The sequence below is a fragment of the Azospirillum sp. TSH58 genome (genome assembly GCF_003119115.1).
GTDB lineage: Bacteria > Pseudomonadota > Alphaproteobacteria > Azospirillales > Azospirillaceae > Azospirillum.
Map to the genome: position 1 here is coordinate 1,167,761 of NZ_CP022364.1, position 54,657 is coordinate 1,222,417.

Genomic DNA, 54,657 nt, shown 5'->3' on the forward strand with positions numbered 1-54,657 from the left:
CCGCGTCCACGGCCCCTTCGTCTCCGATTCGGAGGTCGAGGAGATCGTGCAGTTCATCAAGTCGCAGGGCGCCCCGAACTACGTCACCGCCATCACCGAGGAAGAGGATGAGGCGGTCGCCGACGAGGACGACGAGAGCGGCGGCGGCAATTCCGGCGACGATCTCTACATGCAGGCCGTCAACCTCGTGGTGCGCGAGGGCAAGGTGTCGGTCAGCTTCATCCAGCGCCAGCTCCAGATCGGCTACAACCGCGCCGCCCGCTTGGTCGAGCGGATGGAGACGGAGCGGGTGGTCGGCCAAGCCAACCACCAGGGCAAGCGCGAGGTGCTGCTGTCCCCCGCCGGCCTGTCGGCCAAGCGTGCCGGGGTCTGAAAACAGGAGAAGGGGTGATGAAGGCGCATTTCGACCGGTTCGCGCGCTACAACCGCTGGGCCAACCGCCGCCTCTATGCGGTGGCGGCCGGGCTGTCGGATGCCCAGTACCGCGAGGACCGGGGCGCCTTCTTCCGCTCGGTGCAGGGCACGCTGAACCACATCCTGGTGGCCGACCGGGTGTGGCTGAGCCGCATCGAGGGGGAGGGGCCGACGCCCTTCGCCCTGGACGAGATCCTGTATGACGGGTTCGACGCGCTGCGCGCCGCCCGCGAGGCGGAGGACGAGCGCATCATCCGCGTCGTGGCGGAGCAGGAGGAGGCGCGCTTCGCCGCGGACCTCCACTACCACTCGCTGGCCGGGCAGGCCTTCTCCCTGCCCTTCTCCGCGGTGCTGGCCCATGTCTTCAACCACCAGACCCACCACCGCGGGCAGGCGCACACCCTGCTGACGCAGTTCGGGCTGGCCGCGCCCAGCATCGACTTCGCCTATTTCCTGTTAAACAAGTAGGCGCTCCGGCCTTACCCCGGCCCGTCACATGCGCGACGGCGACAGGCGGAACTCCACCACGCGACTGGTGCGGGCGAGCTTGTCGATCAGCTCCATCGGGTCCGGCCTGCCGTTGGCCTGGAGCGTGAGCTGATATTCCAGGTGGCCGCTGCCGTTGCGCAGGTGGAAGGCCCAGGACACGATCTCGTAGCCGTGCTCCAGCGCCTTGACGCGGAGCATCTCCGCCGGGGGCGCGTGATCGCGCTCGAAGACCAGCATCACCTGGACCACCGTGTGGTGGGGCAGCACCGCCTCCAGCCGGCGGAAGGCGCTCATCACCAGGATGACCAGGAAGGTCGCGCCGATGGCGGCGGCGTAGAAGCCCAGCCCGATGGTCACCCCGATCGCCGCCGCCGTCCAGATCGACGCCGCGGTGGACAGGCCGCGGATGGAGAAGCCATCCCGCATGATGACCCCGGCGCCGAGGAAGCCGATGCCGGTCACGATGCCCTGGACGACCCGCGTCGGGTCGCCGCCCCCGCCGCTGCCGCTCCCGATACCGCCGTACCACAGGCCGGGATAGGCGTTGACCACGGTCAGCGCCGTCGAGGCGAGGCAGACCAGCGCGTAGGTGCGCATCCCCGCCGCCCGCCCATGGAAGGAGCGCTCGTACCCCATCAGGATGCCGAGCCCCAGCGCCCCGACCAGATGCAGCAGGATGGCGCCGTTGACGATCAGTTCGGCGTGCGACCAATAGGCGGACAGGTTCTGCATGACGCCCCTCCCCCCGGGACGACCGGTCCCGGAACGCACAGTGTAGCGCCAATTGGTTGGCGAAGGGTCACCCTACCCCCCACAAACCCTACCCAAGCGCGCCCAGCGTCCAGCGGGCGAGCAGCGCCACCAGCATGCCCTCGGCGGTGGCCAGCATCAGCCGCAGCATCAGGCTCACGAGGTCGGTGAAGCGGTCGCGGCGGGGAAACACCTCGGCCAGCATGCCGGCGACGGCGCGGCGCAGGTTGAGGCTGACCAGCCCGATCACCAGCGCCACGGCGGCGGTGCCCACCACATAATAGAGCGCGCCCTTCCAGCCGGCGAAGCTCTGCGGGTTCTCCAGATAGAAGAGCGTGCCGACGACGATCCAGACGGCGGACGGCCAGACCCCCACCATGTCGGCGCCACCCGCCGGCTTGGCGCCGCCGGGCGCCGGGTCCGGCGGTCCGGACGGCGGTTCCCCCGGCGGGGGCTGCTGCGCGCTCCAGGGCACCGCCGCCTCCCGTCAGCCCCCCGGCACGTGCCGGAAGGCCAGCACGCGGGCCGGGCGGCCGTCCTCGTCGGACAGCGGCAGCAGCAGTTCGACGAAGCGCGCCCCCGGCAGCATCGGGTCGTCGCGCACCAGAAGGCCGCGCGGCTCCCCCGTTTCCAGACAGGCGCGCAGGTCGGCGTTGAAGCGCTCCGCCGCTTCGGCGGGGTGGCAGTCGCTGACCGCGCGCGGCACCGCGCGCTGCCCGATCCGCCGCTGCACCGCCCGCCCGCAGGCGCGGTAGAGGAAGTCCTCGCCGCCGCGCAGCGGCTCCATCAGGCACAGGCGCGGCACGCATTCGCGGATCTGCGCGGTGTCGATGTCACGCGCCTCCGGCATCGGGCGCCCGCGGCGGACGCGGCGCCAATGGACGTAGAGCAGGCTGGCGATCTGCGGGATCTGGTCGAGGTCCAGCGGCTCCGACCGGCAGACCGGCGGCGCGGGCGGCGGCGGCGGAACGGCGGGGGCCGCGGCCGGAACCGCGCGCACCGGCGCCGCGGCCACGGCCTCCGGAACCGGCTTCGGGGCCGGGGCCGGACGGCCGGCGAAGACCGGCTGCCGTTCCGGCCGCCCGCCATGCTTCTTCAGCATCGGCAGCGGCGCCCAGGTCGGGCAGGTGTGGTAGGAGCGCGTGACCTTCCGGTAATCCTGGCTGGTCGCGGTCCGGCACTCCCCCTCCGCGCTGTAGCGGTCGACATGGACGAGCGTGTTGTCGTCCGACAGGGCGCGGTCGCCCCCCCACGAAACGCAGGCGGCGCAGGCGCGGCTGTCCTTGGCGAAAGCGTGGGTCATCGTGAGGCGCGAACTCCGGAGGCAATCAGGTCAGGTGTGCGGGCTTCTCCCGCTGGTCGATGTCGGAAAGCGCCGGGCTCCGGCGCACCCCGATTGATGACGCCCTTTCGGCGCGGGTTCAAGCCTTGCCTCGCCGCCCGCTGGCGATGTTTCAGACATGTGGCCCGTGCATCATCCCACCCCTTCCCCCGCGCCGCCTTGTTCCCTATAAAGGGGCCTCGCAACGACATATTGATCCGTGCCCCCTCACACCCGCGCCCCTGCCAAGGGGCCAATGGCGCGAGGGGGCTTTTGCTGCACGAACGTCGAGAAGCGGACCCATGCCCAAGCGCACTGATATCAAATCCATCTGCATCATCGGCGCGGGGCCGATCGTCATCGGCCAGGCTTGCGAGTTCGATTACTCCGGCGTCCAGGCGTGCAAGGCGCTGCGCGAGGAAGGCTTCCGCGTCATCCTGGTGAACTCCAACCCGGCCACCATCATGACCGATCCGGGTCTGGCCGACGCCACCTACATCGAGCCGATCACCCCGGCCGTGGTGGCGAAGATCCTGGAGAAGGAACGCCCCGACGCCCTGCTGCCGACCATGGGCGGCCAGACCGCGCTGAACACCGCCATGGCCCTGTCCGACGACGGCACGCTGGAGCGGCTGGGCGTGGAGATGATCGGCGCCAAGCGCGACGTCATCGCCAAGGCCGAGGACCGCATCCTGTTCCGCGACGCCATGGACAAGCTGGGCCTGGAATCGCCGCGCTCGCGCCTCGTGCGCAACATGCAGGAGGCGACCGAGGCGCTGGAGTTCGTCGGGCTGCCCGCGATCATCCGCCCCAGCTTCACGCTGGCCGGCACCGGCGGCGGCATCGCCTACAACCGCGCGGAGTTCGAGGACATCGTGCGCGGCGGCCTGCGCGCCAGCCCGGTCGGCGAGGTGCTGATCGAGGAATCGGTGCTGGGCTGGAAGGAGTATGAGATGGAGGTCGTCCGCGACAAGGCGGACAACTGCATCATCGTCTGCGCCATCGAGAACATCGACCCGATGGGCGTCCACACCGGCGATTCGATCACCGTCGCCCCGTCGCTGACGCTGACGGACAAGGAATACCAGATCATGCGCAACGCCTCGATCGCGGTGCTGCGCGAGATCGGGGTGGAGACCGGCGGCTCCAACGTCCAGTTCGCGGTGAACCCGGCGAACGGCCGCCTGATCGTCATCGAGATGAACCCGCGCGTGTCGCGCTCCTCCGCTCTGGCCTCCAAGGCCACCGGCTTCCCGATCGCCAAGATCGCCGCGAAGCTGGCCATCGGCTACACGCTGGACGAGCTGACCAACGACATCACCGGCACCACCCCGGCCAGCTTCGAGCCGACGATCGACTACGTCGTCACGAAGATGCCGCGCTTCACCTTCGAGAAGTTCGCCGGCACCGAGCCGCTGCTGACCACCTCGATGAAGTCGGTGGGCGAGGCCATGTCGATCGGCCGCACCTTCCAGGAGTCGGTGCAGAAGGCGCTGCGCTCCATGGAGACCGGCCTGACCGGCTTCAACGAGGTGCGCATCGGCGACAGCGACACGCCGGACGCCTCGGCCATCCGCGGCGCGCTGGCCCGCCCGACGCCGGACCGGCTGCTGGTCATCGCCCAGGCCTTCCGCCACGGCTTCACGGTCGCCGAGGTGCAGCAGGTCTCCAAGTACGACCCGTGGTTCCTGGAGCAGATCAAGGCCATCGTGGACCGCGAGCAGGCGATCCGCAGCGGCGGCCTGCCCACCGACAAGGCCGGCTGGCAGTCGCTGAAGCAGATGGGCTTCTCCGACGCCCGTCTGGCCGAGCTGGCCGGCACGGGCGAGGCCGAGGTCGCCGAGGCCCGCCGCGCCGCCGGGGTCACGCCGGTCTTCAAGCGCATTGACACCTGCGCGGCCGAGTTCGCGTCGCGCACGCCCTACATGTACTCGACCTACGAGACCGACGGCACGGGCGCTGCCGAGTGCGAATCGGACCCGACCGAAAAGAAGAAGGTCGTCATCCTGGGCGGCGGGCCGAACCGCATCGGCCAGGGCATCGAGTTCGACTATTGCTGCGTCCACGCCGTCTACGCCCTGCGCGAGGCCGGCATCGAGACCATCATGGTCAACTGCAACCCGGAGACGGTCTCCACCGACTACGACACCGCCGACCGCCTGTATTTCGAGCCGCTGACCGCCGAGGACGTGATCGAGCTGGTCCGCGTCGAGCAGCGCAACGGCACGGTGCTGGGCTGCATCGTGCAGTTCGGCGGCCAGACTCCGCTGAAGCTGGCCGACGCGCTGGAGAAGGCCGGCATCCCGATCCTCGGCACCTCGCCGGACGCCATCGACCTCGCCGAGGACCGTGAGCGCTTCCAGAAGCTGCTGCACCAGCTCAACCTGCTCCAGCCGGCCAACGGCCTCGCCCGGTCGCTGGAGGAGGCGGAGACGGTGGCCGCGCGGATCGGCTTCCCGGTGGTCATCCGCCCGTCCTACGTGCTGGGCGGCCGCGCCATGGAGATCGTCCACGACATGGCCGGCCTCAAGCGCTACATGGGCACCGCCGTGAAGGTGTCGGGCAAGAACCCGGTGCTGATCGACAGCTACCTGCAGGACGCCATCGAGGTGGACGTGGACGTGGTGGCCGACGCCACCGGCCAGGTCTACATCGCCGGCATCATGGAGCACATCGAGGAGGCCGGCATCCATTCCGGCGACTCGGCCTGCGCCCTGCCGCCCTACTCGCTGCCCGCCGAGACCATCGCCGAGATCGGCCGCCAGGGCGAGGCGCTGGCCCGCGCCCTGCACGTCGTCGGCCTGATGAACGTCCAGTTCGCGGTCAAGGACGGCACGGTCTACATCCTGGAGGTCAACCCGCGCGCCAGCCGCACGGTGCCCTTCGTCGCCAAGGCCACCGGCACGGCCATCGCCAAGATCGCCGCCCGCGTCATGGCCGGCGAGAAGCTGGCCGACTTCACGCTGAACGGGCCGACCCCGCCGCACACCGCCGTGAAGGAGGCCGTGTTCCCCTTCGCCCGCTTCCCCGGCGTCGACATCGTGCTCGGTCCGGAGATGAAGTCCACGGGCGAGGTGATGGGCCTCGACCACAACTTCGCGCTGGCCTTCGCCAAGTCGCAGCTCGGCGCCGGCGTCACCCTGCCGGTCCAGGGCACCGTCTTCATCTCGGTGAAGGAGCGCGACAAGGCGTCGGCCGTGCAGATCGGGCAGAAGCTGCACGCCATGGGCTTCCGCGTCCTGGCCACCACCGGCACCGCGGCGGCGCTGCGCCAGGCCGGCGTTCCGGCGGAGTCGATCAACAAGGTGGTGGAAGGCCAGCCGCACATCGTCGACGCGATGATCAACGGCGAGGTGCATCTGGTCATCAACACCACGGAAGGCGCGCAGGCCCTGTCCGACAGCTTCAGCCTGCGGCGCACCGCGCTGACCTACAACCTGCCTTACTACACCACCATGGCCGGTGCACGCGCGGCGGTGGAAGCGATTGCCGCACTCCGGAACGGCAGCCTTGAAGTCGCGCCGTTGCAGTCGTACCTTAGCGGTTCCTATTAGGGCGGTTTACGGCGCGGCGGACCTCCTCCGCCGCGCCGTAGCTTTCCCAGGGCGCTGCGTCGGCATGGTGATGGATTGAACGATGGAAAAAGTTCCAATGACTGCGGCGGGATACAACCGCCTGCAAGAGGAGTTGAAGCACCTCAAGACTGTCGAACGGCCCAACGTCATCAAGGCGATCGCCGAGGCGCGTGAGCATGGGGACCTGTCGGAAAACGCCGAATACACCGCCGCGCGTGAACGCCAGAGCTTCATCGAGGGCCGGGTCGCGGAGCTGGAGGACAAGATCAGCCGCGCCGAGGTCATCGACCCGACGAAGCTGTCCGGCAATTCGGTGAAGTTCGGCGCCACCGTCACGCTCGCGGACGAGGACACCGACGAGGAGATCACCTATCAGATCGTCGGCCAGGACGAGAGCGACATCAAGAACGGCATGCTGTCCATCCAGGCGCCGCTGGCCCGCGCGCTGATCAACAAGTCGGTCGGCGACAGCGTGGAGGTCTCCACCCCCGGCGGCTCCAAGGTCTACGAGATCGTCAACGTCGCCTTCAAGTAAGCGCGGGTTCAAGCTTGAGGGGCCTTTTCGGAAGAAACGGCCCCGCCACCGACCGCGAGCCGAAACCAAACGCCCCGCACCGACATCCGGTGCGGGGCGTTTCGTTTTTCACCCGTGGCCTTGCGCGCTCACCCGCGCAGCCGCTCCGCCAGGAAGACGCTGACCCGCTCGATGGCGTCCTTGCGGGCGGACTCGTCGGTGCCGACCGTCGCCTCGCCCGCCGGGGCGGTCGCCAGATTGCGGCGCTTGCGCAGCGGCGAATGGGGGGAGTCGAAGCCGTGATGGGCGTCGGGGTAGACCACCACCTCGGTGCGTTCCTTGACCGGCTCGCGGTTCGCCAGTTCCAGGCAGCGCTCCGCCGGGGTCCATTCGTCCTTGCCGCCCAGCAGCATCAGCAGCGGGCCTTCCGGCTGCCAGTCGGCGTCGTTCAGCGGGGTCCGGCAGCCGGGATAGAAGGCGATGGCGGCGCGGAAGCCGCTCCCCTGCCCGCCCGGCCCATAGGCGGCCAGCACCGTGCCCGCCCCCTGCGACCAGCCCATCAGGGCGATCCGGTCGCTGTCCACGTCGCTGCGCGCGCGCAGATAGGCCAGCGCCGCCCAGGCGTCGCGCTTGCGCTCCTCCGTCGCCCGGACGGGGCGGTCCTTGACGGTGCAGACCTCCGCCACGCCGCGCGGGCCAAAGCTGTCCACCATCAGCACCGCGTAGCCCTGCTCGCGCAGCGTCAGCGCCCAGTCGATGTGCCGGGCCGCCACCCGCCCGCTCTTGGCGTAAAGGCCGCTGCAGCCGTGCAGCAGGACGACCGTGGGATAGGGGCCGTCGGCCTTGGGGCGCAGGAAGCGACCGGTCAGGGGCGTGGGGGCGCCGCTGGTCAGGTCGGCGTCGAGCGAGGGGAAGCGGACGATCTCCTCCGCATGGACGCCCGGCGTGGCCGCCACGGCCGGCGGAGAGCCGAGCAGAGGCGGCAGGGCCAAGGCGGCGGCGAGCGCCAGCGTCGGCAGGAGGAGGCGCGGCGGAAGGGCACGGCGGCGGGGTGAGGCCATCATCGTCTCCCGGTCACGGACAGGATCGGCGGATTCGGTGTCCCACGAGTTTAGCACCTTCGCCGTGGAAAACATCGCACGTGCGAAGACGGGCAGGAATCCATTTTTGGAAACGCTCGGCGACACAAAATTGCGCAAGGGCCGCGTTCCCGAAATACGAACAGCCGGCACCGCATCCCATGCGCTGGGTGCGGTGCCGGCTGTCCGGAAAGGCTTTTCCGTCGTTGCGAAGCCGCGTCAGCGGCGCGCCACGCGGGTCGAGGACTCGTCCTCGTCCTCCTCGTCGTCATCCTCCAGCGAGTCGGGGATGTCCGGCGAATCGACGTCGATCGGCACACCGGGGGTGTGCTTCGACGTGCGGATCGACAGGGCCGACTTGACGTGCGCCACGTTGGGCGCCGCCGTCAGCTTCGTCGTCAGGAAGCGCTGGTAGTCATCCCAATCCTCCGCCACGATCTTCAGCAGGAAATCGTACTCGCCGGCCAGCATGTTGCACTCGCGCACCATGGGCCAGGAGTTGACGAGTTCCTCGAATTTCTTTAGGTCCACTTCAGCTTGGCTCGACAGGCCGACCTGGGCGAACACGGTGACACCGAACCCGAGCGCGTCGGGATTGATGTCGGCGTGATAGCCGCGGATGAAGCCCGCCTCTTCCAAGGCGCGGACACGCCGCAAACACGGAGGGGCAGAGATGCCGGCGCGCCTCGCGAGTTCTACGTTGGTCATCCGGCCGTCATTTTGCAGGTCGCGCAAAATCCGCCGGTCAATTCGGTCGAGTTTGACCCGCCGCATGGTTTACTCGGTAGCTCCGGGGGTGATCTGAAGAAAGGATATTACACGGCGAAGCCTTCCACGCCAAGCAAGAAACCCATACCGGCGCCGGTGGAAAAACTTTCTATCGATGTATCCGGTCCGGACGCGACAACCAGCCGCACCCCCAAACCATTCGTGTGACGATGCAGTCCTCCCTTTCCGGTTCCCTTACCTGCTGGGTCGTGTCGGACGGCAAGCCCGGCATGGAAAACCAGTGCATCGGCCTTGCCGAGGCGCTGGGCCTCACCCCCGTCGTGAAGCGCGTGCGGCTGCGCAGCCCGTGGCGCCAGCTCAGCCCGTTCCTGCGGCTGGGCAACCGCTTCGCCGCCGGGCCGGAGGGCGACCCCATCCGCGCGCCCTGGCCCGACCTGATGATCGGCTCCGGACGGCAGGCCATCGCGCCGCTGCTGGCCGCCAGCAGACAGTCGCGCGGGCGGACCTTCACCGTCTACATCCAGGACCCGCAGATCAACCCGCGCCATTTCGGCCTCGTCGTGGTGCCCCGCCACGACCGGCTGCGCGGCCCCAACGTCATGGCCACGCGCGGCGCCCTGCACCGCGTGACGCCCAAGCTGCTGGCCGAGGCCGCGCAGCGCCACGCCCCCCGGCTCGCCGACCTGCCGCACCCGCGCGTCGCCGTGCTGATCGGCGGCACCAACGGCGTCTACGCCCTGACCCCGACCATCATGGGCGACGTCGCGGAGAAGCTGTCGGAGCTGGCCCGCAGCAACGGCGCCGGGCTGATGGTCACCCCGTCGCGCCGCACCGGCGCCGACAACGAGGCGATCCTGCGCGCCCGCCTGAACGGCCTGCCGGCGGAGGTGTGGGACGGCACCGGGGAGAATCCCTATTTCGCCTATCTCGGGCTGGCCGACGCCGTGGTGGTGACCTGCGACAGCGTGTCCATGACCTCGGAAGCCTGCTCCACCGGAAAGCCGGTCTATGTGATCGAGCTGGAGGGCGGTTCGCCGAAGTTCCGCAGCTTCCATGAAGGACTCTACAAGGAAGGCATCACCCGGCCCTTCACCGGGGCCTTGGAGCACTGGACTTATCCAACGTTGGACGACACTCGGGAAGTCGCCGATGAGTTGCGCCACCGCCTTCTGGCCCACCGCTCCAAGCACGGCTCCTGAAATCCGGAGTGCACCGCGCTCCGCGATGCCACGACGTATCGTTTTTTGCTTGCGCTGTTCAGGGGCGAATCCTGTCAAACGGTTCATGAAAGCTAATTCATTTAGCGCGTGTCCCGGCGCGTGGTAATTCGCTTTTACCGCTGGGACGCATTGGATTTTTTCGCATGGTTTCGCCCGCCGCGGTCCAGGACGCCTTCATCCGCTGCCTGGACGACGCCCCGACCAAGGATGACCCCTATCGCCACTGGCTGTTGTCGCGCGCGCTTCCCGACGAGGCCGCGGACGGCATCGCCGCCCTGCCCTGGGCACCGCCGCCGGTCGGCGACACCATGGGCAAGCGGGACACCAACAACGCCACCCGCAGCTATTTCTGCGCCCGCAGCCGCGCCGAGCACGCGGTCTGCGACGCGGTCGCCACGGCCTTCCAGGGACGGGCGGTGACGGCGGCGATCCGGCGCACCTGCGGCGTCGATCTGGCCGGCACCTCGCTGCGCATCGAATATTGCCAGGACACCGACGGCTTCTGGCTGGAGCCGCACACCGACATCGGCGTCAAGAAATTCACGATGCTGATCTATCTCTCCAAGGGGCCGGACTGCGCCGACTGGGGCACCGACGTGCTGGACGACACCCGCACCGTCGTCACCCGCGCGCCCTACGCCTTCAACGGGGGATTGGTCTTCGTCCCCGGAACGAACACCTGGCATGGCTTCGCCCCGCGTCCGATCCGCGGCGTGCGCAAGTCGATCATCGTGAACTATGTCGGCCCGGAATGGCGCGCCCGCCACGAGCTGGCCTTCCCCGACACGCCCGTGGCCTGAGTTGCCGCCGTCAGGAGACCGCCCCATGTCCATGCCAACCACCATGCTGGATCTGGACCGCTTCCGCGCCACCCCGCTGCAGCACGAGCCGTTCGACTTCCTCTGCGTCCCCGGTTTCGTGAAGCGGGAGCATCTGGAGGCCCTGCACCGCGACTACCCCAAGGTGGACAAGCCCGGCTCGATCCCCCTGGGCGTCTTCCCGCAGGGCCCGGTCTTCGACGCCCTGATCGAGGAGTTGCGGGGCGAGGCGGTCTGCAAAGCCTTCTCGGAGAAGTTCGGGCTGGACCTGTCGCGCTACCCGACCATGTTCACCGCCCGCGGCATGTGCCGGGCAACCGACGGCAAGATCCACCCCGACTCGGCCAGCAAGATCGTCACCGTCCTGCTCTACATGAACCCGCCCTGGGAGGCGTCGGGCGGGCGCCTGCGCGTGCTGCGCAGCCCGGACCTGGAGGATTACGCCGCCGAGGTGCCGCCGGACGAGGGCACGCTGCTGTGCTTCCGCCGCTCCGACACCTCCTGGCACGGGCATCATTCCTTCGAGGGCCGGCGCCGCGCGGTGCAGATGAACTGGGTCAAAAACAGCGTCTACATCTGGCACGAGCAGTGGCGCCACCGCGTCGGCGCCTGGCTGAAGAACCGGACGGGAGCGGCCCCGGCCCATTACTGAGGGGCGTTCGTCCGGCGGTCGTGGTGAAGCATCGTCCCCATGATGGGCCGGCATGGCAGGCTTTCCGATGACAGCGCGCCGGAACTGGACCATATGTTCGGCGCGGCCCTATGGTCCGCGTCAGACCAGATCGTGACGGACAGAGCGATGCCCAGCACCCACCACACCAAGGTTCTCATCATCGGCGCCGGTCCTGCCGGCTACACCGCGGCCATCTACGCGGCGCGCGCCAACCTGCAGCCGCTGATGGTGCAGGGCATGCAGCCGGGCGGCCAGCTCATGATCACCACCGACGTCGAGAATTATCCCGGCTTCGCCGACCCCATCCAGGGGCCGTGGCTGATGGAGCAGATGCAGAAGCAGGCGGAGCATGTCGGGACCAAGATGGTCTTTGACCTGATCACCGACGTCGACTTCAGCCAGCGCCCCTTCGTCTGCAAGGGCGACTCGGGCGACACCTACACCGCCGACAGCGTCATCATCGCGACCGGCGCGCAGGCCCGCTGGCTGGGCATCTCCAGCGAGGAGATCTATCGCGGCTTCGGCGTGTCGGCCTGCGCCACCTGCGACGGCTTCTTCTTCCGCGGCAAGGAGATCGCGGTGATCGGCGGCGGCAACTCCGCGGTGGAGGAGGCGCTGTACCTCACCAACCACGCCTCCAAGGTGACGGTCATCCACCGCCGCGACAGCTTCCGCGCCGAGCGGATCATGCAGGACCGGCTGTTCCGCAACCCCAAGATCGAGGTGGTCTGGGACAGCGTGGTCGAGGAGATCGTCGGCGAGGGCGACGGGTCCCTGGGCAATCCGCGCGGCGTCACCGGCGTGCGCGTGAAGAACGTGAAGTCGGGCGAGGAGCGGGTGATCCCGGTGGCCGGCGTCTTCGTCGCCATCGGCCATGTCCCGGCCACCGCCGTCTTCCAGGGCAAGGTGGAGACCGACTCCGAGGGCTACATCGTCACCGCCCCCGATTCGACGGCCACCAACGTCCCGGGCGTCTTCGCCGCAGGCGACGTGAAGGACAAGATCTACCGGCAGGCCGTCACCGCCGCCGGCATGGGCTGCATGGCCGCCCTGGAGGCCGAGCGCTGGCTGGCCCACCACGAGGGCGAGCCGAGCCCGGCGGGCAACTGGTAACCCGTTGGCGGGGGCCGGGCGACCGGCCCCCCATCCCGCCCTGGCCACATCCCGCCCTCATTAATCAGCGCCGGTTCATCATCCCATCGACGCTGAACCGCCCGGCCCCGGCGGCGATCAGCGCGAGGAAGCCGCCGATGATGGCGAGATTCTTCATGAACTGGATGCGCTGCATCCCCTGGGCCTCCGGCGGGTAGGTCCAGTAGCGGTGGGCGATCAGCGTCGCCATGATGGTGAAGAGGACCACCGCCGCCGCGGCCAGCCGCGTCCAGGCCCCCAGCACCACGGCCAGACCGCCGAAGCACTCCACCGCGCCGCCCAGCGCGGCCAGCAGCATCGGCATGGGCAACCCCTGCCCTTCCAGGTTCCCGGCGAAGGCGCCGAGGTCCATCAGCTTGCCGAAGCCGCTCTGCACGAAAATCGCCCCGATCAGCAGCCGCGCGGCCAGCAGCAGGAGATCCTGCCCGCCCGTCGCCGCCCGGTCCGCTCCCCGGGTCCTGTCGAAATTGTAGGAGGCCATGGCGCCCTCTCCCGCGTCCGTCGGACATCCCTGGAGAACGCGCGGCCCCGCCCTGTTGTTTCGCCCCCTGTTCTTTTGTCCGGCCCCAAAAGGACGGGGCGCCGCCCCGAAGGACGGCGCCCCGCCGAATCACAAAGTCGAAGCGCGAACCGCCGTGGTGACGACTACTCCAGCATGGAGCGCAGCATCCAGGCGGTCTTCTCGTGGATCTGCAGGCGCTGGGTCAGCAGGTCGGCGGTCGGCTGGTCATTGGCCTCCTCGGCGGTCGGGAAGACCTTCCGGGCGGTGCGGGCCACGGCCTCATGCCCCTCGACGAGCTGGCGCAGCATCTCCTGCGCGTTCGGAACGCCCTGCTCCTCCTTGATCGAGGCGAGCTTGGTGAACTGCGAGAAGCTGCCCGGCGCCGGATAGCCGAGCGCGCGGATGCGCTCCGCCACCTCGTCCAGGGCGGTCCACAGCTCCGTGTATTGGGTCATGAACATGGTGTGGAGCGTGTTGAACATCGGCCCCGTGACGTTCCAGTGGAAGGAATGCGTCTTCAGATACAGGGCGAAGGTGTCGGCCAGCACGTTGTTCAGGCCTTCGGCGATGGCCTTGCGGTCGGCTTCCGCAATCCCGATGTCGATCTGCATGGTTTCTCAATCCTCCGAGGGGTTGTCTTCCATTCTTGGCTGCAATCGAGGCTACGCCCCGCTGCGCCCCGGGTAAAGACCCTACTTTAGAAACTTTCTAAAAAGCAGCCCTGCGCAACCCGCATGCCCCGGCATGCCGTGAAGGCCACCCCGACAAGCTTGGGCGCGCCCGGTGCGGGTCAAGATGTGCGCCGCAACAGCACCCGTATCAAGCGCCCCGAAGGCCCGGCCCCGCGGCGTCAATGGTACAGGCCGACATAGGCGACCAGATCCTGGCCCTGCACGCGCTTCACGAAGGTGGTTTTCGGCTCGATCCGGTTGCTGGCCGGGTTCAGCCAGCGGTAGTCCACCCAGCCCTCGCCCGAGTCCCGCGCCACCGACAGGATGTCGCGCACGATGTCGCGCCCGTCCGGGTCCTTCACATTGATCACGCTCATCCCGACTCCGGCGGGCCGGGGCGGATAGACCTTCCACACCCCGGCGAAGTCGATGACCGTGACGTAGAGCGCGCCGTGCCGGAATTCGCCGTCGCGGTTGAACGCCGCCGCCGCCGCCTCCAGCCCCCGTGCGGCGATCAGCTCCGCCGCCTTCAGCGCGACGGCGCGGACCTGCTCGCGCTCCGGATCGCCGGGCTGGGCGAGGACGCCCGCCGGGCGGACCGGCGCGATCAGAAGGGCGGCCAGCAAAATCCACAAGACGCGGAGCGGCGGCGTTCGGACGAAGGCGCTCGGAGCAAATCTCGTGGCAGAATTCATGGCAAATCCCCCGGACCGGCCACTGCGGAAACGTGACGCGGAAACGTGATGCGGAAAAGGGCGCCGATCGGTTCGCCCACTGTCGAAAGAAAGTCGGTGTTCGGCAATCGGGCATCCTGCGGCCTATTGCCGCAAAGTTCCGCGCGCGCCACACTGTCCGCAGCGTCCGGAACCACCAAGGCCCGCCCAGCCTCCGCCGATCCCTCGGCCCCATCCAACGGAGCGCGCCGGCCCGGACCGCATTTGGGAGGAGCATCGCATGCGCATCGCAATCATGGGGGCGGGCGCGGTCGGCGGCTATTTCGGCGCGCGCCTCGCGGCAACCCGCGGAGCCGAGGTGCATTTCATCGCCCGCGGCCCGCATCTGGAGGCCATCCGCCGCGACGGCCTGCGCATCGAGAGCGAGGCCGCCCCCCTGCATCTGACCGACGTCCGGGCGACCGACGACCCGGCGACGATCGGGCCGGTCGACCTCGTTCTGTTCGCCGTCAAGCTGTGGGACACCGACCGCGCGGCGGAGGCCTGCCGCCCGCTGGTGAAGCCCGGCACCGTGGTCGTCACCGTGCAGAACGGGGTCACCGGCCTGGACACGCTGTGCCAGATCCTGGGGCGGGAGCATGTGGCGGGCGGGGTCGCCCACATCGGCGCCACCATCGCCGCCCCCGGCGTGATCCGCCACACCGGCACCCTGGCCCGCCTGACCTACGGGGAGCTGGACGGGCGCCCCTCCCCCCGGCTGACCGCCTTCCACGCGCTGGCCGAGGCGGCCGGGTTCGAGGCGGTGCTGTCCGCGGCGATCCTGCGCGCGCAGTGGGAGAAGTTCGCCTTCCTGGCGCCCTTCAGCGGCGTCACCGCCCTGACCCGCCAGCCCGCCGGGGTGATCCGCCGCGTGCCGGAAAGCCGCGCCCTGTTCCTCGACGCGGTGGCCGAGGTCGCCCGGCTGGCCCGCGCCCGCGACGTGGATCTGGGCACCGGCATCGTCGCCCGCGTCGAAACCCTGCTCGACGGCCTGCCGCCCGCCATGACCTCGTCCATGCTGAACGACCTGACGCGGGGCGGGCGGCTGGAGCTGCCCTGGCTGTCCGGGGCGGTGGTGCAGCTGGGGTCGGAGCTGGGGGTGCCGACGCCCGTCCACCGGGTGGTCGCGGCGGCCCTGGCGCCCTACGCCGACGGCCCGCCATAACGGGACACCCCACCGGGGGCGGCGTGACGTCATGCCGCCCCTTTTTTCCATCGACAGGTCCCCCGCCACGGGTGGACCATAACCTTGAAAAGGCACCGTTTTTAAAGCACCGGACCAGTCCGGCACCCTGTCAGGGCCACGCGCGCCGCCGGTGCTTCCGGCCACAGCGTCCCACCCGGCCCACCCAGGCCACCCGGCGTTCCGGCCTATGCCCACACGGGAAGACGCCATACGGGAGGTGTGCATGCCCCATACACAGATCCAGACGGCCCGCTGCGCCGCGCTGGTCGGCCCCTATCTCAGCGGCAAGACATCGCTTCTGGAAAGCCTGCTGTCCGCCGCCGGGGCGACAACGCGCAAGGGCAGCGTCCGCGACGGCAACGCGGTCGGCGACAGCTCCCCCGAGGCCAAGGCCCGGCAGATGAGCGTCGAGGTCAACGTCGCCTCCTTCGAGTTCCTGGGCGAGCGCTGGAGCGTGCTCGACTGCCCCGGTTCGGTGGAGCTGGCCTGCGAGACGCAGAACGCCCTGATGGTGGCGGACGTCGCCGTGATCGTGGCCGAGGCGGCGCCGGAAAAGGCCGTGCTGCTCGCCCCCCTGTTCAAGTTCCTCGACGACAACCGCATCCCGCACCTGCTGTTCATCAACAAGGTGGACAGCCTGGGCGACCTGCGGGTGCGCGACGTGGTGCAGGCCTATCAGGCGGTGTCGGCGCGCAAGCTGGTGCTGCGCGAGGTGCCGATCCGCGAGGGCGGCAAGATCACCGGCTTCGTCGATCTGGTCAGCGAGCGCGCCTGGCACTTCAACCCGCACAAGCCGTCCAACCTCGTCCAGATCCCCGACAGCCTGAAGGACCGCGAGCACGAGGCCCGGCAGGAGATGCTGGAGGCGGTGGCCGACTACGACGACGCGCTCCTGGAAAAGCTGCTGGAGGACGTCGCCCCCGACACGCAGGAGGTCTACGACCGGCTGGCCAGGGAGCTGGCCGACGACCTGATCGTCCCGGTCTTCTTCGGCTCGGCGGAGAACGACAACGGCATCCGCCGCCTGCTGAAGGCGCTGCGCCACGAGGGGCCCGACGTCGCCACCTCGGCGGAGCGCGCCGGCATCCCCGCCGACGCGACGGTGGCCGCCCAGGTCTTCAAGACGCTGAACGGCTCCCACGCCGGCAAGATCAGCCTCGCGCGGGTCTGGCGCGGCACCGTCAACGATGGCATGACGCTGGGCGGGGAGCGGGTGTCCGGCGTCTTCCGCATGATGGGCCACACTCAGGAGAAGCTGTCCCAGGCGGCGGTCGGCGAGGTGGTGGCGCTCGGCCGGCTGGACAAGGCGGCGACCGGCGACCTGCTGACCGACAAGGGCAACGCCGGTCGGTCGGCGCCGTGGCCGGAGCTGCCGCCGCCCGTCTTCGGCCTCGCCCTGCACGCCCAGAACCGCAACGACGAGGTGAAGCTGACCGCGGCCATCCAGAAGCTGGTGGAGGAGGACCCGTCGCTGAGGCTGGAGCAGTCCACCGACACCGGCGAGCTGGTGCTGTGGGGCCAGGGCGACATCCATCTCCAGATCGCCATGGACCGGCTGCGCAACAAGTTCAACGTCACGGTCAGGGGCGTGCCGCCGCAGGTGCCCTACCGCGAGTCGATCCGCAAGGGCACCGCCCACCACGCCCGCTACAAGCGGCAGACCGGCGGCCACGGCCAGTTCGCCGACATCCATGTGGAGGTCAAGCCGCTGCCCCGCGGCACCGGCTTCCAGTTCGAGGACGGCATCGTCGGCGGCGTCGTGCCGCGCCAGTTCATCCCGGCGGTGGAGACCGGCGTGCGCGACTACGCGGTGCGCGGGCCGCTGGGCTTCCCCGTGGTGGATTTCGCGGTGAAGCTGACCGGCGGGCAGTTCCACGCCGTGGACAGCTCCGAGATGGCCTTCAAGACGGTGGCGCGGCAGGCGATGAGCGAGGCGCTGCCGGCCTGCGAGCCGGTGCTTCTGGAGCCGATCCTGACCGTCTCCATCGCCGTGCCCAGCGACTTCACCTCGAAGGTGCAGCGGCTGGTCAGCGGGCGGCGCGGGCAGATCCTCGGCTACGACGCGCGCCCCGGCTGGCAGGGCTGGGACGAGGTGAAGGCCTATCTGCCGCAGGCCGAGATGCACGACCTGATCGTCGAGCTGCGCTCCCTGTCGCTCGGCGTCGGCACCTTCACCTGGAGCTTCGAACGGTTGCAGGAGCTGACCGGCAAAGCCGCCGACAAGGCGGTGGAGATCCGCAAGGAAACGCTGGCCGCGCAGTAACCGGCGGCGTGGGGGTGCGCGGGGCCGGGGGCGCGTCCTCCGGCCCCCTTTCCATGGCCAGACGGCGCGCAGCGGTCTTGCGGGCGCAAGACCGGAGAAAGAAAATCAGCTCAACAACAAATCAGTACGCCAAACAATATGTAAGTCTTTCATAGCCCGCCATGTGATGAGGGCAAGAGTGCGATGCATCGATTGCGTTTCTGGTATTTGGTATACCACGATACAGTGTCTTCATCGAACGACGGAGATGATCATGACCTACGCGACTGTGACCCATCTGCATGCCAACCAGAACGGCACGAAGGGTTCGACGTTCCTGCAGGCCTTCAAGTCCTTCATGAACGCCTGGTGCGAAAAGTCCCGTCTGTACGGCGTCCTGTGAACATGCCTTGCGGACATCCGGACGACACCGGACGACGAAAGGGCCGCGATCCAGTCGCGGCCCTTTCTGATTCCAGCGTCTTTTAAATCCGCGCGTTTCTCGTCGTTCAACGCCGTCACACCGATACGGCGTCAATCCGACGTCTCCGTCGCGATCCACAGATGACGGCGGGTCCCACGCGGAGGCCGGTTCATGTTGGCTGGCCGTCCCCAGGGCCGCACGGGAGCGATGAGGGCGCCCGGGTCCCGGTGGCTTCCCCACACCGCGGTCAGCAGGGTCGCGATGCCGGTCGCGGCGAAGGTGGCAAGGCACAGCGCCACGGCGAGTGTGATCGGATCCAGAACCATGGACGCTCCCGCAGAAACTGGTCGGCGCGCCGGCTTCAGGCAGCGCAATCCTCTGAGGCAACACCCCGACAACAGATTGGCCGGCGCGCGTTGCACGGCTTCCCGCTCGCCTTAACCTTCAGCATAGATGTTTTCAGTTCCGCGGGACCCGCGCTTTTTTCACAGGGCGGCAAACCACAGGAACCGGCGCGGTTCCTTCGCGCCGAGCCGTCCGGCTTTAAAATTCACTCAGCTATTGGATTAAAAACCTAGCCGATGCGTCTCCCGCGCCATTGCCGCCGCAGGATCTGGCGGGCGCGACCATCAGATTTCATCCCAGAAGATGTCAAAAAAATTTTGTCTTCATAATACTGATACGAGAAAAGGCTGCCCCTGACTCAACAGGGACAGCCTTTGGGGAGGTGACGCAGCGGGCGGCCCAAGCTCGCTGAGTCCATTGGCATATGGATGCATCCGTTAACCTGCGCAACCAAGCGATTTGATCATGAGTTCCTTTTCATGATTCACGGATTAATCATAGCCGATGTGGGTAGAGGTGGTTTCAGTCCCGAGATTTGATTTTTTTTCTGAGTCTGAAAAACGCCCCACTCTCCCAGATTTTTTTTCCTACACCTCGCTGATATTTGGCATACCAAACTATGGCGTGCGGGAAACCAGCCCCTGCAGCAAAGCACGGATCGGAAAAGGAGCCGGACGGAAACGGGCCGAAAATTTCTCGAATGGCCCGACGCCAATCGACAGGCCAATCCTAGGGAGGAACGGGAATGAGCGTCAGCTCGACGAACAGCGCGGCCATCGACGCCGATGGCCCATACGGCGCCGCCGCGGACGGCAGCGCCAGGAAGGTCATCCGGTTGGAAGCCCCCGGCACTGGCTTCATGGACACCTGGAAGGCCATGGGGCCCGGCATCGCCGCGGCGATGACCGGCATCGGCGCCAGCCACATCATGCACGCGCCGACCGCCGGCGCGCTGTACGGCTACGATCTGCTGTGGGTGATCCTGGCCGCCTACATCATCAAATACTGCGCCTTCGAATTCGCCCACCGCTACACGATGGTGAAGGGCGAATCCATCATCAACGCCTACCACCGCGTCGGCACCTGGCCGCTGTGGTTCATGATCTTCCAGGGCTTCGCCAACACCGTGGGCATCGCCGGCCGCGCGCTGGGCTGCGCGGCGCTGATGTGGGCCGCCTTCCCCTTCATGTCGCTCCAGCTCTGGGCGGTCGCCATCCTGCTGCTGACCGTGGGCATCCTGTGGATGGGCAGCTACAAGGCGGTCGAGGGCATCTGCAAGATCCTCATCATCGTCTTCGCCGTGTCCTGTTTCGTGGCCTTCGCGCTCCAGGCCCCGCCGCCGGGCGAGTATCTGTCGCGCCTGCTGCCGACCCTGCCGCCGATCGGCTCGATGATGCTGTTCGGCGCCATGTTCGGCTATTTCCCGACCACGCTGGAAGTCGCGCCCATGCAGTCGAACTGGGCCGTCGACAAGAAGGCCGGCATGGTGAAGGTCAACGAGATGCGGGCCCAGGGGCACACCGTGCACCTGGACCCCAACTACATGAAGAACAGCCTGATCCTGTTCAAGCGCGACATGAACATCAGCTACATCATCTCGATGCTGTCGGGCATGATCTTCCTGATCGTCGGCGCCGTGGTGCTGCACCCGCAGGGGCTGGTGCCCAAGGGCTCGGAGATGGGCACGACCATCGCCAGCATCTACACCGACACCTTCGGCGCCTGGATCTTCCCGGTCATCATCGCCGGCGGCGTGGCCGCCCTGTTCTCCACCGTCTTCACCTACTTCGACGGTCAGGCCCGCCTGTTCGAGGAATGCGTGGTGCGTCTGAAGCGCGACTGGGACACCGCGGCGATCCGCAAGCTGCTCTACCGCGGCATGCAGGTGGTGTGGCTGGTCGCCGGCATCGCGGTGGTCTACGGCCTGCCCGAGCCGATCTTCGTGGTCCAGCTCGCCTCGGTCATGGCGCTGGTCTTCTCGCCGGTCCTGTTCTGGCTGACCATCAAGGCGGTCAAGGACAACTTCACCAGCGATTTCGAGCGCGATCTTCTGCCGAGCAAGGTCCAGTTCGCCTGGGCCTGGGGCGGAACGATCAGCCTGATCGGCTTGACGCTCTACGTCCTCATCACGAAGTTCCTCATGTGACGACGCGCGGCTGAAAATGATGTGCGGCGAATAAGAAACTTGCGTGGGCGTCATGGCGAAGCCGCCATGACGCCACATTCTTTTCACAAATTGCGCCCTCACGAACCCCACGACAACTCCGTTCTTCCGGCCAACCAGGAAAGGAAACAAGCGCCATGGATGCTCACAGGCAACCCGCCGGCCGGCGCCCGGCAGCCTTCATCCGCAACTTCATGAGCAACGAGGCCTCGGGCGGCATCCTGCTGATGGTCGCCGCGGCGCTGGCCCTGGTGGTGGCGAACTCCCCCCTCTCCACCGCCTATTTCGACACGCTGCACACCTACATTCTCGGGCTCAGCGTCGGCCATTGGATCAACGACGGGCTGATGGCGGTCTTCTTCCTGCTGGTCGGGCTGGAGATCAAGCGGGAGATGCTGGACGGCCAGCTGTCCACATGGTCGTGCCGCATCCTGCCGGGCGTCGCCGCGGCGGGCGGCATGCTGGTGCCGGCGTTGGTCTATCTCGCCTTCAACGCCGGCAACCCCGCCACGGTCAACGGCTGGGCGATCCCGGCGGCGACCGACATCGCCTTCGCGCTCGGCGTGCTGTCGCTGCTCGGGCCGCGCGTCCCGGTCTCGCTGAAGATCTTCCTGACGGCCCTGGCGATCATCGACGACCTGGGCGCCGTCATCATCATCGCCCTGTTCTACACCGCCGACCTGTCCCTGCCGGCGCTCGGCGTGGCGGCGCTGCTCCTGGCGGCGCTGATCGGGCTGAACCGGTTCGGCGTGCGTTCCCTCCTGCCCTATCTGGTCCTCGGCGCGGGCCTGTGGGGCGCGGTTCTGCTGTCCGGCGTGCACGCGACGCTGGCCGGCGTGACCCTGGCCCTGACCATCCCGCTGCGTCCCTCCTCCGGCGAAGCGGCGGACCCCCACGCGCCGCTGCTCCGGCTGGAGCACGGCATCCACCCCTGGGTGGCCTTCCTGATCGTCCCGGTCTTCGGCTTCGCCAACGCGGGCGTGTCCTTCGCCGGGATGGACGCCTCGATCCTCACCGGCTCGCTGCCGCTGGGCATCGCGCTCGGCCTGTTCCTCGGCAAGATGGTCGGCGTGTTCGGCACCGCCTGGCTGACCATCCGGCTCGGCTTCGCCGGCATGCCGGCCGGGGCCACCACCGCGCAGCTCTACGGCGTTGCCCTGCTGTGCGGCATCGGCTTCACCATGAGCCTGTTCATCGGCGCGCTGGCCTTCCCGACCTCGCCCGAGCTGGGCGACGCGGTGAAGGTGGGCGTCTTCGCCGGGTCGATCCTGTCGGCGACGGCGGGCGCCCTGGTCCTGCGGCTGGTGTCGGCCAAGGACGCCGCGCCGGCCCTGCACGCCGCGGGGGCCGACCGCGGCGCGTGACCGGAGGGGGCCTCCGGGCCCCCTCGCCTGCCCCCCAACTCGCATCGTCCGCGAAGGACGGCGCGGTCGGAGGTGGATCATCAAGGATGATAGTTCTGATCCGGGGGCTGGCCGGGCGCCATCGCGACGACCGCCCCGGAGGTCTGGGTGCTCCATCCGTTCAGACCGGAAATCCAGGCGTTGCCCGCAATCTTGGTCCAGTCATTGCCACTCCATTTGTAGTGGACATGGGCGCGCACCGTGATCGGGTCCAAGCCCTCGACGGCGACGTTCGGCCATTGGATGGTCAAGGTGTACTGGTAGTCCAGCTTGGCCCAGTCCGCCTGTGGCACCTTCGCGAAGATGGGATTGGCATCGTCGGGGCCCGGATTGGCCAGAAGGGCAGTGGCCGCGGCGGTTTTCCGCTGGGTCGGTGGGACGTAAGGCATCGTCGGGATGCTCCTGATCGTTGTTCTCCAAAGGCGACGCCGGCGATGATGGCGCGGCCCCGTACCACAGACGACCACACGCACAGGATGTGAAAGCCTCATCGAGCCCGCGCACAAGAAAAGGGCCGGGGGCTTTCGCCCCCGGCCCTTTCTCCGACGACCGGCCTTGACGACCGGTCAAAAGCCGCCGGAGATCAGTCCTTCAGATTGCCGCAGGCGCGCTGGATGCGCTTGCAAGCCTCTTCCAGGGCCTCGGTGCTGGTCGCGTAGGAGATGCGGAAGTGCGGGGCGAGGCCGAAGGCCGAACCCTGGACGACCGCAACGCCTTCCGACTCCAGCAGGTAGGTGACGAAATCCTCGTCGGTCTCGATCACCTTGCCGTCCGGCGTCGTCTTGCCGATGGTGCCGGCGCAGGACGGGTAGACGTAGAAGGCGCCTTCCGGCTTCGGGCAGGAGATGCCCTTGGCCTGGTTCAGCATCGACACCACGAGATCGCGGCGCTGGGCGAACACCGCCGCGCGCTCCGCGATGAAGTCCTGCGGACCGTTCAGCGCCTCGACGGCGGCGGCCTGGGCGATGGAGGTCGGGTTGGAGGTCGACTGGCTCTGGATCACGCCCATCGCCTTGATCAGCGCCTTCGGGCCGCCGGCGTAGCCGATGCGCCAGCCGGTCATGGCGTAGGACTTCGACACGCCGTTGACGGTCAGCGTGCGGTCGTACAGCGCCGGCTCGACCTGGGCCGGGGTCACGAACTCGATGCCGTCGTAGAGCAGGTGCTCATACATGTCGTCGGTCATCACCCAGACCTGCGGGTGCTTCACCAGCACGTCGGTCAGGGCCTTCATCTCGTCGCGCGTGTAGGCGGCGCCCGACGGGTTGGACGGGGAGTTCAGGATCAGCCACTTGGTCTTCGGCGTGATCGCCTTCTCCAGGTCGGCGGGCTGCAGCTTGAAGCCCTGCTCGGCCGGGCAGGAGACGAAGACCGGCGTGCCTTCCGCCAGCTCCACCATGTCCGGGTAGGACACCCAGTAGGGGGCCGGGATGATGACCTCGTCGCCGGGATTCAGCGTCGCCATCAGGGCGTTGTACAGCACCTGCTTGCCGCCGACGCCGACCGTGATCTGGTCGGGCGCGTAGGTCAGGCCGTTCTCGCGCTCGAACTTGGCGCAGATGGCCTTCTTCAGCGCGGGCGTGCCGTCCACGGCGGTGTACTTGGTGTCGCCGGCCTGGATGGCCTTGACGGCGGCGTCCTTGATGTTGTCGGGGGTGTCGAAGTCCGGCTCGCCGGCGCCGAGGCCGATGACGTCGCGACCGGCCGCCGCAAGCTCGCGGGCTTTCTGGGTGACGGCGATGGTCGGCGAGGGCTTGATGCGCGACAGACGGGACGCGATGATCGACATGGCGTACTGGCCCCTATGACGAAGGTGGCGGAAGGTTGGGGTGAGAACTTGGTATGACCGCGCGAACGCGACGCGGGACCTTACTTCCGCCTTATTGCTCTTGCAAGCCGATCACTCCCCGAGCGGGGCGGTTTCCCGGCAGACGGACGCACCGTTCGGCGCAAAGGCCGGATGCTGCACCGCACAGGCCCGGCTTGACAGCCCGCGCCGCGAACGGGGTATCTTACCTCTTTCTAATCAAAACCCACCATCCGGAGGATCTGCATGCTCACCCGCGTCACGCTGGCCGCCACGGCCGCCCTGCTCCTCGTCGGTATCGGCGGCACGGCGATGGCCCAGGATTCGATCAAGGCGCGCAAGGACGGTTTCCAGACCAGCAAGAACGCGATGGCCGAGATCAAGGACCTGCTGGGGAGCGACAAGGTCGCCCAGGTCGGCCCGGCCGCCCAGCGCATGAGCGCCTTCGCCGCCCAGATCCCCACCCTGTTCCCGGCGGGCAGCGACAAGGGCGACACCAAGGCCAAGGCCGACATCTGGGCGAACAACGCCGATTTCACCGCCAAGGCCCAGGCCTACGAGGCGGCCGCCAAGGGGCTGGAAGCCGCCGCCGCGTCCGGCGACAAGGCCGCCACCGCCAAGCAGTTCGCCGCCGTGGGCGGCGCCTGCAAGGCCTGCCACGAGCGCTACCGCGCCGATTGATCCGGCAAGCCCGCGAACGCCTTCCCCGCCGGTTGCGGGGAAGGCCCCGTGGGATCAGGAACCTCAGCCCGCCTGCACCACCGCCGCGACCAGCCCCGCCGCCGCGGCCAGCACCGCCAAGGCCAGGGCCGCCGGGCGGCGCTTCGGCGACTCGACCGGCGCATCCGCCGGGATCGCCTTCCGCCCCGTGACCATCGGGCGGATCAGATTGTCCCGCTTGACCAGCAGATAGGCCAGCACGGCCAGCACATGCACGCCGATCAGGATCAGGATTCCGTCGGCCAGGATGCGGTGCAGCGTGCTGAAGCCCGCCACCACGCCATTCGACGCCAGCGCCACCAGCGGCCCATCCACCAGGATGTCGTCGGAGGTGAAGAGGCCGGCCACCGCCTGGAGCGTCAGCGCCCCCAGCAGCGCCACCACCATCAGCCCGCCCATCGGGTTGTGCCCGACGACCGGCGCCGGCTCCTTCCCCCCGCGACCGGCGCGGACCATTCCGCAGGCGTAGGCGAGGACGGCGCGCGGGCCCTTCACGAAATGGCTGAAGCGCGCCGTCTGGCTGCCGATCAGCCCCCAGACCAGCCGGAACAGCAGAAGCGCCAGGATCGCCTCCCCCGCCAGCATGTGGATGGTCATGCGGTCGGTCTTGGCGGAGACCACCGCAACCGCCACCAGAAGGACCAGGCTCCAATGAAACAGGCGCGTCGGCAAGTCCCAGACCGCCACCTCGCGCCGGCCCCTCGTCCGATTTTTGGTATTACCAGCAACCATGAATCACCCCTCGCTTCTTCTGTTCTTCCTTAGACTATGCCCCAAGGCGGTGCTTTTTGCCCGCATTTCCGAAAAAAAGTGGCAATCGGGCGGTGCCCCGGCGCCACAGCACTGTCATTGCACTTGAAGAAGCGGTGGCACGGCGGATATGAGTTTCATCAAATCCAGCCCAACAAGGATGCCCGCGTCATGCCCGACAAGCAGCTTCTCCACCTCGTCTTCGGCGGCGAACTCGTCCGCCCCGACTCCGACCAGTTCGTCGACCCGACGAAGGTCCACATCGTGGGCATCTTCCCCAACTACGACGAAGCCTACAAGGCGTGGCGCGGCGCCACCGGGATGACCATCGACGACGCCCACACCCGCTACTTCATCGTGCATCTGCACCGGCTGCTCGATCCGTCGGCGGACGGGCACAAGCACGATTGACGGACGGCGGTACACGGCGGCGCGGGGAACCCTCCGCGCCGCCGCCGCGTTGAGGACCCCCGATGGCGGTCTTCTTCACCAGCGACACGCATTTCGGCCACACCGGCGCGCTCAGCCGCTTCCGCCGCCCCTTCGCGTCGGTCGCGGCGATGGACGAGGCCATGGCGGCCAACTGGAACGCCACCGTCGGCCCGGACGACGTGGTGTGGCACCTCGGCGACTTCGCCCTGCACCGCAAGCCGGACGACATGGCGGCGCTTCTGGAGCGCCTGCACGGCACCAAGCACCTGATCACCGGCAACAACGACGGCCCCGCCACCCTGGCCCTGCCCGGCTGGGCAAGCGTGCAGCCCTACGCGGAGCTTCTGCTGGACGAGCGGCGGCTGGTACTGTGCCACTACGCCTTCCGCACCTGGAACGGCATGTACAAGGGCGCCCTGAACCTGCACGGCCACAGCCACGGCCAGTTGAAGGGCATGCCCCGGCAATTCGACGTCGGTGTGGACGTGTGGGATTTCCGCCCGGTCACCGTCGACGAGATTCTCCACTCACGGCAACGGACGAAGAAACGGGCATAGTCCACGCGACACCCGCCGCGGCCCTCCACAAGGAAAGGCCGACGCAGCGGGAATGGCGTGGATGGAATCCGATGAAATCGGTTGAGCCGGCTTGGTCTGGAGACCGGCTGCACCCAGCGGTTTGCTGAGAGAAGCTGGCGGAGAGCGAAGTCCGAGGCGGGGTTCCCTGGCCCCAATGTGGCTGACAAGAGACTGGTTCGGTCGGCGTCCGAGACCGTTCCACTGCTCAACAGGGGAATACGGCTGGTGCGCTGACGTGGGTTGGCGTCAGGGGTGCCATTTGGTGCTGACATTTTCAGCCTTGCGGCGCGCTCGACCGATTCGGACGCCAATCGAAAACAGGGAAATCCTGTTCGCTGTATCCGTGCACCTGAACGCCTTGCCCATCAACCTCCGGCCAAGCCCCGGCGGTGGAATTGGACATGAGCCTGCCCGAACCCGAATATACGATCTGACGAACCCGCGGATTCCATCGGTGGTGCCGTCATGGCGATGAGGCGCTACAGTTCGCGTCCGGCCGGGCCGCCGGGCGGCAAGGGACCTCGGGAGCGGTGATGGAAGCGTCATTGTGGATCGTCGCGCTGGGCGCAGCCGTGGCCGGGTTCGTTCAAGGCCTGTCGGGGTTCGCCTTCGGGATGGTGGCCATGTCCTTCTGGGCCTGGGGCCTCGACCCTCGGACCGCCGCCGTCCTGACGGTGTTCGGTGCCCTGACCGGGCAGGTGATCGCCGGCCTGTCGATGCGGCGCACGGTGCGCTTTTCCGGCCTGCTGCCGCTGCTGGCCGGCGGGCTGGCCGGAATCCCGCTGGGGGTCGCCATCCTGCCCCACATGGACGCCCGGCTGTTCAAGCTGGGGCTCGGAACCATGCTGGCGGTTTGGTGCCCGATCATGCTGCTGTCCCGGCATCTGCCCAACCCTGGCGCCGCGCCCGCGCGCAGCGGCGGCGGCGGATGCGGCGGTCGGGCTGGCCGGTGGCGTCATGGGCGGCCTCGGCGGCTTCACCGGAGTCGTGCCGGCCCTGTGGTACAGTTTGCGGCCTCTGGACAAGGACGGCCGCCGCGCCGCCATCCAAACCTTCAACCTCGTCACGCTCGGCGCCACCATGGCGGCCTACACGGCGTCCGGAACCGTGACGGCGGAGATGCTTCCCCTGTTCGCCGTGGTCGTGCCGTCCATGCTGCTGCCCATTCTGCTTGGCGGGCGGGTCTATATCGGCATCAGCGAGGCGGACTTCCGGCGGATCGTTCTGGCCCTTCTGACCGCGTCGGGCATCGCCATGCTGGCGGCCTCCCTGCCGTCCGTGCTGCCGCCGTCCGCAAGCTGATCGGTGGACACACGGCGGCGGCGTTTCCCCGAACGCTGGCATGGCAACGGTTAACCGCGCCCATTATTTACATATAAAATTAGTTATTGACACGCTTTGAACACATTACCAGTTATATCCATACTCTATTTATAGACATTCCGAAGGAAGACCGCTCCATGCCGTCGGACCTGATCGTTGCCGAAAGAGGGGCTTGGCGGCCCATGCCGGCCGTGCGCATGGCGCCTCGGCGTCCGGAGCGCGCCGCTTGGCTGACGGAACGGGCGGCGGCGCTGCTCCTTCCGCTGGTGGTGCCCGCCGTCCTGCTGGCGCTGTGGCAGCTTTCCGCCACGCACGGCTGGGTGTCGGTCCAGGCCCTCCCGCCGCCGGCCCTGGTGGCACAGACCCTGTTCGACCTGCTGTGGTCGGGCGACATCTTCGGGAATCTCTGGATCAGCCTGCGCCGCATCCTGTCGGGTTTCCTGATCGGCGGGCTCGCCGGCATGGCGCTCGGCGTCGCGATGGGGCTTTCGCCGCGGGTCGAGCATTACCTGAGCCCGCTGTTCCGCGCGGTCGCCCAGGTACCGTCCCTCGGCTGGCTGCCCTTTCTGATCCTGCTGGTCGGCATCGGCGAACCGCTGAAGTTCCTGATCATCGCCAAGGCCTGCTTCGTCCCGATGGCGCTGAACAGCTTCGAAGGCATCCGCAACATCCCGCCCTCCTTCCTGGAGGTGGCCCGCGTGTTTCGCCTCAGCCGCCGCGCGCTGGTGCTGAAGGTGGTGCTGCCCGCCACCCTGCCGCCGGTCTTCAGCGGCGTGCGGCTGGCGCTGAGCCACGCCTGGATCGCCCTGGTGATCGTCGAGATGCTCGCCTCGACCGAGGGCATCGGCTACCTCACCGCCTGGGGCCGGACGCTGTTCCAGGTGGACGTCGTGATGGCCGGAATGGCGGTGATCGGCGTCGTCGGGCTGACGATGGACGCCGGTCTGAAGCGGATCGAGCGGCGCCTGCGCCGCTGGTCGCCGGCCCAAGCCTGAACGGACGGTGACGCGATGCCCGCCGCCCCGCCCTTTCTCCACGCGCCCGGCCCGCGGATCCGGCGCGGCGCGGTCCTTCCCGCCGCCCTGCTGCTGGCCTGGGCCGCCGCCGCCCATTCCGGTCTGGTGAACGGCCATCTGCTGGTGCCGGTGGAGAAGGTCGCGCTGGTGCCCTTCCTGGACCCGCACGGCGTCCATCTTTGGCCGGGGCTGGCCGCCAGCCTCACCCGCATGGCCGCCGGCTTCACCATCGGGGCCGCCGCGGGGCTGCTGCTGGGCTTGGGCATGGGGTTGTCGCGCACGGCGGACCGCCTGTTCGGACCGACCTTCCACACCGTGCGTCAGATCGCCCTCTACGCCTGGATTCCCTTGCTGACCGCGTGGTTCGGCAATGGAGAGCCGGCCAAGGTGGTGTTCATCGCGCTGTCCGCCTTCTTTCCCATGGTCCTGAACACGCAGGAGGGGCTGCGCACGGTGCCCGCCGCCTACCGCGAGGTGGCGCGCGTGCTGACCCTGTCGCGATGGCAGCTCGTGCGCCGGGTCCTTCTGCCGGGGGCCATGCCGTCGATCGCCATCGGGGTGCAGTTGGCGCTGATCTACGCTTGGCTGGCCACGGTCGGGGCCGAATACGCCATGGGGCTGGGTCGGGGCGTCGGCACCCTGCTGTCGGAGGGGCGGGAGCATTTCCGCATGGACATCGTCCTCGTCGGCGTCCTGACGCTGGCGCTGGTCGGCTTCGCCATCAACGCCGCCTTCGGGCGGATCTTCGCGCGCGCCCTGCGCTGGCGCGGACCCGCCCGCTGAAAAGGACACCGTCATAATGACCACCCCCGGCTCCCTCGACCTGCGCGCGGTCGGCAAGACCTACGCGGTCGACGGCCGCCCGCTGACCGTGCTCCAGGACATCGACCTGCGCATCGAGCCGGGCGAGTTCCTGGCCATCGTCGGCGCCAGCGGCTGCGGCAAGTCCACGCTGCTGCGCCTGATCATCGGGCTTGACGACGGCTACGACGGGGACATCCTGCTCGACGGCCGCCGCATCACCGGGCCGGGGCTGGAGCGCGGCATCGTCTTCCAGGAGCACCGCCTGTTCCCCTGGCTGACGGTAGAGGAGAATGTCGGCATCGGGCTGGAGGCCACCGCGGTCCCCGCCGCCGAGAAGCAGCGCGCCATCCGCGAACACATCGACCTCGTGGGCCTGAGCGGATTCGAGAAGGCCTATCCCTACCAGCTTTCCGGCGGCATGGCGCAGCGCGCGGCGATCGCCCGCGGCCTGGTCAACCGCCCGGAGATCCTGCTCCTGGACGAGCCGCTCGGCGCGCTCGACAGCCTGACCCGCGCGCATTTGCAGGACGAGCTGCTGCGCATCTGGAAGCAGGAGAACGTCACCGCGCTGCTGGTCACCCACGACGTGGAGGAGGCCGTCTATCTCGCCGACCGCGTCGTGGTGATGGAGCCGCGTCCGGGCCGCATCCGCCGCGTCCTTCCGATCGATCTGCCCCGCCCGCGCGACCGCGCCGCGCCGGCCTTCGCCGCCGTCAAGGAGTCGATCATCCAAGAGTTGAGGCGCTGATTCCACACATGAATCGACAGGCCAGACACAAACAAACAGAGAGTCCCATGCCGTTGACGCCGTCCGCCAGCATTGCGCCGGGAACCAAGGCCCCTCCGTTCAATCTGCCCAACCCGCATGGCCATCGCATCGGGCTGCATGATTTTCCGGAGGCCAGGGCCGTCCTGATCGCCTTCATCTCCAACCGCTGCCCCTATGTGCAGGCGATTCGCGAAGCCTTCGCCCCTCTGGCGCAGGACTACGAGCCGCGATACGCGCTGAGCGCCTGACACCCGCCCGCATCGCCTTCCCGGTCAATCCTCCCGAACTTGGCGCCCCGTCCGCGGGGCGCGCTCTTTCTTCGGCTGGCCGCCTGTTTTTCTTCCCCCCTTTACTCTCACGGAGTTCCCAGGAATGGCCGATCCCTCGACGCTGACCCTTGATGCCGACGTGCTCGTCCTCGGCGGCGGTCCGGCGGGGACCTGGGCGGCCATCGCCGCGGCGGAGGCGGGCGCAAAGGTCGTGCTGGCCGACAAGGGCTATGTCGGCACCAGCGGCGCCACCGCCCCGTCCAACACCGGAGCCTGGTATCTGCCCCCCGATCCGGGCCGCCGCGAGGCGGTCATCGCCCAGCGCTGGCCGGGCACGCTGGGGCTGGCCGACCGCGGCTGGATGGAGCGCGTGATGGAGCTGTCCTGGCGCCGCATCGACCAGTTGGCGGACAGCGGCTATCCCTTTCCGGTGGACGAAACCGGCAGGCCCTACCGCGCCAACCTGCGCGGCCCGGACTACATGCGCTTCATGCGGCAGCTCGTCGGGAAGGCCGGCGTGCGCATCCTCGACCACGCGCCGGGGTTGGAGCTTCTGCTCGACGGCGACGGCCGCGTCGCCGGGGCCGCCGGGGCCGCCGGGCGCCGCCGCAACAGTGGCGAAATCTGGCGCGTCCATTCGGGAGCGGTGGTGATCGCCACCGGTGGCTGCGCCTTCCTGTCCAGGGCGCTGGGCTGCAACGTGCTGACCGGCGACGGCCTGCTGATGGCGGCGGAGGCCGGGGCCGACCTGTCGGGCATGGAGTTCTCCAGCGTCTATGGCCTCGCCCCGCTGGGCAGCGCGGTCACCAAGGGCCTGCCCTTCTTCTGGGCCAGCTTCACCCACGAGGACGGCACGCCGGTCGAGACGCAGGGCGACCGCGCCGGTACGGTGGCCGGCGCGCTGGTCCAGGGCCGCCCGGTCTACGCTGTGCTCGATCGGGCGGACGAGGCGCTGCGCGGCTGGCTGCGCAAGAGCCAGCCCAACTGCTTCCTGCCGTTCGACCGTGCCGGCATCGACCCCTTCACCCAGCGCTTCCCCGTGAATCTGCGGCTGGAAGGCACGGTGCGCGGCACCGGCGGCATCCGCCTGACCGGGGAGGATTGCGCCACCCTGGTGCCCGGCCTCTACGCGGCGGGCGATGCGGCGACGCGGGAGGACATCGGCGGCGCCAACACCGGGGCCGGCGGTCCCAACGCCTCCTGGGCCATCGCCACCGGAGCGCTCGCCGGTCAGGGGGCGGCAGGCTTCGCCCGGGGGACGGCGGGGCGGGACCGGCGGCGCTTCGCGGCTGGAACGGCGGGGCTCCGCCCCGGCGGACGTGAAGCCTCTGGCTTCGCTCCCGACGAGGTGGTCCGCGCCACCCAGGCGGAGGTGCTTCCGCTCGACCGCAACTACTACCGCAGCGGGGCGGGGCTCGACGCCTCGCTCGCCGTGCTGGACGGGCTGTGGCGGGAGGTGCGCGACCGCGCGCCGCGGCCCGGCGGCGACCCGATCCGGGCGCGAGAGGCCGCCGCGATGATCGCCACCGCCCGCTGGATGTACGCCAGCGCCCGCCTGCGCACCGAAACCCGCGGCATCAGCAAGCGCACCGACCGGCCCGGCACCGACGCCGCGCTCGCCCACCGCATCCATTCGGGCGGGCTCGACGCCGTGTGGGCGCGGCCCGCCGCTTCCTGGGGAGCCTCCGCATGATCGCCCTGATTTCCGAATCCCGCTGCGCCGCCTGCGGCACCTGCGTGCGCGTCTGCCCGACTGGCGTGTTCGACGAGCGGCCCGGCGACCTGCCGGTCATCGCCCGGCAGGACGACTGCCAGTCCTGCTTCCTGTGCGAGATCCACTGCCCCACCGACGCCCTCTATGTGGACCCGGACGCCGACCGGCCCGCCACGGTGGACGAGGCGGCGCTGGCGGCGAGCGGCGCGCTCGGCGGCTACGCCCGCGCGCTGGGCTGGAACCGCGGCCGCATGGGCGGCACGGCGGAGGATCTGACCCTCCACCTGCGCGCCGCCTCCGCCGTGCAGGCGCCCCCCTGAAGCCCGGAAACAAAGCCGCCTGAACGAAGGAACGCACGTCATGACCACGCCACGCTGGCTGTCGGCGGTTGCCGGCCTCGCCACCCTCCTCACCGCCCCGTTCGCCGCCCCCATCGCCACTGCCGCCGACCTGCCCGCCGTCATCCGCCTGGGCGGCCAGGGAGCCGGCTTCGGCAAGCCGCACGGCACCGGCCTGATCGGCGCGCTCCAGGCCAAGGGCTTCCTCGAGGAGGAGTTCCGCAAGGACAACGTCAAGATCGAATGGACCTTCTTCAACGGCACCGGCCCCGCCATCAACGAGGCACTGGCGAACGGCCTTCTGGACTTCGCCAACTACGGCGGCCTGCCGAACATCGTCGGAAAGGCCGGCGGGCTGAGGACGAGGATTCTCGTCTCCTATGGCGTCGGGACCATCTACGTCGCCGCGCGCAAGGACGCGCCCATCGCTTCGATCGCCGACCTGAAGGGCCGCAAGGTGGCGGTGGCCAAGGGCACCATCAACCATCTGTCGATGAACCGCCTGCTGCTTCAGAACGGCCTGACCGAGAAGGACGTCCAGCTCGTCAGCCTGACCGCGTCGGACCAGCCGCCGGCCCTGACCTCCGGCGATGTGGACGCGGCCTTCGGCACGCTGAACCTGCTGGGCCTGCGCGACCAGGGGGTGGTGCGGATCGTCGCCGACACGCGCGGCCCCGCCCAGCCGGCCAGCTTCTTCGGCGCCCTCACCGTCATCGAAACCTTTGCGGACAAGTACCCCGAAGCGACCCGCCGCGTGGTGAAGGCTTACGTCAAGGCGGCCCATTGGGCCTCGCTTGAGGAGAACCGCGGCGAGCTGATCGACCTCTGGTCCCTGTCCGGCACCCCCCGCGCCGTTCTGGCCGAGGATCTGGACGGCCAGGACCTGAAGCAGCGCAACACGCCGCTGATCGACGCCTTCTACCGCGGCCAGTACGGGGAGGCGGTGCGCTTCGCGCTCGACAACCGGCTGATCCGCAATTCCATCGACCTCGACGCCTGGATCGACCCGGCCCCCCTGGACGCCGCCCTGAAGGAGCTGGGGCTGGAGAGCTTCTGGACGCCCCGCACGGCGGACGGCAAGCCGAGAGCCTGATCCGGATGAACTCCGCCCACCCCGCTGCCCTCCCCTCTGCCCTCCCCTCTGCCCGGGCCGCCGAATGGCGCGTCATCGCGCCCATGCTGGTCATCGTGCTGTTCGTCATGTGCGGCATGGGCATGGTGATCCCGGTGCTGTCGCTCTACGCCCAGTCCTTCGGGGTCGGGCCGGCGCTGATCGGCCTCGTCATCACCGTCTTCGGGGTGGCGCGGCTGTTCGTCAACCTGCCGGCCGGCATCCTGGCCGACCGTTACGGGCGCCGCGCCCTGCTGTGGGGCGGGCCGTTGGTCCTGGGGGGCGCCTCCGTCGCCGCCGCGCTGGCGGAGGATTTCGCCGCCCTGCTGCTCTGGCGCTTCGTCCAGGGGGTGGGGTCCGGCCTCTACATGACCGGGGCGATGGTCGCCATCGCCGACCTCGGCGACAGCCGCAGCCGGGGCCGGCGCATGGGGGCGTACCAGACGGCGCTGCTGACCGGCGCCTCCATCGGCCCGGCGCTGGGCGGGCAGCTGGCCGAGCGCTGGGGCTACACCGCTCCCTTCTGGGGCTTCGCCGCGGTCAGCGGCCTCGCCGCCCTGTTCGCCTTCCTGGCCATTCCGGAAACGCGCCGGCCAGCCGACGCCGACACCCGCCCGCCGGAACGCGGCGGTGTCGGCGACCTGCTGAGGCAACGGGGGTACGCCCCCGTCCTGCTGGTCACCTTCGGGGTCTTCTTCACCCGCACGGCGGCGCAATGGCAGTTGATCCCGCTGGTGGCGGCCCACCGCTTCGGCATGGCGCCCGATGCCATCGGGCTGGCCCTGACCCTGTCGGCGGGGGTGACGCTGGTCACCACGCCGCTGGCCGGCTGGCTGGCCGACCGTTTGCCGCGGCGGGGCCTGATCGTGGCGTCGGCCGCGTCGGTCGCGGTGGCCCTGGGGCTGATCGCCGCCTGCCCGACGGTTCCGCTGTTCTGGGCGGCGCTGGTTGTGCTCGGCCTCGCGCTGGGGCTGGGGGGACCGGCCTCCTCCGCCTTCGCCGCTGGCTGCGCGCCCGCCGGGCGGCTCGGCCCGACGCTCGGCCTGCTGCGCACGGCGGGCGACGTCGGCTTCGTCGCCGGTCCGCTGGTCGCCGGCTTCGCCGTCGCCGTCTCGGGCACCGCCTTCGGCGGCGGGGAGGCCGCCGGCCTGTTCGTCAACGCAGCCCTCATGGCCATCGCCGCCGCGGCATTCGCCGCCGGCACGCACAACCTTTCCCCCCTTTCCGAGGAAACCACCGCATGAGATTGCTCCGCGCCCTCGCCGCCACCCTGGCCCTTCTCGCCGCCGCGCCGGCCATTGCCGAGGAGGCGCCCGCGGTCATCCGCTTCGGCTCGGTCGGCTTCGGCCCCGGCCAGCCCTTCGGCACCGGCCTGGTCGGCGCCGCCCACAGCAAGGGCTTCGTCGAGGCGGAGTTCAAGGACACCCCGACCAAGCTGGAATGGACCTACTTCCACGCCACCGGCCCGGCCATCAACGAGGCGCTGTCCAACCGCCAGGTCGACTTCGCGGTGTATGGCGGGCTGCCGAACATCATCGGCAAGGCGGGCGGCCTGCCGACGAAGATCCTGCTGTCCGGCGACCGCACCACGGTCTTTGCCGTCGCGCGCAGCGACCTGCCGATCACCTCGATCCAGGATCTGAAGGGCCGCAGGGTCGCCGTGCAGAAGGCCACGATCATCCATTTCGTCCTGCTGAAGACACTGGAGGCCAACGGCCTGTCGGAGAAGGACGTCTCCATCGTCGAGCTGAAGAACGCCGACCAGCTCGCCGCGCTGCAGAGCGGCGCGGTGGACGCCGCCTTCGGCGCCAGCTTCCTGCTGGGGCTGCGCGACCAGGGCGTGGTCAAGGTGATCGCCAGCACCAAGACCGGCGGCCCCACCGTCCAGACCTTCGGCGGCGTTCTGGTGCACGACGCCTTCGAGAAGGCTTATCCGGGCGCCACGGCGAAGGTCGTGCGCGGCTTTGTCAAGGCCGCCCACTGGGCCGGTCTGGAGGAGAACCGGGAGGAAGCGCTCCAGGTCTGGGGCAAGTCCGGCATTCCGTTGAGCGCCCTGCGGGAGGATTACGCCGGCTCCCCCGTGAAGGAACAGATCAACCCGCTGCTCGACGACTTCACCCTGGCCCGCTTCGCCGCCGGCATCGAGTTCGCCAAGCAGCAGAGGCTGATCCGCGCGGACGTGGACCTCAAGAGCTGGGTCGATCCGTCCTATCTGAACGCCGCCCTGCGCGATCTCGGCCTGGAGGCTTTCTGGACGGAGCGCGCCGCCGACGGCTCGCCCAAGCCGCGCGGTTGAGGAGAACACGTGCCATGAGCGAATCCACCCTCCATCTGACCGCCGATGTCCTGGTGATCGGCGGCGGCCCCGCCGGCTGCTGGGCCGCGCTGGCGGCGCGCCGTGCCGGGGCCAGCGTCGTGCTGGCCGAAAAAGGCTATGTCGGCACCTCGGGCGCCACGCCGCCCGCCAACACGACGCTGTTCTACACGGTGCCCGGCGACCGCCTCCAGAACGACGGCATGGTCGATCACCGCGTCGCCCCCGCCAAGGGGTTCATCGTCCGCGACTTCGTCCGCCGCGTCTACGACGAGACCACCGTCAACACCGAGCTGATGACCCGCTGGGGCTATCCCTGGCCGCGCAACGAGACGGGCAAGACCTTCCGCGGCAATCTGCGCGGACCCGACTACATGATCTTCCTGCGCAAGCGCCTGCTGGCGGAGGGGGTGCGCATCCTCGACCACAGCCCGGCGCTGGAACTGCTGACCGCCGACGGCGTGGCCGCCGGGGCCGCCGGGATCACCCGTCGGACCGGCGACCGCTGGGAGGTGCGCGCCGGGGCGGTGGTCGTCGCCACGGGAGGCTGCGCCTTCCGCTCCGGCGTGGTCGGCACGCACAACCTGACCGGCGACGGCTATCTTCTAGCCGCCGAGGCCGGGGCGCGCTTCTCCGGCATGGAGTTCTCCGGCCAGTGGGCGCTCGCCCCGGCGGAGGGCGGGCTGACCAAGGGGATCATCTATTTCAGCGGCAGTTTCAGCGACGCCGACGGCACCCCCATCCCGCATCCCGCCGTGCCCGACGCGCTGGCCGCCGGGCGGAGCGTCCATGCGGTGCTCGACCGGGCCGACCCCTATCTGGAAGACGGCTACCGCAAGGGCCAGCCGAACATCTTCGTCTATTTCCACCGGCTGGGCGGCAACCCCTTCAAGGACCGCTACCCCGTCCGGCTGCTGTACGAAGGCACGGTGCGCGCGGCCGGCGGGCTGGACGTGGACGAGCGCTGCGCCACCTCCGTCCCCGGCCTCTACGCCGTCGGCGACGCCACCACGCGGGAGAAGCTGACCGGAGCGGCGATGAGCGGCGGCGGCCCGGCGGTGGCGTGGTGCATCGCATCCGGCACCTGGGCCGGGCAGGCGGCGACCGCCTTCGCCCGCCAGTTCGCTGCGGGAGCGGCGGGGCTTGCCGGACGGCCCGTCCAGCCGATCGGCGGCGCCGGGCTGCGGCCCGCCGCGAAGCCCGATCCGGAACGGACGGCGGAAGCGGTCACCCGCGCCGTGCAGCAGGAGATCCTGCCGCTCGACCGCAACTACCGGCGGACCGGCGCCGGCATCGCGGCGGCGCTGGAGCGTCTGGACGGGCTGTGGGAGGCCGCGCGCGACGGGCTGGCACCGCCCGCCGGGGCCACGCCACGCGACGTCGTCCGCGCGCGAGAGGCGGCGGCGCTGGTCGCCACCGCCCGCTGGATTCTGGCCAGCGCCGGGCAGCGCACCGAAACGCGCGGTCTGCACCGGCGGGCGGATTTCCCCGGCCTCGACCCCGCCCAGCACCATCATCTTCTCAGCGGCGGCCTCGACCGGGTCTGGGTCCGCCGCGCCGACCCGCACGAGGAGGCGGTCGCCGCATGATCGAGCTCATCCTGTCCGAGCGCTGCATCGCCTGCGGCACCTGCGCCAAGGTCTGCCCCGACGACGTTCTGCGCACCGACGCGGCGGGGGAACCCGTCATCGCCCACAAGGAGGATTGCCAGACCTGCTATCTGTGCGAGCTGTTCTGCCCGGTGGACGCGCTCTACGTCTCGCCGCGCACGGCGCCCGACCCGACGGTGGACGCCGCCGCGCTGATCGCCGCCGGCCTGATCGGCAGCTACCGACGCGAGTTGGGCTGGGCACGGGGCCGCCCCGGCGGCACGGAGACGGACCTGTCCTACCGCATGCACGAAGCCTTCACCGAACCGTTCGGTGAAATCTGGAAACGCTCCGGCATCTGATACCGTGGGCGGACCCAACCGGATCAGAGTGGCGGCATAACACGAACCGGAACCAAGCTTATCCCAGCCGCAAATCTGTCCGGGAAACGGGGATCAGCTCAATCAACAGAGGACCCGCAGCGTTCTTTCATACGTCCGCCAACAGCAGCGCCAATCCGCCGCAAAGTGTGGGGGATGCGCGCGCCAGAAACGAAAAAGCCCAAGCAAAATTGCTTGGGCTGAATTCGTGGCGGAGGGAGAGGGATTCGAACCCTCGATACCCTTTTGGGGTATACACACTTTCCAGGCGTGCGCCTTCGACCACTCGGCCACCCCTCCGCAGAGGCCGCGTTTATATCCAGCCCGACGGCGGTGCGCAAGCCCCTGAAATCACTTTTTCGGAAAAATCTTGCACCGCCTTCTGGATGATCCGCGAGGCGGATCGAAGCCCTCATCTCAGCCGAGACCGTGGACCAGATCGGCCACCGTGCGGCACAGCAGGTCGATGTCCTGGTCGCGCGACAGGCGGTGGTCGCCGTCCTTCACCAGCGTCACCCGCACGTCCGCGCTGCTCAGCCGGTCGGCCAGGGTCAGGCTGACCTGCCAGGGCACGTCGGGGTCGGCCATGCCGTGCAGCAGGCGCACCGGCTTGTCGAAGGCGATGGGCTGGCGCAGCAGCAGATGGTTGCGCCCGTCCTCGATCAGGGCGCGGGTGATCGGCTGCGGTTCCGGGCCGTAGTCGGACGGGCGCAGCCAGCGGCCCGTCTCCAGAATCTCGCGGCGGACGGACTCGTCGAAGAGGTCCCACATCAGGTCCTCGGTGAAGTCCGGGGCGGCGGCGATGCCGACCAGCCCCGCCACCCGCTCCGGACGGCGCAGCGCGGTCAGCAGCATCATCCAGCCGCCCATGGAGGAGCCGACAAGGATCTGCGGCCCCACCGTGACGCGGTCCAGCACGGCCAGCGCGTCGTCGGCCCACAACCCGATCGTCCCCTCGTCAAACCGCCCGCTGGAGGCGCCATGACCCTGATAGTCGAAGCGGGTGAAGGACAGCCCCTCGCCCACCGCCCAGGCCTCCAGGGCCAGCGCCTTGGTGCCGGCCATGTCCGACATGAAGCCGCCGAGGAACATCACGCCGGGCGCCAGCCCCTCCGGGTCGCGCCCGGGGGTGTGACGATAGGCTATGGTCGCGGCGCCGCGCTTCAGGCTATGGTGCGCGCCGCCCGGCGACGGGACGGGGCCGGCTGCGGGTTCGGTCATATCGGACACCTCTGTGGGCCAGGACTTTAGGAATCTGTGACTATGGACGTCGAATCCCAGCTTAGCACCGGCGAGGACCCGCGCAACCCGGCCGACACCTTCGCGAAGGGCGCCTTCGCGGCCGCCGGCCGCCGGCCCGTCGTTCTCCAGGTGCTGCCGGCGCTGGTCACCGGCGGGGCCGAGCGCGGCTGCATCGACGTGGCGCTGGCGCTGGCCCAGGCCGGGGCGCTGCCGCTGGTGGCGTCCGAAGGCGGGCCGATGGCGGCGGAGCTGGACCGCGCCGGCATCCGCCACATCACCCTGCCTCTGGCCTCCAAGAACCCCCTGGTCATCCGCCGCAACGCGCGCAAGCTGGAGGCGATCATCCGGGAGAACGGCGTGGACATCGTGCACGCCCGCTCCCGCGCTCCGGCCTGGAGCGCCTGGCTGGCCTGCCAGGCGACCGGCGCGCGCTACATGACCACCTTCCACGCCCCGTACAATTACAAGAACGGGCTGAAGCGCTGGTACAATTCGGTGATGGCGCGGGGCGAGCGGATCATCGCCATCTCCGGCTTCATCCGCCGCCACATCCTGGAGAATTACGCGGTCGATCCGGCGGTCATCCGCACCATCCACCGCGGCATCGACCCGCTGTCCTTCGCACCGGAACGGGTCAGCTCCGCCCGGATGATCCAGCTCGCCCGGAAATGGCGGCTGCCCGACGACAAGCCGGTGATCCTGCTGCCCGGCCGCCTGACCCGCTGGAAGGGCCAGACGGTGCTGATCGACGCGCTGGCGAAGCTGGGGCGCAAGGACGTCTGCGCGCTGCTCGTCGGGTCCGACCAGGGCCGCACCGGCTACCGGCAGGAGCTGGAGGAGCAGGTGCGCCGCGCCGGGCTGGAGGGCGTGGTGACGATGACCGACCACTGCAACGACATGGCCGCCGCCTACCGGCTCTCCACCGTCGTCGTCTCCGCCTCGCAGGAGCCGGAGGCCTTCGGGCGGGTGATCGTCGAGGCCCAGGCCATGGGCCGCCCGGTGATCGTCTCCGCCATCGGCGCCTATCAGGAGACGGTGATTCCCGGCGAGACCGCCTGGGTGGTGCCGCCCGCCGATCCCGACGCGCTGGCCAAGGCGCTGGACGAGGCGCTGTCCCTGACGACGGAGCAGCGCGACGCCATCGGCGCCCGCGCCCGCGCCTTCGTCGCCGAGCGCTACACCAAGCAGCGCATGTGCGCCGACACGCTGGCCGTCTATGCGGAGCTTCTCGCCGAGCCCAAACGCGCCCAGCAAGGCCGCTGAGCCACCGCCCTTTCCTTCCCGCCCGTCACACCTCCGGACATCATGACCGACATCGTCCAGCTTTCCGGCATCGCCTCCGTCATCGACCGTTACGACGGGGTCATCCTCGACCTGTGGGGCGTCCTGCACGACGGGGAACAGCCCTATCCGGGCGTGCCGGAGTGCCTGGACCGGCTGCGCGCGGCGGGCAAGGTGATCTGCCTGCTGTCCAACGCGCCGCGCCGCACCGGCGGCGTCATCGCGAAGCTGGAGGGCATGGGCATCGGGCGCGAGCGCTACCACCATGTCATGACCTCGGGCGAGGCCGCCTACGACGCGCTGCGCGACCGCGACGACCCGTGGCACGCCGCGCTGGGCCGGCGCCTCTACCACATCGGTCCGGACCGCGACATGGACGTGTACGAGGGGCTGGACTACACGCTCGCGGCGTCGCCGGACGAGGCCGATTTCGTCGTGAACACCGGCATCGTGGATTTCGGGGAGTCGCTGTCGGTCTATGAGCCGGCGCTGCAGGCCTGCCGCCGCCGCAACCTGCCGATGGTCTGCGCCAACCCCGACCTGATCGTGATGGTCGGCGAGCAGATGGTCATCTGCGCCGGCACCCTGGCCCAGCGCTACGAGGATCTGGGCGGTGACGTGTTCTGGCACGGCAAGCCGCACGCCCCGGTCTACGACCGCTGCCTGTCGCTGATGGGGATCAAGGACAAGCGGCGCATCCTGGCGGTGGGCGACAGCCTGCGCACCGACGTGGCCGGGGCCAACGCCGCCGGGATCGACGTGGCGCTGGTCACCTTCGGCATCCATCGGGAAGAGCTGGGCAGCGCCTGGGGCGAGGCCGTCGACCCGGCGACGCTGGCCGCCGCCGCCGCGGCATCCGGTCACCAGCCGACCTACGGCCTCCCCAGCCTGCGCTGGTAGGATGGCGGGCGTCCCGCCCCTCCGTTCAGTCGAAGGGCGGGATGGCGTCGTCCATGGCCTTGCGCAGAATGCTGGACGGCCCGTCTTCCGAGAAGCCGCGGATTCCGATGGCGTTGCGGAAATAGCTGACGATGAAGACACGGATGGAAGCGGTCAAATTCGCTTCCCCGCGCCTTTGATCGATCTGCGTGCAGATGTCGTTCAGCGTCAGCCCTTCACGCTCACAGATTTCCTTCAAGGAGTCCCAAATGTAGGGCTCCATCCGAAGACTGGTTCGTCGACCGGAAACCTTGACATTGCGACAGACCAGGACCGGCCCTTCCTTGTTCCCCTGTCTGCCCGCCATATCGTTGCCCTTGGTCCCCTGCCGTTGCGGAAAGGCGCTCGCGTTTCCGGCGAATATACATTCACTTGTATGATGATATTGCAAGGGGCGTGTGGGCACAAAGCCAATTTCGACCGGGGGTCGCGATCCCGCACGGCGGCTCCCCGTTCCAGCCGTCATGCGCGCCCGGCACGGGCAAAAGCCGCTTCCCTTCGCGGGCGGCTTCGCTGTACCAGTGCCTGGACGGACCGGCACAAGCTGTAGTGGTCATTTCCGGTGGAGAACGAGCGATGGTGCGACCGGCGGCGTTGGGAATCGCGGTGACGCTGATGGCCGGGCTGGCGCCCGTCCTGCCGGCCCGCGCGTCCGACCTGCCCATCGACCGCATCCGCGCCGAGGTGTCGCGCCTCGTCCCGCCCCTCTGGACCGTCGAGGAGGTGACGGCGGACCCGATTCCCGCCCCGGCGCCCGACGGGAAGGCCGCCGCGAAATCCACCGAATCGCGCACCGCCGTCCGAATCGGAGCCAGACTGCGGCTCGCCAAGCCGACCTACGCGGTGGACAGCCGTGACGGCGCCGTGACCTTCATCCGCCCCGTCGCCGAGGCCGGGCTGGAAAAGACCCTCACCGCCACCGCGCTCGCCACGCTCGGTCCCAACGGCTGGAGCGCCCGCATCGAACTGCGCAACCCGGAGGTGCTGGAGGGCATCGGCCAACCGCTGGAGGAGCTTCCCGGCCGCCCGGTGCTGGCCGGCTCCGCCGAGGCCAACCGCCTGCGCGACCAGATCGCCCGCGACGCCGAGGCCCGCGGCGCCGAGGAGGACGCCCGCCGCCGCCGCGAGGAGGATCTGCTCGCCCGGCAGGCCGCCGCGACCAGGGCCGAGGAGGAGCGCGCCGCCGCCGAACGGCGGCAGGAGGAGGCCCGCGCGACGCGGATCGCCGATCTGCGCGCCCGGATTCTCGGGGCCGACCGCCCGGCGCGGATCGCCGCCTACGAGGCGGCGCTGGGCGGCAACGACCCGGCGCTGCGCCAGATCGCCCTGGAGGCGGCGCTGCAGAGCCGCGATCCGGTGCTGGGGACTCTGGCGTTGAAGGATTGGATCGCCCGCCGCAAGGCGGTGCCGGTGCAGCTCTACGCGACGAAGGAGGACCCGCATTCCGAAACGGTGCTGAACAATCTGGGTCCGCTGACGCTGGAGATCGATTCCGTCAACCCGGTCAACGGCGCGCTCGCCGGACGGCTGGGCGCCCCCGGCTACAGCATCGCCAAGCCTTCCGCCGCCATCGGCACGCTGGCGCAGACCACCCTGACGGTGAACGCCTACGGCTGCGCCCTGTCGCTGCGCCTGACCGAGCAGCAGACCTTGGATGGGCTGTTCCGCTGCCAGACCCTGCCCGCGCTCATCGCCCGCGTCATCGTGGACTGAGGCGGCGGATGCGCCGGCTTGCCCTTCCCCTCCTTGGCCTGCTGCTGCTCGACGCCCCTTCGGCGCAAGCCGACGAGGCCGAACCGACCGTCACGCCGCGCCCGCCGCCGACCGCCGTTCTGCCCCGGCTGACTCCGCTGGGAGCGGCGGGCAAGGCGGCGCCGCAGGCCGTGGCGCCGTTGCTGCCGCTGCCGGCGCTGGCAGCACCCGCGTCAACGTTGGCAGCGGAGCCGGCCACCGCCGCGACCCCGCGGGTGGAGCCGCCGGTGCCGGCGGCTGCCGATACCGTCCCCGCCCCCTTGCCCGCCCGCAAACCAGCCAGCCCGACGGCCCCCGCGGCGGTCGCGGAAAGCCCGCCGGCCAACCGCTTCAAGGGCGGCTACGCCAAGGCCCCGAAAGAGGACCGCGGCTGCGCGCTGCCCGGCCACATCACGGAGGAGCGCAGCGCCGAAGCGCGCCGCCCGGCCATCGCCGTGGGGACGCGGGTGCGCGTCCGCGCCGCCGCGAACCTGCGCGTCGCCCCCTTCTGCGACGCCAAGGTGGCGGACGTCCTGGAAAAGGGCGAAACGGTCACCGTGATGGCCGCCTTCGGGTCCTGGTACGAGGTCGGGCGGAACGGGCGGGCGCTGGGCTTCGTCGGGGCGTCCCTGCTCGCCGGAGCGAAGGGCCGCTAGCCTTTCAGCCGGGACGCCTCGACCATGAAGCGGCGCCAGATTTCCGCCGGGACGGAGCCGCCGGTCACCCCCTTCATCGGCGTGTTGCCGTCGTTGCCGACCCACACCCCCACCGTCAGGCCGCGCCCGGCCACGCCGTCGGCGAAGCCGATGAACCAGGCGTCCCGGTAATCGTTGGTGGTGCCGGTCTTGCCGCCCGCGCCCCGCTTGGCGAGCGCCGCCGGCAGACGGGCCGTCCTGCCGGTGCCGTCCCGCATCACCTCGGCCAGCATCGCTTTCAGGGTGGCGGCGGTCTGCGGGTCGATCACCCGGTCCGCTGTCCGCGGGGTGTAGCTGTAGATCGTCCGTCCGGCGGGATCGCCGATGCGCTGGAACAGATGGCCGTCGACCTTGCTGCCGCCGTTGGCGACCGCCGCGTAGGCCTGGGTGATCTCCAGCAACGACACCTCGCTGACCCCGAGCGCGAGGCCGAGATCGGGCTCCAGCGGCGACTCGACGCCGAGACGGCGGGCGGCGGCGGCGACCTCCTCCGCATGGCCGCGGGTCAGCCGGGCCGAGGCCGTGTTGGTGGAATGGGCGAAGGCGTCGGCCAGCGTCACCGACGGCGGGTAGCGGTTGTCGAAATTGCGGATGGCCCGCCCGTCGGTGAATTCCATGCGCGAACCGTCGACGCGGGAGTCCGGGGTCAGCCCGCGCTCCAGCGCCGCCAGGAAGACGAACAGCTTGAAGGCCGAGCCGGGCTGGCGGCGGGCCTGGAGCGCGCGGTTGAAATGGTCGCGCCGGGCCGCCGCGTCGCGCCCGCCGATCATCGCCAGGATCGCCCCGTCGCCGTCCAGCGCGACCAGGGCGACCTCCGCGTCGCCCAGGCTCTTGGCGTGGCGCTTCAGGGTGGTCTCCACGCTGCGCAGGGCGGCCGCCTGGAGATCGCGGTCGAGCGTGGTGCGCGCGGTGAAGGTCGGTCCCGGGCGGTCGCCGCCGTAGCGGTCGGCGGCGAAGCGGTCGAAGCGGGCCTTGGCCGTCTCGCGGAAATGGCCGGTGGACAGGACCGCCGCCTTGTTGGCCGCGGCCAGCATGGGGCGCTGGCGCTTGGTCTGCTCCGCCGTGCGCTCGGTGATGAAGCCCGCGTCGGCCATGGCGTCGAGCACCAGGGCGGCCTTGGCCTCCGCCTTCTCCAGGTCGGCGAAGGGGTTCAGGCGGGAGGGGGCGGGCAGCGAACCGATGAGCATCGCCGACTCCTTCAGCGACAGCTTGCCCGCCGGCTTGCCGAAGAAGACGCGGGCCGCGGCGTCCACCCCGTACGCGCCGAAGCCGAAATAGGCGCGGTTGAGGTACAGGTACAGGACGTTCTTCTTGCCGAGCTTTTCCTCGAAATCGCTGGCGCTGTACAGCTCGTACGCCTTGCGGGACCAGCGGTTGTAGCGGTTGAGGAAGATCAGCTTCATCGTCTGCTGGGTCAGCGTGCTGCCGCCCTGGCTGAAGCGGCCGGAGGTCACCGCCACGGCCAGCGCGCGGGCCAGACCCTGGAAGTCGATGCCGTCATGCTCCAGATAGCGCCGGTCCTCCTTGGCGATCAGCGCCTGGATCAGGTGCTTCGGCAGCTTCTCCAAGGTCAGCGTGTCGCCGTACGTCTCGCCGATCGAGCCGATGAAGCGCCCCTGCCGGTCGAGGAAGCGCACGCCATGGCCGCGGTTGTACGCCAGCACGTCGTCGACGGTGCGGAACTCGTCCCCGAACAGGTCCATCGCCCGGGCCGGAGGCGGGGCGGACAGGCCGGACAGCAGCGGCAGCGCGAGCGTCAGAGCCAGGGCGGCGCGGCGGAACAGGGATGGTCGGGGCATAGGCCGGATGTTGGAGGCGGAATGAGCCTCACGTCGGCGCACCGCCCCGCTTCCGCAATGCCGCTACCCCGGAATTGCGGACCGGCGGAACGGCGCCGCTGCTTAACGAAGGCGCCGCGTAACGAAGGCGGCGCCGCGCAACAAAAAAGCCCGCCGGAACCGGCGGGCCTTTTTGGGGGACGCGTGTGCTCTGCGGACGGCGGTCGTGCCGTCGCGCCGAAGGATCACCTCGGCGCGAGGACCATGACCATCTGGCGGCCTTCGAGCTTGGGCATCTGCTCGACCTTCGCCAGTTCATCCAGCTCGTCGCGCACGCGGACCAGCACGTTCATGCCAAGATCCTGGTGCGCCATCTCACGCCCGCGGAAGCGCATGGTCACCTTGACCTTGTCGCCTTCCTCAAGGAAGCGGCGGGCCGAGCGCATCTTCACGTCGTAGTCGTTGTCATCGATGTTGGGTCGGAGCTTGATCTCCTTCACCTCGATGATCTTCTGCTTCTTGCGCGCTTCGGCGGCCTTCTTCTGCGCCTCGTACTTGTACTTGCCATAGTCGAGGATCTTGCAGACAGGCGGTTCCGCTTGCGGAGCGATCTCGACGAGGTCGAGGCCTGCATCCTCAGCGGCCAGCAGCGCATCGCGCAGCGAAACGACGCCCACCATCTCGCCGTCGGCACCGACGAGACGGATCGAGCGAGCCGTGATCTCCCGGTTCACCCGCGGTCCATCGCGGGTCGGAGCGGCTTCGGACGGTATCCTGGCTATGGACGCTTCTCCATGACTGGAAACCCACCGGGGCGCGACCTCCCGGAGGGAAGCCCGCCCAAACGGTGCGGTCGGTTAAAACGGCGAATCGAAAGCGGCGGCGCCCGCGGGGGACCTCGCCTCCTCACTCAGTTTATTGAGCGCGGCGTCGAGGGCAAGAACTTCCTGATCCTTACCACCGAGGGTACGGAGAGCGACCGTCCGCTCCTCCGCCTCGCGCTTGCCCACGACCACCAGGACGGGAACCTTCTGAAGGCTGTGTTCACGGACCTTCAGGTTGATCTTCTCGTTCCGGGTGTCGAGTTCGGCGCGGATGCCATGGCGCTTGAGCAGGCTGACGACCTCCTGCCCGTAGCCGTCGGCCTCGTTGGTGATGGTGCAGACCACCGCCTGGACCGGGGCGAGCCACATCGGGAACTTGCCGGCGTAATGCTCGATCAGCATGCCGATGAAGCGTTCCAGCGAGCCCAGGATGGCCCGGTGCAGCATCACCGGACGATGGCGGGCGCCGTCCTCGCCGATGTAGGAGGCGTCGAGCCGCTCGGGAAGGTTCGGGTCGTACTGGAGCGTGCCGCACTGCCAGGTGCGCCCGATGGCGTCGGTCAGATGGAATTCCACCTTCGGGCCGTAGAAGGCGCCCTCGCCCGGCAGGTCCTCATACTCCAGCCCGGCGGCGTCGAGCGCCTGGCGCAGAGCGCCTTCCGCCCGGTCCCACAGATCGTCGGAGCCGGTGCGCACGTCGGGGCGCAGCGCCAGCTTCACCGCGATCTTGTCGAAGCCCAGATCCCGGTACACGCCGAGCTGCAGCTTGAAATACTCCGCCGCCTCGCTCGCCACCTGATCTTCCGTGCAGAAGATGTGGGCGTCGTCCTGGGTGAAGGCGCGCACGCGCAGGATGCCGTGCAGCGCGCCCGACGGCTCGTTGCGGTGGCAGGCTCCGAACTCCGCCATGCGGATCGGCAGGTCGCGGTAGGAACGCAGCCCGTGCTTGAAGATCTGCACATGGCCCGGACAGTTCATCGGCTTGATGCCGAGCATCTTCTCGCCGTCGTCCGCCGAGACCTTGAACATGTTGTCGCCATACATGTCCCAGTGGCCCGACGCCTTGAACAGCGAGCTGTCGATCAGCTGCGGCGTCTTCACCTCGACATAGTCCGCCTGGCTCAGCTTGGTGCGGATGTAGGTCTCCAGCGTGCGGAACAGCGTCCAGCCCTTCGGGTGCCAGAAGACCGAGCCGACGGCCTCCTCCTGCACGTGGAACAGGTCCAGCTCCTTGCCCAGCCGGCGGTGGTCGCGCTTCTCCGCCTCCTCCAACTGGTGCAGGTAGGCCTTCAGCTCCTTCTCGTCGCGCCAGGCGGTGCCGTAGATGCGCTGGAGCATCGGGTTGCGGCTGTCGCCGCGCCAGTAGGCGCCGGCCACCTTCATCAGCTTGAAGCCGTTGCCGACCTTGCCCGTGGTCGGGGCGTGCGGGCCGCGGCACAGGTCCAGCCAGTCGTCCTGGCGGTAGATGCTGATGTCCTGGTCCGCCGGGATCGCCTCGATCAGCTCGGCCTTGTAATGCTCGCCGAGCTTCTTGAAGTAGGCGACCGCATCGTCGCGGGTCCAGACCTCGCGCACGATGGGAACGTCCTTGGCGACGATCTCGCGCATCTTCGCCTCGATCTTCTGCAGATCGTCGGGCGTGAAGGGCTCCTCGCGCGCGAAGTCGTAATAGAAGCCGTTGGCGATCGCCGGACCGATGGTCACCTGCGTGCCCGGATAGAGCTTCTGCACGGCGTCGGCGAGGACGTGGGCGGCGTCGTGACGGATGACCTCGAGCGCGTCGGGATGACTGCGCGTGACGATCTCGATCTTGGCGTTGGTGGTGACGGTGGTGGTGAGGTCCTTCACCTCGCCGTCGAGCTTGACGGCAAGCGCATCCTTGGCAAGGCGCGGCCCGATGGACTGGGCAATCTCAAGCCCCGTCACCGGCCGGTCGAACTCCCGCACGCTGCCATCGGGCAGCGTGATGGCGATGTTGGACGTCACCGAAGTCACCATTTGACTGTTTGCATCGCACCCGGCGGATGCCGGGAGGCGAAATCTCTAATGCGGGCGGGCTTTCTGTCAAGGGCGCCGCAGGCATTTCCGGCCTGAATCCGCCGCCCGAACGGCGAATTTTCTTGCAAAATTATTTCACGGCAAAATTATCTCATGACGGTTTGCGCGCCGGGCGCGGCTCGCCGAACCGGTAGCCCTGGCCGAAATCGATGCCGCTGCGCAGGATCGCGTCGAGCTGCGCCTCCGTCTCGATCTTCTCGGCGATGAGATCGATTCCGGTGCCGTCCAGACGGCGGCGCACATCCTCGACGCTCGAGGCCAGGGCGGGGTCGAGCAACAGGCTGCAATCCAGCTTCAGGTAGCGGATCTCGTGGCGCAGCAGCGCGTCCACGTCGATGTCCAGGTCGGTCACCCGATCCATGGAGAAGCGGAAGCCGATGCGGGCGAGCTGCGACAGAATGCCCATCGTCACCGCCCCGCCCGCCCGCAGCTCCTGCTGGCTCAACTCGAAGACCAGCTTGGGCACCAGCGACTGGTTCCGCACCATCAGGTCGAGGAACTGCCGCATGAACTCCGCGTCGCTGAGCGTGGCGGCGGACATGTTGCAGAAGAAGCCGATGGCGTGCTGGCGCCGCTCCGTCTCGCGGATCAGCTGGATGCAGCGGACCAGAAGCAGATTGTCGATGGTGGCCATCAGCCCCGCGCGCTCCGCGATCTCCAGATAGCGGTCGGGCAGGATCAGCGACCCGTCGGCGGCGCGCACGCGCGAGAACACCTCGAAAAAGCGGTGCTTGCGCTGGGGCAGGCTGACGATGGGCTGGAGGTGGATGTCGATCCGGTCGGCGGCCAGCGCGTCGCGGACCGCCTCCAGAACGGCGGCCTCGTCCATCGGCGGGGATTCGGCCAAGGCCGCGGGCCGCGAGTCCGGAAAGCGCGAGTCCGGAAAGCGCGGGGCCTGGGGCGCCGGCATGGCGTCCGGCGGCGGTTCGCGCTCCTCCGGTGACCGGGACTCGGCGAGCCGGGCGACCAGCGTGTGCAGGAGCTTGACCTCCTGAAGGACGGTCTCGTGGGTGACGGCCTCTTCCGCCGGGGCGATCCGCCGGTCCAGCCGCTCGGCCAGCCCGTCCACGCTCTTCTGAAGGCGGTCCAGGCGGCGCAGGGTTTCACGCTGCCGACGGGCCTGCCGGCGGTTCCGATCGACGACGACGCCCGCCAGAAGGACCAGCCCGCCGGCGATCCAGCCCACCGCCGGGTCGGTGCCGGGCCGCAGCTCCGGCAGGCCGACGGCCACCGCGACCGCGGCCGTGGCGACGGCCAGCCCATGCAGGAGGTCCGCCAGGGCCGCCATGCGCCCGCTCAGCGGTGATCCGCCCCCACGGCGTCACTCAGCGAGGCGAAGCCGTCGCGGCGCAGCAGGGCGGCGAGGTCGCGGCGGATCGCCAGCACCAGCGCCGGCCCGGCATAGACCAGCGCGGAATAGAACTGCACCAGCGAGGCGCCGGCGCGGATCTTGGCGTAGGCGTCGGCGCCCGACGCGATGCCGCCGACCCCGACCAGCGGCAGTTTGCCGCCGGTCAGCCCGTACATCTCGCGCAGGACCGCGGTCGAGGGCGCGAACAGCGGCTTGCCGGACAGGCCGCCGGTCTCCGCGCGCAGCGGCTCCGGGATCTCCGCCGGCCGGGCGATGGTGGTGTTGGACACGATCAGCCCGTCGATGCCCGACTCCAGCGCGACCGCGGCGATGTCGGACTTGTCCTCGTCCGTCAGGTCGGGGGCGATCTTCAGCAGGACGGGCGGCGCCTTGGCCAGCTTGCAGGCCGACCGGGCGTCGAGAACGCGGCCCAGAAGGGTGCGCAGCGGATCGCGCCCCTGGAGCGCGCGCAGGCCCGGCGTGTTGGGGGAGGACACGTTGACGACCAGATAGTCGACCAGCGCCGCCACCCGGGTCACGCCGAGGACGTAATCGTCCGCGGCCTCCACCGTGTCCTTGTTCTTGCCCAGGTTGGCCCCGACGATTCCCGGCGCCTTGCGACCGCCGGACAGGCGCCGCTCCAGCCGCTGCGCGAAAGGCTCCAGCCCCTCGTTGTTGAAGCCCAGGCGGTTGATGACCGCCCCCTGCTCCGGCGCGCGGAACAGGCGCGGCTTGGGGTTGCCGGGCTGCGGCCGGGGGGTGACGCTGCCCGCCTCGACGAAGCCGAAGCCCAGCCGCAGCATGGCGTCCACCACCTCGGCGTTCTTGTCGAAGCCGGCGGCGAGGCCGACCGGGTTGGCGAAGTCCAGGCCGAACACCCGGCTGCGCAGGATCGGATCGTCCTTTTCCCGCACCGGCGGCATCAGCCCGCTCGACAGGGCCTTGATGGTCAGCCCGTGCGCCGTCTCCGGATCGAAGCTGCGCAGGACGGGGCCGACGATGGGAAACAGGTCGATCACGGTGCGGTGTCCTTGAAGGCGGCGTCCTTGAAGGTCGCCGGAAAGAGGTGGCGGCCGTCCGGCCCCAGCGGCAGCGGATCGGCGCGCAGCACCGCCGCGGGAGGCAGCGGGCCGTAAAGATGCGGAAAAAGCTGGCCGCCGCGCGACGGCTCCCACCGGAGCGCGTCGCCCAGCGCGGCGCCGTCCACCGTCAGCAGGACCAGCCCGTCCTGCCCGGCCCGGTGCTTGGCCGCGCTTTCCTCGACCTGGGCGCCGGTGGAGAAATGGATGAAGCCGTCCGCCGCGTCCTGCGACGAGCCGTGGTAGGCCCCGGCGGCGAGCGCCTGTTCCCACTCCGTGGCGCGGCACATATGAAAGATGATCCGTTCAGTCATGGCGGGGCGACCTTACCGCAAAGCCGACCGCCAAAGCCAGATTTGGCAAAAGCGGAACGGCCAGCCGGACATTGATAACTTCAGAATGGGACGTTGCGCTGTTTGCTTCGCAATTTGCAAACGCGGCCTTGGGAATCCCCCGGCATTTTGCAGAAGGAAAATTCGCCACCCTCCCGCGCCCCACCCCGCCGACCACACGGAAAAGCCGCAGAATCAAGGATTCCCCAAGGCATTCGCCCGGCCGGCGGCAACTTTTCGGAATTGGCATCGGGATTGCTGAGAGAGGGGCAAGCAAGGAGAAGCCCCATGAACGCGATTGCGATGAATGTTGTGAAGGAACGGCACCCGGTGGAACACGCGCTCGATTCGCGCATCCATGGGGTGATCGTGTCCAGCGTGGACAGCGCCCCCCTGGCCGCCGTCGAGCCGAGCAGCACGCCCGTCCCGCTGAAGCCCTCGGCGGCGATGCTGGCCGCCGGGTCGCGCGCCGGCGGCGTCTCGGTCGAGACGGCCTGGAAGATCTATCTGGCGATGATCAAGGAAGCCGCCTGACCGGTCCGTTCCATGCTCTCCTTCCGCGGCGGCGGCCCGGATCCGGATGTCCGGACCGCCGGAGCGCGGCAGGACGACGTCGTTCGGCATCGTTGCGGAACGGGCGGTCATTCGACGTCGTTGTAGAACTGGAATCCGCCGATCTCGGCACAGACGCTGCGCCCTTGCGCCCATTGCGGGTTCCCGCCCGCCCGGTGCAGGTGAGTCGCCCCGTCGGTCGGATCGTCGAGCAGACCGGCCACCGCGCGGCGGGCGATCCGTTGGGCGGCGGCGAAGACCGGGTCCGCGGCGGTCACCGACAGCAGCCCCAGCCGCCCCGGCGCGTCCGGGTCCCAGCAAGGGAACTGTCCCGGCAGACGGCACACGGCGACCACGTCATTTCCCCACCACCACCCTCCCTGGCTGCGCGCCCGGCCGACGCGGTTCATCACGACCGCCGCGACCGCCTCCATGGCCCGCACCGACTCGCCGCGCGCCTCCCCCCACAGGGTGCGGGCGAGCGTGTCGACGGCCTGACCGGAAGCGTCGGCGGACGGACCCTGCGGCGGAACGGCCGGTCCGGGTTCCGGCTTCAGGACACGCGCCCTCATCGGCGGCCTCCGTCGCCGTAGGGCGGGGCATAGGGCTGGGCGAACGGCGCGCAGCCGTTTTCCAGCTTGGTCTCGATGCGCAGCAGGTGGTCGGTCAGCCGCCGCTCCACATCCTTCAGCGTCGCCACCGAGACGTAGGTCTTGGCGACCTCCAGCTTGTAGGCGGCCAGGCTCTCGCGGACCTGCGCCTGGGCGGTCTCGGCGCGCGCCCGCACCGTCTCCAGCGCGGATTCCGCGTCCCGGCGCAGCCGCGCGATCAGCCAGAACAGCCCGCCCATGACCGGCAGTTCGACCGCCGTGATCCACCAGGACAGGTCGATGGATTCCTGCATCTCCGTTCTCCAAGGAAAAAGGCAAAAGAAAAGGCCGCCGTCCGGTCAGGGAAGGCGGCCCGTCGGACCATCGGACTTCGCGGGCATGGTCACACGTCCCAGCCCTCCGCCGGGGTTGCGGGCAGGCCCGGCATCGCCGCGGCGCGCCAGTCCGCCTTCCGCCCCGGCGCCGGCTGGCGGTCGAAGCGGAACGGCTCGCAGGACAGCGCGCCGGCCACCGCGTCCAGCCCGTCGTCGCGGCCGGTGTAGCGTCCGTCCGGCGACCATTCGCGCATCTCGCGGATGAAGGGCGTCTCCCACACCGTTGCGTGGGCGAGCAGCCGGCGGTCGGCCAGCAGGGCGTCGAACGCCTCGCGGATGCGCAGCGCCTTGGCGCGGCGGCTGGCCTCCTCGACCACCGCGGCGCCGACCTTCTCCGCGCGCAGCGCTTTGCGCAACAGGCCGGGGAGGAAGCGGCCGATGCCGTTGATCTCCACATGCACCGCCGGCAGATGGTGCCGCTCCAGGAAGCGGGCGACCTGGAGGCATTGCTGCTCCGCCTCGGTGTCCGGATCGCCGGGGTCCACCGACAGGTAGAGCACGCGGTGCAGGTAGAAGCGCCCGTCCGTCCCGCCGAACACGGCGGCGACGACGCTGGAATCGCCGGGCTTGCCGCCCTCCGCCGCCGGCCGCGCGAAGGCCGGGTCCCACCAGCAGGAGGCCGAGGCCATGCGCAGGCCGTTCAGCGTCAGCACCGCCCGTCCCGCCGACTCCCGGTATTCCAGCTCGCCATCGTAGCGGCCCAGCCGGTCGGGGTCGAGGAAGCCCTCCGCCTCGTTGACCGGCTGCAGCAGCATCTGGCTCGTGAACTTGTTCGGACCGGTCGTCTTGCGGATGCGGTTGACGTGGGCCTCGCCGAAGCGCTGCGGCCAGGCGTAGCGGCGCCGGCCGTCCGGACCGTCGGTGTAGACCGGCAGGACCAGCCGCGCGAAGCCGTCCAGGAAGGGCCGCGTCTCCCCCGCCTCCGTCCGCGGTTCCTCCGCGTAGATGGAGTAATAGCTGTGCGGCGTCCCGACATAGAGCTGCACGCCGCCCGGCACCAGCAGATAGTCGATCTCCGCCAGCCTCTCGCGCAGGTCGGCGCGCCTGCCCGGACTGCCGGAGGTGCGCGGCACCTCCACGTCGTCGCAGATCACCACATCGGCGCGGCTGCCCGTGATGTTGCCGCCCACACCCGCCGCCACCATGGAAGGGTCGCGCAGCTCCTGCGCCCGCACCACGGTGAACTGGTCGGCGGCCCACTGGTCGCGCTCCTTCGCCGGGGGTTTCAGGCCGCGGGTGTCGGGATGGCGCTCGATGATGCGCTTGACGTTGCGCACCATCTTCTTGGCCAGCTTCAGGTCCGCCGCCAGGACGAGCAGCCGCCGGTTGGGGTCCTGGTAGAGCATCCAGGCCGCGAACAGCCCGACGATGGAGGACTTGCCCGCCCCGCGGAAGGCCATCAGCAGCAGGCGCGGCCCGATGCCAGCGGACTGCCGCTCCAGCCATGCCGCGATCTGCAAATGGTGGCGCGGGGTGGTCAGCTCCGATTGCCGGTTCCAGTCCTGGACGAAG

At 69.3% G+C, this 54,657-nt stretch carries 55 protein-coding genes, 1 tRNA gene and 1 pseudogene (2 of these 57 only partly in view); 33 read left to right on the plus strand and 24 right to left on the minus strand.

The genetic code is table 11. The annotated features are described in order from the left end of the window. A protein-coding gene (locus TSH58p_RS09050) for a DNA translocase FtsK (RefSeq protein ID WP_109469202.1) crosses the window boundary here: on the plus strand, positions 1-373 show its 3' portion. The gene continues 1,703 nt to the left of window position 1, outside the view; only the last 373 of its 2,076 coding nucleotides appear in the window; the start codon falls outside the window, past its left edge; its stop codon occupies positions 371-373. Positions 374-390: 17 nt separating this feature from the next. Continuing rightward, a complete protein-coding gene (locus TSH58p_RS09055) occupies positions 391-882 on the plus strand; it encodes a DinB family protein (protein WP_109072419.1) in 492 nt (163 codons plus the stop codon). A 24-nt stretch (positions 883-906) separates the two neighbouring features. Here TSH58p_RS09055 and TSH58p_RS09060 read toward each other — a convergent pair whose 3' ends face one another. The 3 genes from TSH58p_RS09060 to TSH58p_RS09070 form a co-directional block, all read right to left on the minus strand. Further along, positions 907-1,635, minus strand: a complete 729-nt coding sequence (locus TSH58p_RS09060; RefSeq protein ID WP_109072418.1) for an MgtC/SapB family protein — start codon at positions 1,633-1,635, stop codon at positions 907-909. An 88-nt stretch (positions 1,636-1,723) separates the two neighbouring features. Beyond that, positions 1,724-2,128, minus strand: coding sequence for a hypothetical protein (locus tag TSH58p_RS09065; RefSeq protein WP_109072417.1), 405 nt, complete (start codon positions 2,126-2,128; stop codon positions 1,724-1,726). 12 nt (positions 2,129-2,140) lie between these two features. Continuing rightward, entirely contained in the window at positions 2,141-2,956 is an 816-nt protein-coding gene (locus TSH58p_RS09070) for a hypothetical protein (protein ID WP_109072416.1), read from the minus strand. A 320-nt stretch (positions 2,957-3,276) separates the two neighbouring features. On the opposite strand from TSH58p_RS09070, the gene carB reads away from it, so the two are divergent. Continuing rightward, positions 3,277-6,528, plus strand: coding sequence for a carbamoyl-phosphate synthase large subunit (gene carB / locus TSH58p_RS09075; RefSeq protein ID WP_109072415.1), 3,252 nt, complete (start codon positions 3,277-3,279; stop codon positions 6,526-6,528). Between the two features lie 82 nt (positions 6,529-6,610). Further along, positions 6,611-7,084, plus strand: a complete 474-nt coding sequence (gene greA, locus TSH58p_RS09080) for a transcription elongation factor GreA (RefSeq protein WP_109072414.1) — start codon at positions 6,611-6,613, stop codon at positions 7,082-7,084. Between the two features lie 128 nt (positions 7,085-7,212). Here greA and TSH58p_RS09085 read toward each other — a convergent pair whose 3' ends face one another. Together TSH58p_RS09085 and TSH58p_RS09090 are read right to left on the minus strand one after the other, a co-directional pair. Continuing rightward, positions 7,213-8,127 carry a dienelactone hydrolase family protein gene (locus tag TSH58p_RS09085; RefSeq protein WP_247874277.1) on the minus strand — a complete coding sequence of 305 codons (915 nt, stop codon included), beginning with the start codon at positions 8,125-8,127 and terminating at the stop codon, positions 7,213-7,215. A gap of 234 nt (positions 8,128-8,361) precedes the next feature. Next, positions 8,362-8,916 carry an Lrp/AsnC family transcriptional regulator gene (locus TSH58p_RS09090; RefSeq protein WP_109072413.1) on the minus strand — a complete coding sequence of 185 codons (555 nt, stop codon included), beginning with the start codon at positions 8,914-8,916 and terminating at the stop codon, positions 8,362-8,364. Positions 8,917-9,080: 164 nt separating this feature from the next. Between TSH58p_RS09090 and TSH58p_RS09095 the strand changes: the two genes are divergently transcribed. The 4 genes from TSH58p_RS09095 to trxB all read left to right on the plus strand — a co-directional run bounded on the left by TSH58p_RS09095 (position 9,081) and on the right by trxB (position 12,695). Further along, positions 9,081-10,070, plus strand: coding sequence for a mitochondrial fission ELM1 family protein (locus tag TSH58p_RS09095; protein WP_109072412.1), 990 nt, complete (start codon positions 9,081-9,083; stop codon positions 10,068-10,070). A 164-nt stretch (positions 10,071-10,234) separates the two neighbouring features. Continuing rightward, positions 10,235-10,891: a 2OG-Fe(II) oxygenase gene (locus TSH58p_RS09100; RefSeq protein WP_109072411.1), complete on the plus strand. Its 657-nt coding sequence runs from the start codon at positions 10,235-10,237 to the stop codon at positions 10,889-10,891. 25 nt (positions 10,892-10,916) lie between these two features. Then, on the plus strand, positions 10,917-11,561 hold the full coding sequence (locus tag TSH58p_RS09105; RefSeq protein WP_109072410.1) for a 2OG-Fe(II) oxygenase: 645 nt from the start codon (positions 10,917-10,919) through the stop codon (positions 11,559-11,561). A 147-nt stretch (positions 11,562-11,708) separates the two neighbouring features. Further along, on the plus strand, positions 11,709-12,695 hold the full coding sequence (gene trxB, locus TSH58p_RS09110) for a thioredoxin-disulfide reductase (RefSeq protein ID WP_035675595.1): 987 nt from the start codon (positions 11,709-11,711) through the stop codon (positions 12,693-12,695). A 64-nt stretch (positions 12,696-12,759) separates the two neighbouring features. Here trxB and TSH58p_RS09115 read toward each other — a convergent pair whose 3' ends face one another. From TSH58p_RS09115 to TSH58p_RS09125, 3 genes are all read right to left on the minus strand, one after another. Continuing rightward, a complete protein-coding gene (locus TSH58p_RS09115; RefSeq protein WP_109072409.1) occupies positions 12,760-13,215 on the minus strand; it encodes a DoxX family protein in 456 nt (151 codons plus the stop codon). A gap of 164 nt (positions 13,216-13,379) precedes the next feature. Further along, positions 13,380-13,847, minus strand: coding sequence for a Dps family protein (locus TSH58p_RS09120; RefSeq protein WP_035675596.1), 468 nt, complete (start codon positions 13,845-13,847; stop codon positions 13,380-13,382). 239 nt (positions 13,848-14,086) lie between these two features. Further along, on the minus strand, positions 14,087-14,602 hold the full coding sequence (locus TSH58p_RS09125) for a cache domain-containing protein (protein WP_109072408.1): 516 nt from the start codon (positions 14,600-14,602) through the stop codon (positions 14,087-14,089). Positions 14,603-14,861: 259 nt separating this feature from the next. On the opposite strand from TSH58p_RS09125, the gene TSH58p_RS09130 reads away from it, so the two are divergent. The 3 genes from TSH58p_RS09130 (at position 14,862) to TSH58p_RS34415 (ending at position 18,451) form a co-directional block, all read left to right on the plus strand. Continuing rightward, positions 14,862-15,785, plus strand: a complete 924-nt coding sequence (locus TSH58p_RS09130) for a ketopantoate reductase family protein (protein WP_109072407.1) — start codon at positions 14,862-14,864, stop codon at positions 15,783-15,785. 244 nt (positions 15,786-16,029) lie between these two features. Further along, on the plus strand, positions 16,030-18,069 hold the full coding sequence (locus TSH58p_RS09135; protein WP_109072406.1) for an elongation factor G: 2,040 nt from the start codon (positions 16,030-16,032) through the stop codon (positions 18,067-18,069). A 253-nt stretch (positions 18,070-18,322) separates the two neighbouring features. Beyond that, on the plus strand, positions 18,323-18,451 hold the full coding sequence (locus TSH58p_RS34415; RefSeq protein ID WP_256380059.1) for a hypothetical protein: 129 nt from the start codon (positions 18,323-18,325) through the stop codon (positions 18,449-18,451). Between the two features lie 131 nt (positions 18,452-18,582). On the opposite strand, the gene TSH58p_RS09140 is transcribed toward TSH58p_RS34415, so the two are convergent. After that, positions 18,583-18,798 (minus strand): hypothetical protein, encoded by a 216-nt coding sequence (locus TSH58p_RS09140; protein ID WP_109072405.1) that lies wholly within the window; start codon positions 18,796-18,798, stop codon positions 18,583-18,585. A gap of 764 nt (positions 18,799-19,562) precedes the next feature. Here TSH58p_RS09140 and TSH58p_RS09145 point away from each other — a divergent pair. Further along, a complete protein-coding gene (locus TSH58p_RS09145; RefSeq protein ID WP_109072404.1) occupies positions 19,563-20,963 on the plus strand; it encodes an Nramp family divalent metal transporter in 1,401 nt (466 codons plus the stop codon). A 155-nt stretch (positions 20,964-21,118) separates the two neighbouring features. After that, positions 21,119-22,345: a Na+/H+ antiporter NhaA gene (nhaA, locus tag TSH58p_RS09150; protein ID WP_109072403.1), complete on the plus strand. Its 1,227-nt coding sequence runs from the start codon at positions 21,119-21,121 to the stop codon at positions 22,343-22,345. 80 nt (positions 22,346-22,425) lie between these two features. On the opposite strand, the gene TSH58p_RS09155 is transcribed toward nhaA, so the two are convergent. Together TSH58p_RS09155 and TSH58p_RS09160 are read right to left on the minus strand one after the other, a co-directional pair. Beyond that, a complete protein-coding gene (locus TSH58p_RS09155) occupies positions 22,426-22,773 on the minus strand; it encodes a hypothetical protein (protein WP_109072402.1) in 348 nt (115 codons plus the stop codon). A gap of 194 nt (positions 22,774-22,967) precedes the next feature. After that, positions 22,968-24,173 carry a pyridoxal phosphate-dependent aminotransferase gene (locus TSH58p_RS09160; protein ID WP_109072401.1) on the minus strand — a complete coding sequence of 402 codons (1,206 nt, stop codon included), beginning with the start codon at positions 24,171-24,173 and terminating at the stop codon, positions 22,968-22,970. Positions 24,174-24,437: 264 nt separating this feature from the next. Here TSH58p_RS09160 and TSH58p_RS09165 point away from each other — a divergent pair, with 264 nt between their 5' ends. Then, the gene (locus TSH58p_RS09165; protein WP_109072400.1) at positions 24,438-24,872 is read left to right on the plus strand and encodes a cytochrome c; all 435 of its coding nucleotides are present in this window, start codon (positions 24,438-24,440) and stop codon (positions 24,870-24,872) included. Between the two features lie 63 nt (positions 24,873-24,935). On the opposite strand, the gene TSH58p_RS09170 is transcribed toward TSH58p_RS09165, so the two are convergent. After that, positions 24,936-25,598 (minus strand): cytochrome b/b6 domain-containing protein, encoded by a 663-nt coding sequence (locus tag TSH58p_RS09170; RefSeq protein ID WP_256380060.1) that lies wholly within the window; start codon positions 25,596-25,598, stop codon positions 24,936-24,938. A 234-nt stretch (positions 25,599-25,832) separates the two neighbouring features. Here TSH58p_RS09170 and TSH58p_RS09175 point away from each other — a divergent pair, with 234 nt between their 5' ends. The 14 genes and pseudogenes from TSH58p_RS09175 (at position 25,833) to TSH58p_RS09240 (ending at position 38,280) form a co-directional block, all read left to right on the plus strand. After that, entirely contained in the window at positions 25,833-26,072 is a 240-nt protein-coding gene (locus tag TSH58p_RS09175) for a DUF4170 domain-containing protein (RefSeq protein ID WP_035675610.1), read from the plus strand. A gap of 62 nt (positions 26,073-26,134) precedes the next feature. Beyond that, the gene (locus tag TSH58p_RS09180) at positions 26,135-26,650 is read left to right on the plus strand and encodes a metallophosphoesterase family protein (RefSeq protein ID WP_109072398.1); all 516 of its coding nucleotides are present in this window, start codon (positions 26,135-26,137) and stop codon (positions 26,648-26,650) included. A gap of 635 nt (positions 26,651-27,285) precedes the next feature. Then, positions 27,286-27,973 (plus strand): annotated as a pseudogene (locus TSH58p_RS09185) (sulfite exporter TauE/SafE family protein). Between the two features lie 203 nt (positions 27,974-28,176). Then, positions 28,177-28,989 (plus strand): ABC transporter permease, encoded by an 813-nt coding sequence (locus TSH58p_RS09190; RefSeq protein WP_109072397.1) that lies wholly within the window; start codon positions 28,177-28,179, stop codon positions 28,987-28,989. A gap of 15 nt (positions 28,990-29,004) precedes the next feature. Then, positions 29,005-29,793, plus strand: a complete 789-nt coding sequence (locus TSH58p_RS09195) for an ABC transporter permease (RefSeq protein ID WP_109072396.1) — start codon at positions 29,005-29,007, stop codon at positions 29,791-29,793. A 16-nt stretch (positions 29,794-29,809) separates the two neighbouring features. Next, positions 29,810-30,562, plus strand: a complete 753-nt coding sequence (locus tag TSH58p_RS09200) for an ABC transporter ATP-binding protein (protein WP_109072395.1) — start codon at positions 29,810-29,812, stop codon at positions 30,560-30,562. A 47-nt stretch (positions 30,563-30,609) separates the two neighbouring features. Continuing rightward, complete coding sequence (locus TSH58p_RS09205) at positions 30,610-30,831, plus strand: redoxin domain-containing protein (protein ID WP_158282659.1); 222 nt, start codon at positions 30,610-30,612, stop codon at positions 30,829-30,831. Positions 30,832-30,955: 124 nt separating this feature from the next. Next, positions 30,956-32,545, plus strand: coding sequence for an FAD-dependent oxidoreductase (locus tag TSH58p_RS09210; protein ID WP_109072393.1), 1,590 nt, complete (start codon positions 30,956-30,958; stop codon positions 32,543-32,545). Continuing rightward, positions 32,542-32,886, plus strand: a complete 345-nt coding sequence (locus TSH58p_RS09215; protein ID WP_109072420.1) for a ferredoxin family protein — start codon at positions 32,542-32,544, stop codon at positions 32,884-32,886. Before TSH58p_RS09210 ends, TSH58p_RS09215 begins: the two co-directional genes overlap by 4 nt. Before the next feature lie 40 nt (positions 32,887-32,926). Beyond that, entirely contained in the window at positions 32,927-33,997 is a 1,071-nt protein-coding gene (locus TSH58p_RS09220; RefSeq protein WP_109072392.1) for an ABC transporter substrate-binding protein, read from the plus strand. A gap of 5 nt (positions 33,998-34,002) precedes the next feature. Then, positions 34,003-35,259 (plus strand): MFS transporter, encoded by a 1,257-nt coding sequence (locus TSH58p_RS09225; RefSeq protein ID WP_109072391.1) that lies wholly within the window; start codon positions 34,003-34,005, stop codon positions 35,257-35,259. Beyond that, positions 35,256-36,311: an ABC transporter substrate-binding protein gene (locus TSH58p_RS09230; protein WP_109072390.1), complete on the plus strand. Its 1,056-nt coding sequence runs from the start codon at positions 35,256-35,258 to the stop codon at positions 36,309-36,311. Before TSH58p_RS09225 ends, TSH58p_RS09230 begins: the two co-directional genes overlap by 4 nt. Positions 36,312-36,325: 14 nt before the next feature. Continuing rightward, complete coding sequence (locus TSH58p_RS09235) at positions 36,326-37,918, plus strand: FAD-binding protein (RefSeq protein WP_109469203.1); 1,593 nt, start codon at positions 36,326-36,328, stop codon at positions 37,916-37,918. Continuing rightward, a complete protein-coding gene (locus TSH58p_RS09240; protein WP_109071819.1) occupies positions 37,915-38,280 on the plus strand; it encodes a ferredoxin family protein in 366 nt (121 codons plus the stop codon). Before TSH58p_RS09235 ends, TSH58p_RS09240 begins: the two co-directional genes overlap by 4 nt. Positions 38,281-38,507: 227 nt before the next feature. Here the strand turns inward: TSH58p_RS09240 and TSH58p_RS09245 are convergent. Continuing rightward, a tRNA-Ser gene (locus tag TSH58p_RS09245) sits at positions 38,508-38,598 on the minus strand. A gap of 117 nt (positions 38,599-38,715) precedes the next feature. Then, complete coding sequence (locus tag TSH58p_RS09250) at positions 38,716-39,519, minus strand: carboxylesterase (RefSeq protein ID WP_109071818.1); 804 nt, start codon at positions 39,517-39,519, stop codon at positions 38,716-38,718. Between the two features lie 42 nt (positions 39,520-39,561). On the opposite strand from TSH58p_RS09250, the gene TSH58p_RS09255 reads away from it, so the two are divergent. Further along, the gene (locus TSH58p_RS09255) at positions 39,562-40,803 is read left to right on the plus strand and encodes a glycosyltransferase family 4 protein (RefSeq protein WP_109071817.1); all 1,242 of its coding nucleotides are present in this window, start codon (positions 39,562-39,564) and stop codon (positions 40,801-40,803) included. Between the two features lie 42 nt (positions 40,804-40,845). After that, positions 40,846-41,721 (plus strand): TIGR01459 family HAD-type hydrolase, encoded by an 876-nt coding sequence (locus TSH58p_RS09260; protein WP_109071816.1) that lies wholly within the window; start codon positions 40,846-40,848, stop codon positions 41,719-41,721. 25 nt (positions 41,722-41,746) lie between these two features. Here the strand turns inward: TSH58p_RS09260 and TSH58p_RS34420 are convergent, their stop codons facing one another. Continuing rightward, entirely contained in the window at positions 41,747-42,226 is a 480-nt protein-coding gene (locus tag TSH58p_RS34420) for a ribbon-helix-helix domain-containing protein (RefSeq protein ID WP_371732436.1), read from the minus strand. A gap of 110 nt (positions 42,227-42,336) precedes the next feature. Here TSH58p_RS34420 and TSH58p_RS09270 point away from each other — a divergent pair, with 110 nt between their 5' ends. Continuing rightward, complete coding sequence (locus tag TSH58p_RS09270; protein ID WP_109071814.1) at positions 42,337-43,473, plus strand: hypothetical protein; 1,137 nt, start codon at positions 42,337-42,339, stop codon at positions 43,471-43,473. Positions 43,474-43,481: 8 nt separating this feature from the next. Beyond that, the gene (locus tag TSH58p_RS09275) at positions 43,482-44,147 is read left to right on the plus strand and encodes an SH3 domain-containing protein (RefSeq protein WP_109071813.1); all 666 of its coding nucleotides are present in this window, start codon (positions 43,482-43,484) and stop codon (positions 44,145-44,147) included. On the opposite strand, the gene TSH58p_RS09280 is transcribed toward TSH58p_RS09275, so the two are convergent. The 6 genes from TSH58p_RS09280 to TSH58p_RS09305 form a co-directional block, all read right to left on the minus strand. Beyond that, a complete protein-coding gene (locus tag TSH58p_RS09280) occupies positions 44,144-45,985 on the minus strand; it encodes a transglycosylase domain-containing protein (RefSeq protein WP_109071812.1) in 1,842 nt (613 codons plus the stop codon). The two genes, TSH58p_RS09275 and TSH58p_RS09280, sit on opposite strands and share 4 nt — an antisense overlap. A 224-nt stretch (positions 45,986-46,209) precedes the next feature. Next, a complete protein-coding gene (infC, locus tag TSH58p_RS09285; RefSeq protein WP_035675720.1) occupies positions 46,210-46,737 on the minus strand; it encodes a translation initiation factor IF-3 in 528 nt (175 codons plus the stop codon). An 84-nt stretch (positions 46,738-46,821) separates the two neighbouring features. Further along, positions 46,822-48,786: a threonine--tRNA ligase gene (thrS, locus tag TSH58p_RS09290; RefSeq protein WP_109071811.1), complete on the minus strand. Its 1,965-nt coding sequence runs from the start codon at positions 48,784-48,786 to the stop codon at positions 46,822-46,824. A 151-nt stretch (positions 48,787-48,937) separates the two neighbouring features. Beyond that, on the minus strand, positions 48,938-50,134 hold the full coding sequence (locus TSH58p_RS09295) for an EAL domain-containing protein (protein WP_109071810.1): 1,197 nt from the start codon (positions 50,132-50,134) through the stop codon (positions 48,938-48,940). An 8-nt stretch (positions 50,135-50,142) separates the two neighbouring features. Further along, positions 50,143-51,216 (minus strand): quinone-dependent dihydroorotate dehydrogenase, encoded by a 1,074-nt coding sequence (locus TSH58p_RS09300; protein WP_109071809.1) that lies wholly within the window; start codon positions 51,214-51,216, stop codon positions 50,143-50,145. Then, positions 51,213-51,590, minus strand: coding sequence for a DUF952 domain-containing protein (locus tag TSH58p_RS09305; RefSeq protein WP_109071808.1), 378 nt, complete (start codon positions 51,588-51,590; stop codon positions 51,213-51,215). Before TSH58p_RS09305 ends, TSH58p_RS09300 begins: the two co-directional genes overlap by 4 nt. Positions 51,591-51,896: 306 nt before the next feature. Between TSH58p_RS09305 and TSH58p_RS09310 the strand changes: the two genes are divergently transcribed. After that, entirely contained in the window at positions 51,897-52,142 is a 246-nt protein-coding gene (locus TSH58p_RS09310; RefSeq protein WP_109071807.1) for a hypothetical protein, read from the plus strand. A gap of 107 nt (positions 52,143-52,249) precedes the next feature. Here the strand turns inward: TSH58p_RS09310 and TSH58p_RS09315 are convergent, their stop codons facing one another. From TSH58p_RS09315 to terL, 3 genes are all read right to left on the minus strand, one after another. Then, positions 52,250-52,732, minus strand: coding sequence for a cell wall hydrolase (locus TSH58p_RS09315; RefSeq protein ID WP_109071806.1), 483 nt, complete (start codon positions 52,730-52,732; stop codon positions 52,250-52,252). After that, positions 52,729-53,064 (minus strand): hypothetical protein, encoded by a 336-nt coding sequence (locus TSH58p_RS09320; RefSeq protein ID WP_109071805.1) that lies wholly within the window; start codon positions 53,062-53,064, stop codon positions 52,729-52,731. The genes TSH58p_RS09315 and TSH58p_RS09320 overlap by 4 nt, the downstream gene beginning before the upstream one ends. 89 nt (positions 53,065-53,153) lie before the next feature. Further along, positions 53,154-54,657 carry the 3' portion of a phage terminase large subunit gene (gene terL, locus TSH58p_RS09325; RefSeq protein WP_109071804.1) on the minus strand. Its footprint extends 38 nt past the window's final position, so 1,504 of the gene's 1,542 nt are visible here — the last part of the coding sequence; its start codon lies off the right edge, out of view — the gene reads right to left on this strand; its stop codon occupies positions 53,154-53,156.

Bases quoted from the DNA above. Each gene is read 5' to 3' on its own strand.
- TSH58p_RS09125 (WP_109072408.1), bottom strand. From the start codon at position 14,602: ATGAATTCTGCCACGAGATTTGCTCCGAGCGCCTTCGTCCGAACGCCG.
- nhaA (WP_109072403.1), top strand. From the start codon at position 21,119: ATGGATGCTCACAGGCAACCCGCCGGCCGGCGCCCGGCAGCCTTCATC.
- TSH58p_RS09060 (WP_109072418.1), bottom strand. From the start codon at position 1,635: ATGCAGAACCTGTCCGCCTATTGGTCGCACGCCGAACTGATCGTCAAC.
- TSH58p_RS09255 (WP_109071817.1), top strand. From the start codon at position 39,562: ATGGACGTCGAATCCCAGCTTAGCACCGGCGAGGACCCGCGCAACCCG.
- greA (WP_109072414.1), top strand. From the start codon at position 6,611: ATGGAAAAAGTTCCAATGACTGCGGCGGGATACAACCGCCTGCAAGAG.
- TSH58p_RS09100 (WP_109072411.1), top strand. From the start codon at position 10,235: ATGGTTTCGCCCGCCGCGGTCCAGGACGCCTTCATCCGCTGCCTGGAC.
- TSH58p_RS09270 (WP_109071814.1), top strand. From the start codon at position 42,337: ATGGTGCGACCGGCGGCGTTGGGAATCGCGGTGACGCTGATGGCCGGG.
- carB (WP_109072415.1), top strand. From the start codon at position 3,277: ATGCCCAAGCGCACTGATATCAAATCCATCTGCATCATCGGCGCGGGG.
- TSH58p_RS09220 (WP_109072392.1), top strand. From the start codon at position 32,927: ATGACCACGCCACGCTGGCTGTCGGCGGTTGCCGGCCTCGCCACCCTC.
- TSH58p_RS09090 (WP_109072413.1), bottom strand. From the start codon at position 8,916: ATGCGGCGGGTCAAACTCGACCGAATTGACCGGCGGATTTTGCGCGAC.
- TSH58p_RS09120 (WP_035675596.1), bottom strand. From the start codon at position 13,847: ATGCAGATCGACATCGGGATTGCGGAAGCCGACCGCAAGGCCATCGCC.
- thrS (WP_109071811.1), bottom strand. From the start codon at position 48,786: ATGGTGACTTCGGTGACGTCCAACATCGCCATCACGCTGCCCGATGGC.
- TSH58p_RS09310 (WP_109071807.1), top strand. From the start codon at position 51,897: ATGAACGCGATTGCGATGAATGTTGTGAAGGAACGGCACCCGGTGGAA.
- TSH58p_RS09135 (WP_109072406.1), top strand. From the start codon at position 16,030: ATGCCCCATACACAGATCCAGACGGCCCGCTGCGCCGCGCTGGTCGGC.
- TSH58p_RS09250 (WP_109071818.1), bottom strand. From the start codon at position 39,519: ATGACCGAACCCGCAGCCGGCCCCGTCCCGTCGCCGGGCGGCGCGCAC.
- TSH58p_RS09195 (WP_109072396.1), top strand. From the start codon at position 29,005: ATGCCCGCCGCCCCGCCCTTTCTCCACGCGCCCGGCCCGCGGATCCGG.
- TSH58p_RS09200 (WP_109072395.1), top strand. From the start codon at position 29,810: ATGACCACCCCCGGCTCCCTCGACCTGCGCGCGGTCGGCAAGACCTAC.
- TSH58p_RS09180 (WP_109072398.1), top strand. From the start codon at position 26,135: ATGGCGGTCTTCTTCACCAGCGACACGCATTTCGGCCACACCGGCGCG.
- TSH58p_RS09315 (WP_109071806.1), bottom strand. From the start codon at position 52,732: ATGAGGGCGCGTGTCCTGAAGCCGGAACCCGGACCGGCCGTTCCGCCG.
- TSH58p_RS09145 (WP_109072404.1), top strand. From the start codon at position 19,563: ATGAGCGTCAGCTCGACGAACAGCGCGGCCATCGACGCCGATGGCCCA.
- TSH58p_RS09275 (WP_109071813.1), top strand. From the start codon at position 43,482: ATGCGCCGGCTTGCCCTTCCCCTCCTTGGCCTGCTGCTGCTCGACGCC.
- TSH58p_RS34420 (WP_371732436.1), bottom strand. From the start codon at position 42,226: ATGACGGCTGGAACGGGGAGCCGCCGTGCGGGATCGCGACCCCCGGTC.
- TSH58p_RS09235 (WP_109469203.1), top strand. From the start codon at position 36,326: ATGAGCGAATCCACCCTCCATCTGACCGCCGATGTCCTGGTGATCGGC.
- TSH58p_RS09260 (WP_109071816.1), top strand. From the start codon at position 40,846: ATGACCGACATCGTCCAGCTTTCCGGCATCGCCTCCGTCATCGACCGT.
- TSH58p_RS09155 (WP_109072402.1), bottom strand. From the start codon at position 22,773: ATGCCTTACGTCCCACCGACCCAGCGGAAAACCGCCGCGGCCACTGCC.
- TSH58p_RS09055 (WP_109072419.1), top strand. From the start codon at position 391: ATGAAGGCGCATTTCGACCGGTTCGCGCGCTACAACCGCTGGGCCAAC.
- TSH58p_RS34415 (WP_256380059.1), top strand. From the start codon at position 18,323: ATGACCTACGCGACTGTGACCCATCTGCATGCCAACCAGAACGGCACG.
- TSH58p_RS09230 (WP_109072390.1), top strand. From the start codon at position 35,256: ATGAGATTGCTCCGCGCCCTCGCCGCCACCCTGGCCCTTCTCGCCGCC.
- trxB (WP_035675595.1), top strand. From the start codon at position 11,709: ATGCCCAGCACCCACCACACCAAGGTTCTCATCATCGGCGCCGGTCCT.
- TSH58p_RS09190 (WP_109072397.1), top strand. From the start codon at position 28,177: ATGCCGGCCGTGCGCATGGCGCCTCGGCGTCCGGAGCGCGCCGCTTGG.
- TSH58p_RS09070 (WP_109072416.1), bottom strand. From the start codon at position 2,956: ATGACCCACGCTTTCGCCAAGGACAGCCGCGCCTGCGCCGCCTGCGTT.
- TSH58p_RS09140 (WP_109072405.1), bottom strand. From the start codon at position 18,798: ATGGTTCTGGATCCGATCACACTCGCCGTGGCGCTGTGCCTTGCCACC.
- TSH58p_RS09175 (WP_035675610.1), top strand. From the start codon at position 25,833: ATGCCCGACAAGCAGCTTCTCCACCTCGTCTTCGGCGGCGAACTCGTC.
- TSH58p_RS09240 (WP_109071819.1), top strand. From the start codon at position 37,915: ATGATCGAGCTCATCCTGTCCGAGCGCTGCATCGCCTGCGGCACCTGC.
- TSH58p_RS09320 (WP_109071805.1), bottom strand. From the start codon at position 53,064: ATGCAGGAATCCATCGACCTGTCCTGGTGGATCACGGCGGTCGAACTG.
- TSH58p_RS09105 (WP_109072410.1), top strand. From the start codon at position 10,917: ATGTCCATGCCAACCACCATGCTGGATCTGGACCGCTTCCGCGCCACC.
- TSH58p_RS09225 (WP_109072391.1), top strand. From the start codon at position 34,003: ATGAACTCCGCCCACCCCGCTGCCCTCCCCTCTGCCCTCCCCTCTGCC.
- TSH58p_RS09215 (WP_109072420.1), top strand. From the start codon at position 32,542: ATGATCGCCCTGATTTCCGAATCCCGCTGCGCCGCCTGCGGCACCTGC.
- TSH58p_RS09295 (WP_109071810.1), bottom strand. From the start codon at position 50,134: ATGGCGGCCCTGGCGGACCTCCTGCATGGGCTGGCCGTCGCCACGGCC.
- TSH58p_RS09210 (WP_109072393.1), top strand. From the start codon at position 30,956: ATGGCCGATCCCTCGACGCTGACCCTTGATGCCGACGTGCTCGTCCTC.
- TSH58p_RS09205 (WP_158282659.1), top strand. From the start codon at position 30,610: ATGCCGTTGACGCCGTCCGCCAGCATTGCGCCGGGAACCAAGGCCCCT.
- TSH58p_RS09305 (WP_109071808.1), bottom strand. From the start codon at position 51,590: ATGACTGAACGGATCATCTTTCATATGTGCCGCGCCACGGAGTGGGAA.
- TSH58p_RS09115 (WP_109072409.1), bottom strand. From the start codon at position 13,215: ATGGCCTCCTACAATTTCGACAGGACCCGGGGAGCGGACCGGGCGGCG.
- TSH58p_RS09130 (WP_109072407.1), top strand. From the start codon at position 14,862: ATGCGCATCGCAATCATGGGGGCGGGCGCGGTCGGCGGCTATTTCGGC.
- TSH58p_RS09085 (WP_247874277.1), bottom strand. From the start codon at position 8,127: ATGATGGCCTCACCCCGCCGCCGTGCCCTTCCGCCGCGCCTCCTCCTG.
- TSH58p_RS09280 (WP_109071812.1), bottom strand. From the start codon at position 45,985: ATGCCCCGACCATCCCTGTTCCGCCGCGCCGCCCTGGCTCTGACGCTC.
- TSH58p_RS09095 (WP_109072412.1), top strand. From the start codon at position 9,081: ATGCAGTCCTCCCTTTCCGGTTCCCTTACCTGCTGGGTCGTGTCGGAC.
- TSH58p_RS09165 (WP_109072400.1), top strand. From the start codon at position 24,438: ATGCTCACCCGCGTCACGCTGGCCGCCACGGCCGCCCTGCTCCTCGTC.
- TSH58p_RS09160 (WP_109072401.1), bottom strand. From the start codon at position 24,173: ATGTCGATCATCGCGTCCCGTCTGTCGCGCATCAAGCCCTCGCCGACC.